The organism is Herbaspirillum sp. VT-16-41 (assembly GCF_001994935.1).
In the GTDB taxonomy this organism is placed as follows: Bacteria; Pseudomonadota; Gammaproteobacteria; order Burkholderiales; family Burkholderiaceae_D; genus Herbaspirillum; species Herbaspirillum frisingense.
Genome location: NZ_MUXB01000022.1, coordinates 1 through 57671 on the forward strand (window position 1 = coordinate 1; position 57671 = coordinate 57671).

Here is a 57671-nt window from a genome sequence, read left to right on the forward strand (position 1 = left end):
GTCCCGCGACCCCGTCTGGCCTTGCAAGGCCAGACCTTCTCGTCCCTCTCGCAAAGCGCGCAGGCGCTTTGCTCGTGGTCCCCAAAACGCAAAAGGCCGATTGATTTTCATCAATCGACCTTTTATGTTTTGGTGCCCACGGAGGGACTCGAACCCCCACACCTCGCGGCACATGGACCTGAACCATGCGCGTCTACCAATTCCGCCACGTGGGCCTTCTGGCATCAGCGGTAAGCTGCTGTGCTTGAAAGAGGCTGCATATTAAGGCCTATCAGGAAGGTGGTCAACACTTAATTGAAAAATCTTTTATTATTTTTCGCCTGCCTGTCTCCACCTGCAACAGGTCCCGAAAAACTAACAAAAACGGCGACCCTCGGGCCGCCGCTTTGAAGTGCCGTATCAGAGGCCGATGAAGCTCATCCGCCCAGGTAGGCTTCCACCACCTTGGGATTGCCCAGCAGGTTGGCGCCGCTGTCCTGCAGCACGATCTTGCCGGTCTCCAGCACATATCCGCGCTGCGCGATGCGCAGTGCCTGGCGCACGTTCTGCTCCACCAGCAGGACCGTCATGCCGGTCTTGTTGATCTCCTGCACGATGCGGAAGATTTCCTGGATGATCAGCGGTGCCAGGCCCATCGAGGGTTCGTCCAGCAGCAACACCTTGGGTTTGGCCATCAGGGCGCGGCCGATCGCCAGCATCTGCTGCTCGCCGCCGGAGAGATTGCCGGCCAGGCCGGCGGCACGGTTTTTCAGCACCGGGAAGAGCGAGTACACCCACTCCAGGTCACGGGCCACGCCCTCCTTGTCGCGACGGGTATAGGCGCCCAGGGCCAGGTTCTCTTCGACGGTCAGCGTGGTCAGGGTGGCACGGCCCTCAGCCACCTGCACCACGCCGGATTCGACGATGCGGTGCGGCGACATCTGCAGCAGGTCCTGGCCATTGAGGAGCACGCGGCCGCGCTGCGCCTTCACCAGACCCGAGATGGCCAGCAGCGAGGTGCTCTTGCCGGCGCCATTGGCACCGACCAGGGCAGTGATCTCGCCTTCGTTCAGCGACAGGCTGATGCCCTTGACGGCTTCGATGTGGCCATAGGCCACGGCCAGGTCTTCCACCTGGAGGATGGGTTGCTTGTTACCGCTGGCGCTCATGCTTCTTCCTTGCCGAGATAGGCCTCGATCACTTCCTGGTTGTTCTTGATCTGGTCCGGGGTGCCTTCGGCGATGATCTTGCCGAAGTTGAGCACGGCAATGCGTTCGCACAGGCCCATGACGAAGCGCATGTCGTGCTCGATCATGAAGATGGTGAAACCGCGTTGCTTGATGTTGACGATCTCGCTCATCAACTCGGTCTTCTCGGCCGGATTCATGCCGGCCACCGGTTCGTCCAGCAGCAACAGCTTGGGCTTGGTGGCCAGCGCCCGGGCGAACTCCAGCTTGCGCTGCTCGCCATAGGACAGACTATCGGCCAGCATGTGCGCCTTGTGGTCCAGGCGCACCCAGGACAGCAGTTCCAGCGCACGTTCACGGGCTTCCTTCTCTGCTTTGCGGAAACCGCCCAGGTTGAACAGCATGCTGGCCACGCCATAGTTCAGGTGCTCGTGCATGCCGACCACGACGTTTTCCAGCAGCGTCATTTCCTTGAACACGCGGATGTTCTGGAAGGTGCGGGCGATGCCGCGTTCGGTGATCTTGTGCGGGGCGACGGCACCGATGTCGTCGTCGTTGAAGCGGATGCTGCCCGATGAAGCGCGCAACAGGCCCGTGATGAGGTTGAAGACGGTGGTCTTGCCGGCGCCGTTGGGGCCGATCAGACCGAAGATCTCGCCTTCCTTGACGTTGAAGTTCACGCCCTGCAGCACCTGCAGGCCACCGAAGTTCTTGCTGATGTCGTTCAGTTGTAAAAGCATTACTTCACCTTCTTCTCAGCGTTGCGACCCAGGAAGGCGCGGATGCGGCGCGGGTCCCAGATGCCCTTGGGCAGGTACAGCACCACCAGGATCAGGATCAGGCCGTTGATGGCCAGGCGGAAATCCTTGAAGTGACGCAGCACTTCCGGCAGCAGCGACAGGATGGTCGAGCCGATCATCGGGCCGATCAGGTTGCTGGTGCCACCGAAGACGGCCATGGTCAGGATGTCCACCGCATTCTCGAAGCCGTAGTTGTTGGGGCCGATGGTGAAGGTGTAGTGGGCGTTCAGGCCACCGGCGACGCCGGCGATGGCGGCACCAATGACGAAGGCCAAGAGCTTGTAGCCGGCCACGTTCACGCCCATCAGGCGGGCCGCCACTTCATCTTCCTTGATGGCCTCGAAGGCACGCCCGGTCTTGGAGCGGCGCAGGCGCGCCAGCGCGTAGATGGTCACGCCCAGGATCAGCACGATATGCCACCACTCGGTGATGGGCGGCACACCGTTCAAGCCCATGGGGCCGCCGGTGATGTCCAGGTTCAGCACGATCACGCGTACCACCTCGCCAAAGCCCAGTGTGGCCATGGCCAGATAGACGCCGGACAGGCGCAGCGTGGGGATGCCGATCACCAGCGCCACCAGCGAGGGCAGCACGCTGCCTGCGGCCAGGGCGATGGGGAAGGGCAGGTCGAACTGCATCGTCAACAGCGACGCGGTGTAGGCGCCGATGCCCATGAAGGCGGCATTGGCCAGCGACAGCAGGCCGCAGGACAGGGTGACGTAGATCGAGAGTGCCAGCATGGCATTGACGCCGATGCTGAAAATGACGGTGTTGTAGGTGGCCCAGAAGCCATCCCACCATTCCATGAAGCCCATCTTATGCCTTCCTTTCCAGCACTTTGCCAAACATGCCGGAGGGTTTTACCAGCAGGATCAGGAACAGGAGGCCGAAGGCCACCGCGTCGCGGAAGTCGCTTGAGATGTAGGCGACCGTCAGCACCTCGGCAAAGCCCAGGAACAGGCCGCCGATCATGGCGCCGCGGATATCGCCCATGCCGCCCAGGATGATGACGGCGATGCCCTTGTGCAGCATCGGCTGGCCCATGAAGGGGGAGATGGCGTTGAAGGACACGCCCACCAGCACGCCGGCAGCACCGCCCAGGGCGGCGGCGGCAAACGAGGTCAGCAGGAACAGGCCTTCGACGTTGATGCCCAGCAGGTAGGCTGCCTTGGGCGACTCGGCGATGGCGCGCAGCGCCCGGCCCAGTTGCGTCTTGCGCATCACGCCCAGCAGCACCACCATCAGCACGAAGGCGATGACGATGATGGCCACTTGCACGGCGGTGATGTGCAGGTTGCCCAGGCTGACGCTCTCTTCAGGGATGGTGCCCTGGGGGAAGCGCTTGTTCTCGGCGCCGAACAGGCCCTGCGAGATGTTGGTGATCATGATGGCCACGCCGATGGTGGCGATCATGGGGATCAGGTGAGGCGCATTGCGCTTGCGCAAGGGCTTCAGGACCAGCACGTCGATGATGAGGCCCAGCAGGCCCGTGGCCACCATGGCCAGCAGCAGGGCCACCCACAGGGGCAGTGCCATCTGTTCGACCAGCAGCAGGGCGGCATAGCTGCCCAGCATGAAGATCGCGCCGTGCGAAAGATTGATCACGCCCAAAACGCCAAAGACCAGCGTGAAGCCGAGCGCGAAGAGCGCATACACGCTGCCCAGCGAAAGGGCATTGATGAGCTGTTGTTCTAACATTGGAACCTGCGATAGGTGATGGGGCGCGGCGCTCGCTGCCTGCACTGCATGCATGGCGCGGACGAAGTCCCTCGTTACGTCGTATTGCCGGAATCAGCGGCCTGTCATCCCGACTGGCTGCCTGTGGTTCCCCGTTCCGGCCTGGCAGTGTCTTGCGCATCCCGCGCCAGGATCGCCGCAGGGGCAAGGCAATGCCCCTGCGGCGGAACTGCGGGAGAGTATCGTTGCGGCTGCCGGCGTACCGGCAGCCTTGCCTGCAGGCGTCGTGTGCTTACTTCAACAGCACGAACTTGCCGCCCTTGGCGATGTTGACGATGGCTTCCTGGTCAGCATCGAAGCCGACCTGCTTGCCGGCCACGGCCGGGGCTGCGCGGAAGGCGAACTTGCCGGTGGCGCCATCGATCTTCACGGCCGGCAGCGCGGCGCGCAGGGCGTCACGATCCTTGGCCAGGTTGCCCGACAGCTTCACGTTCTTCAGGGCATCGGCCACGATGTACATGGCGTCATAGGCTTGCGCGGCGAACTGGTCAGGATCGGAACCGAACTTGGCCTTGTAGGCTGCGATGAAGGCCTTGTTGGCCGGAGTCTGGTTCTCGGCCGACCACGGGCTACCCATCAGGGTGTTGTCGCCGGCATCCTTGGCGATCTCGAACAGCTTCGGCGAGTTCAGGCCATTGCCGCCGATGAAGGGCTGCTTCATGCCCAGGGCGCGGGTCTGCAGGATGATGTTGGCTGCTTCTTCGGCCAGGCAGGAGCAGACGATGGCGTCCGGGTTGCCGGCCTTGATCTTGGTCAGCTGGGCCTTGAAGTCGACGTCACCCTTGGCATAGGCCTCGGTGGTGGTGACGGGGATCTTCTGCTGTTCCAGGGTGGCCTTGAAGACGTCGTAGCCGGACTTGGTGAAGGCGTCGTCGTTACCGTAGATCACGGCGACCTTCTTGATGCCGAAGTGCTTCACGGCGGCCTTCACGGTCACGGGCAGCACGTCGGCTTCCATGACGGAGTTGCGGAAGGTGAAGGGGCCCATGGCCGTGATGCCGTCAGCGGTGTTGCTGGTACCGAAGACCACCACCTTGGAGGCGTTGGCGATCGGGTCGGCAGCGAAGGCCGAGTTGGACAGGGTGGGGCCGAACACCGCCAGCACCTTGTCCTGGAAGATCAGTTTCTTGAAGACGTTGATGGCTTCTTCCTTCTTGCCTTGTTCGTCTTCGATCACCAGGGCCAGCTTGTCGCCATTGACGCCGCCCTTGGCGTTGATTTCTTCGGAAGCCAGGGTGAAGCCGTTCTTGATGGCCACGCCGTACTTGGCGGCCGGGCCGGTCAGGGCTTCAGCGACGCCCAGCTTGATGTCGGCGGCCAGTGCGGCCGAGGACAGGGTGGCACCGATCAGCAGGGCCGGAATGGTCTTGAGCATGGTATTGAATTGCATCGAGTTCTCTCCTCAGTTAGATATTGTAGAAACCGTCCCCGTCAGGCAGCGCAGACCAGCGCCACGTCACAAGGCGATTCCTTCATCGAGGATGATGCAAAAGACGCCCGGGATGGCCGGGACTTGTGCTCCATCCTCTGAAGACCGTTTTGCGGCCTCTTTCGATACAGCCGGCACAGCATACCCGAAAAAGCAGGCTGCGCCAGCAATTACAACCCGCCGCCACGCACCCGGGTAGGGTGCGCCGCAGTGGCATGCGAAACCGTCCGGCCAGCGGACGGGGTGGTGCTGTTGCCTGGTGCCGTGGCGAAATCCATCTATTTCCGTTCGGACTGAGTAGGCCCGTCAGGGCCGTATCGAAGGCGCAGCAATGGCGCGCCTTCGATACGCGGCTATGCCGCTACTCAGTCCGAACGGGTATTGAAAGAAAACGGGTTCGCCACCTGTGTTTAGTTCAGTTCCTTGCGGATATGGGCGATGGCCGCGCGCACCTGGTTGGGTGCGGTGCCGCCGATATGGTCGCGTGCGGCCACCGAGCCCTCCAGCGTGAGGACCGCGAAGACGTCTTCGCCGATCAGCTCCGAGAAGGCGCGCAGTTCGTCCAGCGACAGGTCGGCCAGGTCGCAACCCTTGTCCACGCAGGTACGCACGGCGTGGGCGACGGCTTCGTGGGCGTCGCGGAAGGGCAGGCCCTTCTTGACCAGGTAGTCGGCCAGGTCGGTGGCGGTGGCGTAGCCCTGCAGGGCGGCGGCGCGCATGGCATCGGGCTTGACGCTGATGCCGCGGGCCATGTCGGCGAAGATGCGCAGGGTGTCGGTGAGCGTGTCGACGGTGTCGAACAGCGGTTCCTTGTCTTCCTGGTTGTCCTTGTTGTAGGCCAGGGGCTGGCCCTTCATCAGGGTCAGCAGGGCGATCAGGTGGCCGTTGACGCGACCGGTCTTGCCGCGTGCCAGTTCGGGAACGTCCGGGTTCTTCTTCTGCGGCATGATCGAGGAGCCGGTGCAGAAGCGGTCGGCGATGTCGATGAAGCCCACGCGCGGGCTCATCCAGATCACCAGCTCTTCGGACATGCGCGAGATGTGGGTCATCACCAGCGCGGCGGCGGCGCAGAATTCGATGGCGAAGTCACGGTCCGAGACGGCATCCAGCGAGTTGCGGCAGACGTCGTCGAAGCCCAGGGTCTTGGCCACGCGCAGGCGGTCGATCGGGAAGGTGGTGCCGGCCAGGGCGGCGGCGCCCAGCGGCAGGCGGTTGATGCGCTTGCGGGCGTCCAGCATGCGTTCGGCGTCGCGGCCGAACATCTCGACATAGGCCAGCACGTGGTGACCGAAGGTGATCGGTTGCGCGACCTGCATGTGGGTGAAGCCCGGCAGGATCACGTCGGCGTGTTGCTCGGCCAGGTCCAGCAGGGCCAGGCGCAGTTCGCGCAGCAGGCCCACGATGTCGTCCACGGCGCCGCGCATGTAGAGGCGGATGTCGGTGGCGACCTGGTCATTGCGCGAGCGGCCGGTATGCAGGCGCTTGCCGGCATCGCCGACCAGCTCGGTCAGGCGCTTTTCGATGTTCAGGTGGACGTCTTCCAGGTCGAGCAGCCATTCGAACTTGCCGGCGTCGATCTCGCCCTTGATCTGGGCCATGCCGCGCTGGATTTCGGCGTGGTCGGCCGCGCTGATGATGCCCTGGTGGGCCAGCATCTCGGCGTGCGCCAGCGAGCCCTGGATATCGACTTGGGCCAGGCGGTTGTCGAAGAACACCGATGCGGTATAGCGCTTGACGAGATCGGAGACGGGTTCAGAAAAGCGAGCCGACCAGGCTTCGCCCTTTTTAGCAAATTGGTCTGTCATATTGGGAATTCCGGAGAATGGGCGATTATAGCAAGCACAACTGCGCCAGGCCACGCCAATGCAGCCGGAAATGCTGCGGGGCGCGGATTTTTCGCATTTGCCAGCGGTCAGCCTGCACGCTTTTTTCGTCCCTTCTCGCCCGATGGTGTTGGAGAGCTTCCGTTGGCCTCGATGAAATGTGATTATTTCCACATGGCATCATTTTTGCTTGTTGTTTTTGCGCAAGTCTTCCTGCAGCGCAAAAAACCCTTGTACTGATGACAAAAGCTAAGGCTATACTCGATTGGCGATGACTGATCCGGGGAGCGGGAATCCCGGTGAGGAAAGGGCTACCTCTTCCGGCCGGGCCGGCATGAACCGATGCAAAATCGGGACGACGGCGGGCCGCAGTTGCCACGGGGGTGGTCCTGTTAGCGCTCATGAGCAAGATGTTTGGGGGTCGTCTTACAGGAGAGAAGCATGAATCTGGAAGCACTGTTTCAGCAGCAAACTGCATTGCCGAGCATTCCCAAGGTAGTGCAGGAAGTCATCGAAAGTTTCAACAACGAGTCAGTCTCGATCGAAGAGATCGCCAAGAAACTGGCCGCCGACCAAGTCCTCAGCGCCAAGATCCTGCGCCTGGCCAATTCCTCCTATTACCACGTCTCGCGCACCATCGGCACGGTGGAGGACGCGGTCCTGATGCTGGGCTTCATGACCGTGCGTACGCTGGTGGTCAGCACCGGCATGGCGGGCAGCTTCAAGAAGCTGCCGGGCGTGGACCTGAAGCTGTTCTGGCGTTACAGCCTGGATACGGCCGTGGTGTCCAAGTGGCTGGCCAAGCAGGCCAAGCTCAATTCCGATTTCGCCTTCACCGTGGGTCTGATGCATGCCATCGGCCAGCTGGTGATGCATGCGGCCATGCCGGAACAGGCGTTGCAGGTGGACAAGGTGGCCGGTCCCCTGGACGCCCGTCGCCTGGATGTGGAACGCAAGTCCTTCGGTTACGACTTTGCCGACGTGGGCGCCGAACTGGCCCGCCGCTGGCGCTTCCCGGACGAGTTCAGCCAGGTCATCAAGGCCTTCCCGCAGCCGCTGGAAGGCAAGTTCGATCCCTTCGCGGCCATCGTGCACCTGGCCACCTGGCGTGCCCGGGCCGAAGAAAACAAATACTCCGCCGATGAAATGGAATCGACCTTCCCCAGCGAGGTGGCCGCCAAGCTGGGCCTGACGCTGGCGACCTTCACCGAAGAGATGCCGCCGCTGCCGGAACTGAGCGAGGGCATGCAGGAACTGGTGGCCTGATCGCTTTTTGCCTGCCTTTTGCCTGCTTCTGGCAGGCCACAAATGACAAATGCCGGCACCCGCAAGGGGCCGGCATTTTGTCTTGGTGCTTCCGCAGTACGGTCAGTGTGGCCGCTGCGCTCAGTAATTCAGCTTGGCGTCCAGGAAGTTGAGCATGGAGCGGTAGGCCTGGCTGCGCGCGTCCGGGTTGCCGCCGCTGGTGACGCCTTCGCCCCGCTTGCCCACGCCGGCCACGTCCATGCGCACATGCACCGGCAGGCCGGGCGCGTCGAAGTCGTGGTAGGTGTCGGGGTAGAGGCGCAGGGCGATTTCAGTATCGCTGCCCTGCATTTTCTGTTCGATCGCTTCGCAGGCCTGGGGTGGGGTCCAATCGTCGTTCTCGCCCATCAGGATCAAGAGCGGCGCGGCCGGCTTGAAGGCTTCGCCGGTCTTGGCATAGGGGCGGCAGTCGGGATAGAAGGCCACGGCCGCGCGCGGCTGGATCTTGCGCACGGCCACATCGGTTTCCGCCAGGTTGATCGAGGCCAGCAGGGTCGAGGCGCCGTGCGACCAGCCCAGCAGGGCGACGCGCTTGACGTCCACATCCGGCTGGGAGGTGACCCAGTGCATGGCCGCCTGCACATCGAAGCGCCGGTTCATGGCACTGATCTCGCGCTGGGCCACGGTGTCCTGGCAGGTGGAACGGCGGCCACGCGGGGTAAAGCTGTCGGGGAACAGGACGTTGTAGCCGGCGTCGGTCAGTACCCGCGCCATGGCCAGGTGGCGTGGCGTGAATTCGCCCTTGCCATCACGCACCATGCTGTAGAGGCCGCCGCAACCATGCAGGGCGATCACGGTGGGATAAGGTCCCTTGCTGTTGAGCGACTTGCGCGCCTTGATCCACACGCCATAGAGCGCGGTCGCCTTGCCACCCTTGCTGTCCACGCTGGTCAGCGAGACGCGGCGGGCTTCCAGTGGCGGCGGCGGTGCGGAATTGGGCGCAGCCTGCACGCGTGCGCCGATCAAGGCCAGCGTTGCTGCAATGCAGAACGCAGCTACCGGTTTTCCCCAGTGTTGCATAGTGTGTGATTCCCCGTATCGATGCCGCACCGTCTTTTTCCAGGCCCGCCCCATGGCCCGGGAAAATGGTCTCTGAAGCAAGATCCTTCAGGGTTTGCGACGGTGACGTGTTCTAAATTCGTTCAGCCTTTATTTTACAAAAGTGAAGAGCTCGTCGGCGTGGCAAATCGGTTTTTTGCGCTGCAAAAACCTGATCCTGCACAAACCTCGGGCGTGGCTGTCCATCCTTCGCAACAGCTTGCCGTCTTGCCAAATGACACTTCATCCATCTGTTATCGGCATGTAAAGCCTGAACTTGAGACGGGGCGTCTCCCGGCGATGATCGCTCTTCTCATGGCAGGGCGAAAAAAAAGCTGCCCGGTCATCCCGGGCAGCTTGCGGTGAAACATCTGATGCAGCGACGCTCAACCGGTATTGCGCAAGCCGGCGGCCACCCCGTTGATGGTGAGGTGAATGCCGCGCTGCACGCGTTCTTCCGGCGTGCGCTTGGCCGCCGCGGTGGCGCGGTGGCGCTTGATCAGTTCGACCTGCAGGTGGTTCAGCGGGTCGAGGTAGGCGAAGCGGTTCTTGATCGAGCGTGCCAGCAGCGGGTTGGCGGCCAGCCGTTCCTTGCTGCCGGTGATGGTGGAGAGTACGGCGCTGGTGCGTTCATGTTCGTCGGTGATACGGCCGAAGATGGTGTTGCGCAGCTTGCGGTCGGCCACCAGCCCGGCGTAGCGCGAGGCCACGGCGAGGTCGGTCTTGGACAACACCATGTCCATGTTCGACAGCAGGGCGGCGAAGAATGGCCATTCCTTGCACATGGCGCGCAGGGTCGCCAGGCGCCTGGACGTCTCCTTGGCGTGGCCGGCCTCGCCCAGCCAGCCCGAGACCGCGCTGCCAAAGCCATACCAGCCCGGCAGCAGCAGGCGGCACTGGCCCCACGAGAAGCCCCAGGGAATGGCGCGCAGGTCTTCGATGCGCTGGCTGGCCTTGCGTGACGCCGGGCGCGAACCGATGTTCAGTTGCGCGATTTCGGCGATCGGCGTGGCGGCAAAGAAGTAGTCGGTGAAGCCCGGGGTTTCATAGACCAGGTTGCGGTAGGCCTGATAGGCGCGTTCCGACAATTCCTCCATCACCCGCTCGAACTCGGCCAGCTTCCTTGCTTCTTTGCTGTCGGTGTTGGTCGGCATCAGGCTGGCCTCCAGGGTAGCGGCAACCAGCAGTTCCAGGTTGCGGCGACCGATCTCCGGGTTGGAGAACTTGGAGGCGATGATCTCGCCCTGTTCGGTCAGGCGGATCTGGCCGTTCACGGTACCCGGCGGCTGCGCCAGGATGGCCTGATAGCTGGGGCCGCCGCCACGGCCGACGGTGCCGCCGCGACCATGGAACAGGCGCAGCTTGACGCCGGCCTCGTTGAACAGCTCCACCAGCTGGTTCTCGGCCTTGTAGAGCTCCCAGTTGGAGGTCAGGAAACCACCGTCCTTGTTGGAGTCCGAGTAGCCCAGCATCACTTCCTGCAGCTTGCCGTGCTTGGCGATGAGGCCCTTGACCTGGGGTTGGGTCAGCCAGCCGCGCATGATCTCGGCGGCGCAGCGCAGGTCGGGGATGGTCTCGAACAGCGGGATCACCATCAGCTCCAGCGCCTGCAGCTGGTTGCCTTCGATATGCAGCAGGCCGGTCTCCTTCTGCAGCAGCAGCACTTCCAGCAGGTCCGACAGGGTTTCGGTATGCGAAATGATGTAGTTGCGGATGGCGCGCTCGCCATAGCGGCGGCGGATCTCGCGGGCCGCGCGCAGGATGGTCAGTTCGGAGTCGGTCTCGTCGGCATACTGCACGTAGGGCGAGTACAGCAGTCGTGGTCGCGACAGTTCACCCAGCAGCAGCGCGATCTTGCGCTCTTCGCTCAGGGCCGCGTAATCGGCCTCGACCTGGGCCTTGGCGAACAGGTCGGCCAGCACGCGTTCGTGCACGTCCGAGCTCTGGCGCATGTCCAGCGTGGCCAGGTGGAAGCCGAAGATTTCCACGGCGCGCTTGAGGCCGGCCAGACGCGGCTTGACCAGTGCGGCGCCGTGATGGGCCTGCAGCGACGTCACCAGCACGTCCAGTTCGGCCACGCAGTCGGCCGGGTTGGCGTAGGGGGAGGCACTGCCGATTTCCTGGCGCAGGATGTTGACCACGCCCAGCGAGCGGGCGGTGGCGGCTAGGCGCGCATAGATGCCGATCAGGGCGCGCCGGTAGGGCTCGTCGGCGCGATGTTCGGAGTGATCCGGCGAGGTATCTGCCAGGGCCAGCAGTTCCGGGCTGGCATCGACCATCAGGGTCGAGATGGACAGCTCGGCACCCAGCGTATGCACTTCATCGAGGTAGTAATCGAAGATGGTGGTGGACTGGCGCTTGAGGGCATGCTGCATGGTGGCAGCATTGACGTTGGGATTGCCGTCGCGGTCGCCACCGATCCAGCTGCCCATCTGCAGGTAGGGCGGCAGCTCGGCCACGCGCGCCTTGGCACGCGAGGGGAACTGGCTGTCGATCTCGGCTTCGATGTCGTCATACAGCGCCGGCAGCTCGCGCAGGAAGGTGATGCGGTAGTAGGAGAGGGCGTTCTCGATCTCGTCGGCCACCGTCAGCTTGGTGTAGCGCAGCATGCGGGTCTGCCACAGGGTGGCGATGCGCGCGCGCAGCAGTTCGGTGTTGTGGCGCAGTTCGCGGGGCGTCAGCGGCAGGTCGCGCTCGGCCACCAGGCGGGCGATTTCGCGCTCGGCGTCGAGGATGGACTTGCGTTGCACTTCGGTCGGGTGGGCGGTCAGCACCGGCGACACCAGCGCTTCCTTGAGGAAGCTGCGCACCTGGGCGCCTGAAACACCGGCGTCATCCAGGCGCGACAGCGCATAGGCCACGCTGCCCGGTTGCGCTTCGGAACCGGCCAGCAGGTGGGCGCGGCGGCGCCGGTTGTGGTGCTGGTCCTCGGCGATGTTGGCCAGGTGCGAGAAGTAGGAGAAGGCGCGCACCACCGAGTTGGTCTGGTCGCGGGTCAGCTTCTTCAGGAGCTTGTCGAGCTCGGCACCGGCTTTGGCATCGGACTCGCGGCGAAAGCGCACGGCGGTCTGGCGGATGGTCTCCACCACCTCGAAGACGTCATCGCCTTCCTGTTCGCGGACCACCTCGCCCAGCAGGCGGCCCAGCAGACGGATGTCTTCCTTGAGCGGAGCATCCTTGTCGGTGCCGCGTGCGGGTTTGCTGGGTGCAATGGCAGGCTTGGCAGTCTTGGCGCCAGCCGGACGGGAGTTGGAAGAAGCGGAGCGGGCACTGCGTGTAGTTGGATTTGTAGTCGCCATGATCAACGGTTGCTGCGGTTTTCGGGGAGGAAAGTCGTGCTTGTGGATCGGATTGCCAGTGGTGTGCGTGCTAGAATTTGCCTCGTTTTTTATGGTTGCGTTTCGCTTCTGAACTGCGTTTTTGATCGTTTTACAGTCTGGATTCGCCGGTCTCCTGCTTTCCTTGTCTCCTCTGCCGCGGGTGCCACGACTGAATCGGAAAGCCCGTCTTGAAAGAATTTCCTCCTTCCAACATCGTCATCGTTTCGCGTGAAAGTCGCCTTGCCATGTGGCAGGCCGAATACGTGCGAGACCGTCTGGCGGCATTATATCCGCAGTGCAGCATCAATATCCTCGGCACCACCACGCGCGGCGACCAGATCCTGGATCGCACGCTCTCCAAGGTCGGCGGCAAGGGTCTGTTCGTCAAGGAACTGGAAGTGGCGATGGCCGAAGGCCGCGCCGACCTGGCCGTGCACTGCCTGAAGGACATGCCGATGGATCTGCCCGAAGGCTTCGAACTGGCCGCCGTGCTGGAGCGCGAAGACCCGCGCGATGCCTTCGTCTCCAACGACTACGCCTCGCTGGACGACCTGCCCGACGGCGCCGTGGTCGGCACCAGCAGCCTGCGTCGCCAGGCCATGATCGCCGCCCGTTATCCGGAACTGGTGGTCAAGCCGCTGCGCGGTAACCTCGATACTCGCCTGGGCAAGCTGGATCGCGGCGACTATGCCGCCATCATCCTGGCCGTGGCCGGCCTGAATCGCCTGGGCCTGAAGGCGCGCATCCGTGCCTTCCTGGCGCCCGAGCAGAGCCTGCCTTCGCCGGGGCAGGGGACGCTGGCCATCGAAATCCCCGAGGGCCGCGACGACATCAAGCGCCTGCTGGCGCCGCTGCATGACGAAGCCGCTGCCGTGGTCTCGGCGGCCGAACGTTCGGTCTCGCGCATCTTCGGTGCCAGCTGCCAGATTCCACTGGCGGCCTATGCCACGCTGGACGGCGACCGCCTACACCTGCGCGCGATGATCGCCACGCCCGACGGCGAACAGGCCGCTGCCGCCGAAGCCGAAGGCACGGCAGCCGCGCCGGAAGCGCTGGGCGCCCAGGTTGCCGATCTGCTCAAGGCCCGTGGCGCCGACGCCATCCTGGCCGCCTGCAAGGCCCAGGCCGATGCCGCTGCCAGCTGAGCCGGCAAGCCGCTTGCCGGTGGTGGTCACGCGACCACTGCAGCAGGCGCAGGCCTTTGCCGACGCCGTGCGGCAGCTGGGGCGGGCAGCGGTGGTGTTCCCGCTGCTGCAGATCGCGCCGGTCGAGGATGTCGGCACCCTGCGGGCCACACTGTCGCGCTTGCAGGAGTTTGCGCTGGTGGTCTTCGTCAGTCCCAATGCCATCGATGCCGCATTCGCTCACCTGGATGGCTGGCCAAGTGAACTGCCGATCGGCATCGTCGGCGAGGGCAGCCGGCTGGCCCTGTGCGCGCATGGCGTGCAGGCGTCCAATGCCACTCTCTACGGCCCGCAGCGGGCCGACAAGATGGATTCGGAAGAATTGCTCAAATCCCTCCCCTTGGAACAATTGCGCGGTCGTCGTGCTCTGATCGTGCGCGGCCAGAGCGGCCGTGATTTCCTGAGTGAAGCATTGCAACAACACGGCGTGATGGTCGAACACCTGACCGCCTATCGCCGCCTGGCCCCGGTGCTGGATGCGCAAAATCGCCCGCAGCTGCTGGATTTGCTGGACGGTGGAGCCGACTGGGTGATCACCAGTTCGGAGGCCTTGCGCAATTTGCTGGAGTTGGCAAGACTAGCCGGGGGCGAGGAACGTGTGGTAAAACTGCAACGACAGCGTATCTTCGTCTCGCACCACAGGATCGCCGAGAACGCACGGGAGCAGGGCTTCGTGCAGGTGATCCAGACCGGTTCGGGCGATGAGCGCCTGCTTGCTGCCCTTGCTGCCTCTGCTACTTGAGTGGCCGCGTAATTTGCCGCGTTACAATCCAGCCCATGAACGAACAGCAATCCACTCCCCAATTGCCGGAGCCCCAGCCGCAAGCCAGCCAGAGCGCTGGTGCGGCCGCCTCGCAGGCGTCCTATACCTTCACCACGCCGGACGGCACCGCTGTCATCCGCCGTCGCCAGCGGGCACAGACCGTCGTGCTGCTGCTGGTCATCGCCGGCCTGGGCGCACAGTGGTGGGTCTCGCATACCGAATTGCGCGACCTGCGCAGCGAAGTGGCGCAGCGCCTGCAGAGCGGCGACAACAGCAGCAATGAGCTCAAGGGCGTGTTGAAGAGCGTGCAGGAAAGCACCAAGGAACTGCAGTCCAAGGTCAGCGTGCTCGACAGCAAGCAGGCCGAATCCCAGAGCCAGCAACTGGCCCTGGAACAGATGTACCAGGACCTCAACAAGAACCGCGACGACTGGGCACTCTCCGAGATCGAAGAAGTGCTCTCCACCGCCGACCAGCAGCTGGAGCTGGCCGGCAACGTCCAGGGCGCCCTGATCGCCCTGCAGAATGCCGACAAGAGCCTGTCGCGCTCGGACAAGGCGCAGTTCATCGTCATCCGCCGCGCCATCGCGCGCGACATCGAACGTCTGAAGGCATTGCCGACGGTGGATATCGCCGGCATCGCCGTGCGCCTGGACAGCGCCATCGGCCAGATCGACAACATGCCGTTGCTGGTGGACGAGCGTCCGGTGGAATCGGCCACCGAACCCCGTCCGCAGCGCGTGAGCCCGGCGCCCGCAGCGGCCCCGGTCAGCAAGGCCAATGCCGCGCATCCCAAGACCAACACCAAGGCCGAAGCCGCACCGGCCGAAGCCTCCGCCTGGTCGCAATGGCTGGCCGGCGCCCGTGAAACCTGGCAGAGCATGAGCACCGAGATGTGGTCGGAGCTGCGCCAGCTGGTGCGCATCCGCGAAGTGCAGACGCCCGAGGCGATCCTGCTCTCGCCCGGTCAGGCCTATTTCGTGCGCGAGAACCTCAAGCTGCGCCTCTTGAATGCCCGCCTGGCGCTGCTGTCTCGCAACGAATTCGCCTTCCGCAACGATCTGGCCTCGGCCCAGGACACCATCGCCAAGTATTTCGATACCCGCGCCAAGCAGGTCCAGACCACCCAGTCGCTGTTGAAGCAGGTGCAGGGCAGCAACCTGTCCATCCAGTTGCCCACGCTGGCGGAAAGCCTCAACGCGGTGCGCAACTACAAGGCCCGTCCCTGAGCCGCTGACGCATACCTGATATGAAAATACTGCTCTGGCTCCTGACCCTCTTCGCGTCCGCCATCGGCCTGGCCGTGCTGGCACGCTTCAACCCGGGCAATGTGGTGCTGTTCTATCCGCCGTACCGCATCGACCTGTCCCTGAACTTCTTCATCTTCGCCGTGCTGGCGGTGTTCCTGGCGATCTATGTGGTCATCCGCGCCGTGCGCCTGACGCAGAAGCTGCCTGGCCGCGTGATCGCCTATCGCCGTGCCAAGCGCGAGAACGAAAGCAACAAGGCCCTGCGCGATGCGCTCAAGGCCTATTTCGAAGGTCGCTTCGGCCAGGCTGAAAAGTCGGCCACCCGTGCCTCCGACCTGGCCGACAATGCTGGCATCGCGGCCCTGATCGCCGCCCGCGCCGCGCATCGCATGCGCCAGGGCGAACGCCGCGACATCTGGCTGGCCAGCACCGAGGTCGACCCCACCCTGAAGGCGGCGCGCCTGATGACCGCGCTCGAACTGCAGGTGGATGAACACCACTTCAAGCAGGCGCTGGAAACGGTGGAAGAACTCAACGCCAACGGCACGCGCCACATCCAGGCGCTGCAGTGGGCGCTCAAGGCCAACCAGCAAGCCAAGAACTGGCCCGAGGTATTGCGCCTGCTGCAGACCCTGGACAAGCGCAATGCCCTGCATCCGGCGCTGTCCAACCGTCTGCGCGAGATGTCCTACGACGCCTTGCTGTCGGACAGGGCGCACGATGCCGAATCGATCCGCCTGCTCTGGAACGGTGTTCCCGGCACCGACAAGCTCAAGCCCTACATCGCCGTGCGCGCGGCCCAGGCCTTCTCCAGCCGTGGCCTGCATGACGAAGCGCGCAGCCTGCTGGAACGCGCCCTGGCGGCCGACTGGGATATCCGCCTCTTGCGTGCCTACCGCGAATCGACGGCCGAGGCAGGCTCGCCGGCGCTGCTGTCGCAGATCGAGCATTGCGAATCCTGGCTCTCCCGCAATCCCACCGACGCCGAACTGGCCCTGACCCTGGGCATGTTCTGCCTGCGCCAGAAGTTGTGGGGCAAGGCCCAGCGCCATCTGGAGCAAGCCCTGTCGGACGCCATCGAGCCGCGCACCGTGCGCGAATCGCATCTGGCGCTGGCGCAGCTGCATGAAGCGCTGGACCAGCCGGACCAGGCCGCCGCCCACTACAAGCAATGCGCCCTGGCCACGGCCATCCGTTGAACTTGTTGCAGGCAGGAATGACCAAGGCGGAAGCGGCGCAAGCCCTTCCGCTTTTTTTGCAGGCGGCTGTCATGTTGGCGTAAGTTGCAGCCGCCAAGATGCAGACCCAAGTCCGATTGCCGCTATAATTGCGGCTTTCCGCGATCAGGCCCGCCGTACGGCCTGCGCGAAAAAGCTTTCTGTTTTCTTTCCCTAGTGAGAATCCCATGAGCCTGAACAACGTCCCCGCCGGCCGCGACCTGCCCAATGACTTCAACGTGATCATCGAGATCCCGATGAACGCCGATCCGATCAAGTACGAAGTGGACAAGGACACCGGCGCCATCTTCGTCGACCGCTTCATGGGCACCGCCATGCACTACCCGTGCAACTACGGCTACATTCCCCAGACCCTGTCGCAGGACGGTGACCCGGTGGACGTGCTGGTGATCACCCCGTTCCCGCTGATCCCGGGCGTGGTGGTGCGTTGCCGCCCGATCGGCGTGCTCAAGATGGCCGACGAATCCGGTATCGATGCCAAGCTGCTGGCCGTGCCGGTCGACAAGATCCTGCCGATCTACACCCACTGGCAAAAGCCGGAAGACCTGAACGAACTGCGCCTGAACCAGATCAAGCACTTCTTCGAACACTACAAGGACCTGGAAAAGGGCAAGTGGGTCAAGGTCGAAGGCTGGGAAGGTCCGGACGCTGCCCGCGCCGAAATCCTGGCCGGTGTGGAAGCGTTCAAGAACGCCAAGTAATCCCGACGCCGTACCAAGAAAAATCGCCCGACAGGTTTGCGCCTGTCGGGCGATTTTTTTGATACTTCGCTTACCTATCTCCGTTCGGACTGAGTAGGCCCGGATGGGCCGTATCGAAGCCTGTCCTGAGCCTGGCGAAGGGGCGCTCCGTCAGCGCCTTGTCTGCGGCCGCTGCGTCTTCGATACGACGCTGCGCGTCTACTCAGTCCGAACGGTCTGGAGAGGGGCTCAGGCTAGTCTTAATCCAGCTTGGCGGCGTGCTCGCGGGTGGCGTGGAAGGTCACTTCCGGCCAGCGTTCCTGGGTCAGGCGCAGGTTCACGCCCGAGCTGGCCAGGTAGGCCAGGTTGCCGGCCGCATCCACAGCCAGGTTGGCACCGGCCGAGGAGCGTTCGAAATCGGCCAGCTTCTTCTTGTCCTCGCAGGTGATCCAGCGGGCGCTGCTGATGCTGGTCCCTTCGAAGACGGCATCGACGCCATATTCGTTGAGCAGACGGCTGGCCACCACTTCGAACTGCAGCACGCCCACCGCACCCAGGATCAGGTCGCTGCCGGTGACCGGCTTGAAGACCTGCACCGCGCCTTCTTCGCCCAGCTGCTGCAAGCCCTTGTGCAACTGCTTGATCTTGAGCGGATTGCGGATGCGCGCCACCCGGAAGAAGTCCGGCGCGAAGTAGGGGATGCCGGTGAACTGCAGCATCTCGCCTTCGGAGAAGCTGTCGCCGATCTGCATATTGCCGTGGTTGGGCAGGCCGATGATGTCGCCGGCATAGGCCTCTTCCACCTGCTCGCGGCTGGAGGCCATGAAGGTCACCACCGAGGACACCTTGATGTCACGGTTCAGGCGCAGGTGCTTCAACTTCATGCCGCGCTCGAAGCGGCCCGAGCACACGCGCAGGAAGGCGATGCGATCGCGGTGCGCCGGGTCCATGTTGGCCTGGATCTTGAAGACGAAGCCGGAGAAGGGCTCCTCGGTCGGCTTGACCTCGCGCACGGTGGCGTCGCGGCCGCCTGGACCGGGCGCCCAGTCCAACAGCGCGTCGAGGATCTCGCGCACGCCGAAGTTGTTGATGGCCGAACCGAAGAACACCGGCGTTTGTACACCGGCCAGGAAGTCGTCCAGATTGAAGGGGTGGGAGGCGCCATGCACCAGCTCCACCTCCATCTTCAGTTGTTCGATCTCCAGCGGGAACATCTCTGCCAGCTTGGGGTTGTCGATGCCCTTGATGATTTCCACGTTGCCGTTGGCGCGTTCTTCGCCGGCCTTGAAGAGCATGATCTCGTCGCGCAGCAGGTGATACACGCCACGGAAGTTCTTGCCCATGCCGATCGGCCAGGTCACCGGCGCGCACTGGATCTTGAGCACCGACTCCAGCTCATCGAGCAGCTCCAGCGAATCGCGGGTTTCGCGGTCCAGCTTGTTCATGAAGGTGATGATGGGCGTATTGCGCATGCGGCAGACGTTCAACAGCTTGATGGTCTGCTCTTCCACGCCCTTGGCGGCGTCGATCACCATCAGTGCCGAGTCCACGGCGGTGAGCACGCGGTAGGTATCTTCGGAGAAGTCCTGGTGGCCCGGGGTGTCAAGCAGGTTGACCACGTGGTCGCGGTATTCGAACTGCATCACCGAGCTGGCCACCGAGATGCCGCGCTGCTTTTCGATCTCCATCCAGTCCGAGGTCGCATGACGGCCGCTCTTGCGCGCCTTCACGGTACCGGCCAGCTGGATCGCACCCGAGAACAGCAGCAGCTTTTCGGTCAGCGTGGTCTTGCCGGCGTCAGGGTGGGAAATGATGCCGAAGGTACGGCGGCGCTTCACTTCGCGCGCGATCAGGTCGGACGAGACCTTGCGGCCACCGCTGGAGACGTCCGAAGCGTCGGAGGCGTCGTCGGCAGCGCTGCTGGCGACGTCGGGGAGTGCGTTGCTGGGTTCTTGCATGGCGGGTCGCCTGTTTGGAAAGCTCTGGAGAACCCGAGATTATAACTGAAGCGGCCCGCGCTCCCGCATGTTTGCCGGATGGCAAGCTCTGCCGGGGCGGGCCGTTGCGAACAGTGCTTTGTAACGTTGCTCAGGAACGTTCGTCACGGCGCTCTTCGCGCCGAGGATGCTGGTCGCGTTGCTGCTCCCTCTGCTGTTGCTGGCGTGCCTGCTGCTGAACCTGCTGGCGTTGCGCCTGTTCCTGGTGTTGGCGGGCCTGTCCCCGCGACTGTTCCATCTGGCGCTGCTGATCATGCTGCTGGTTCTGCAGCTGCTGCTGGCGCATCTGCTGTTCACGCTGTTGTTGTTGCAATTGCCGTTGCTGCATCTGTTGCTGGTGCTGCAGTTGCTGTTGCGTCTCCTGCTGGCGCATCTGCTGTTCACGCTGTTGCTGCTGCAATTGCCGTTGCTGCGTCTGTTGCTGATGTTGCAGTTGCTGCTGCGTCTCCTGCTGGCGCTGCTGCCATTGCCGCTCCTGCGCCTGTTGCTGCTGGCGTTGTTCCCGGCCTTGCTGCTCGCGCTGGTCCTGCTGCTGGCGGATCATCTGTTCGCGCTGGCGTTGCTGCTCATTGGCCTGCTGCTCCCGCTGGTGTTGCTGCTCCACCGCCTGGCGCTGACGCAACTGATCCTGCTGGGCCACACGCTGCTGGACATTGTCCGCCACCGGGAGCGGCCGCGGCTGGGCGCCCGGCATCGGGTGATCGCGCCACGATGGTGCGGCCTGGGCCTGAGCTTGCCCCGGACCGGGCGGTGGAGTCAGGGCGGGTGCCGGTTGGCGGGCGTAACGCCCACCACCGCCATAGCGCGCATCGTGATGCCAGATCACCGGCCTCTGGTTGACCGTCACGTTATTGACCACCCGGGTGTTGTTGATGTTGTTCACGTTGGTGACATTGGTGACGTTATTGATGCGGGTCTGGCTCACCATCACCTGCCGCTGCCGCCAGTCGGGACGGGCATCGCCGAACACCGCGTTCATCACGCCGATACCGGCGCCAAAGCTGATGCTGGCCGAGAAGCCCGGCGCATAGCTGGGCGGGCGGTAGCGCGGCGGCGGCGCCCACACCACGGGCGGCGCCGACGGCCACCACCAGTCGCCATACACCACCACCGGGTTGTAGTAGGGCACATAGACCACCTGCGGGTTGACCGGCACGATCTCGATCATTTCATCCTGCACCACCACGCGCTGCTGCGGGCTGGATTCCAGCGTGCCGGCAATGCGCGCACGCTCGCGCAGGTTCTGCACCGTGTCCATCACCGATGCCTGCTGGCCGAGGAAGGCCTGGCCCATCTGCTGGGTCCAGTCCAGGCGGTCATTGAGCATGGCCAATACCGAGGGGAATTGCACCAGCGCCTTCACGCTCGGGTCCCAGGGCATGGGCGCCACCGCCCGCGCCAGGCCATCGCCTTGCAGGCCGGGGCGGGCTTCCACGAAGCGCTGCGCCTGCACCACTTCCAGCGGATAGGTCGAGGCCATCAACACCTGTGCCAGCAGCGAATCGGGATACAAGGCCACCGGCGCCAGCATCTGGTCCAGTTGTTGCTGGGTGTAGACGGGCGGGGCGGCCGGTACCGCGGGGTAGGCACTTTGCGCCTGCGCGGGCAGGCCCGAGACCAGTGAAAACAGCAGGCAGGCGGCCCAGGCCAGGGATTTCTTGTTCACGTCATTCTCCTTGCCGAGTTGCGCGGGAAGGAAGGGGCTTGAAGAAGTATTCGGCTTCCAACGCATTGAAGTGAACCTATAGTCCGTCAACCGGCAAGAGGGAGGTGTAACGGAAGTGCAAGCGATGTTTCAGTCGGCGGACGTGGTCATGGATGCCGCTTGCCCGATGGAAAGCCTTGCGCAAGGCGGGGGCGGGTGTGGCATCATGAACGGCCACGGAACAAATCTCATCAATGGAATCGATCAATCGAGCAATTAATCGGGCGGCCTTTAGCCCTTGCGCAGATCAATCATTGACACGACCGGAAGAGGGGAAACGTTCCAAACTGTTTTCGCAGCACCGCATCAGGCAATCTTTTTACGACAACAAGCCATCAAGCAAGGAACGACCATGAGCCATCACCTGATCTGGCGGCGCGATGATTTCCTCATCGACACCGATCCCGACCGGCTGGACATCCCCCTCATCCACGACGTATTGACCCAATCGAGCTGGTCCCCCGGTATCGACCTGAACACCGTGCGCACCGCCATTGCCAACAGCCTGTGCTTCGGCCTCTATCGCGGCAAGGAGCAGATCGGCTTCGCCCGCGTGGTGACCGACCACGCCACCTTCGGCTACCTGTGCGACGTCTTCGTCATCAGCGACCTGCGCCGCCAGGGCCTGGGCCGCTGGATGATCGAGTCGGTGAACCAGCATCCCACCCTGCAGAAGCTGCGCCGGGTCATGCTGACCACCTCGACTGCCCCCTGGCTGTATGCCAGCTGTGGGTTCGAAGCCATCAATCGCGGCGATTTCGTCTGGCACATCTCCCGGCCGGACATCTACCGTCAGGCCAGTCCGCAGTAAATGCATCGACGGCGGAGCGCAGCGCGTCGCTCCGTCGTGGTCTTTACCTTCGCTCTCTTTTTTCTCCGCTTTCTCTACCTTCCCCGCACTGCGCTGCCGTTGGTCGAATGGCTGTCGCCGCACCCTCCGCGCCTTCCCCGTACTTTTTCCTGTATTTCCCTCTGTCGCGTTTGTCTGCGTACCAGTCCGCGTGCGCGTCGCTCGGCAAGCTGCTTCGCCGTCCAGGGCAAATGTAAAGACGCGTCGAAATGATCGAAATTTCCTGACGAAATCTGCAAGACAGCATAAAATTTGTCACAAATACGAACCATTATCATTCGTATTTATATAAATGAAACTGACAAATTTTTCTTCGATCAGGATAACTTTGATGTCACCCTCCCTCTTTGCATCTGCCGTTCCCGCATCAAACTCCCATCCCTCCCTGCGTCCTCTGTGCCGTGCCATGCTGATGGCCGGCATGGCCGGGTTCACCCTGTGTGCGCAGGCACAGCAAGCAGTCGCCGACCAGAGTGGCGCCTTGCCTGAGGTCACCGTCTCGGCCCCGCAGGTCGAGCAGCCGCCCACCGAAGGCAGCGACAGCTATACCGTCAAGCGCAGCCGCTCGGCGACCAAGTTCTCGCTCTCGCCGCGCCAGACGCCGCAGTCGGTGTCGGTGGTCACGCGTGCCAGGATGGAAGACTTCCATCTCACCAGCATCAACGATGTCTTCGCCACCACGCCCGGAGTGACGGTGGACCGCGTGGAAACCGACCGCACCTACTACACCTCACGCGGTTTCGACATCACCAACTTCATGTTCGATGGCATCGGTATCCCCATGACCTACGGCCTGATGTACGGCGATACCGAAATGGCCATGTTCGACCGCGTGGAGATTGTGCGCGGCGCCAACGGGCTCACCACCTCCACGGGCGACCCCTCGGCCACGATCAACTTCATCCGCAAGCGGCCGACCACGGATTTCCAGGCTTCGGCGGCGCTCAGCTATGGCTCGTGGAATACCCGCCGGCTGGAAGCCGACATCTCCGGTGCCGTCAACGAGGCCGGCACCGTGGCGGCGCGAGTGGTGGCAAGCCATCAGGAAGGCAATTCCTACCTCGACCGCTATCGCCCCACACGCGACCTGTTCTATGGCGTGGTGGAGGCCAACCTCAGCAGCAGCACCCTGCTGACCCTGGGCTACAGCTATCAGAAAGTGCATGGCAAGGGTGCCATGTGGGGAGCCTTGCCCCTGAGCTATACCGACGGCACGGCCACGCATTACGGCAGCAATACCAGCACATCTGCGGACTGGTCGCGCATGGATACCGAACAGCAGCGGGTCTTTGCCGAACTGAATCAGGACCTCAGCGCAGGCTGGCAGTGGAAGAGTACGGTGGGCTATAACGAGATGCGTACCGATTCCGCCCTGTTCTATGTCTATGGCACACCCGACAAGAGCACCGGCGGCGGGCTGTATGCCTATCCCAGTCTGTATGCCGGCGTGAACCGCCAGGCCTACCTGGACAGCAACCTCAGCGGCAAATACAACTTGCTGGGGCGCGAGCATGAATTCAACCTGGGCGTGAATGTCTCCAACTCCCGCGTGGTCGATGTCAGCAACTACGGCCGCGGCATCGGCACCGAGCTGTTCGGGCAGCAGGCCTTCGACGGCAGCTTTGCGCTGCCGGTCTTCGATGCCGGGACCGATGGCAGTCGCTACACCGACCGTCGCAAGAGCGTCTATGGGGCCACCCGCCTGAACCTGTCGGACCGGGCGAAACTGATGCTGGGGGCCAACTACACCCAGGCCGACGCGTCCGGCTATGCCTATGGCGAACCGCATGCGCTGGCGCAGTCGGCGCTGTCGCCCTATGTCGGCCTGACGGTGGACCTGGATGAGCATTTCTCGGTGTACGGCAACTACACCAAGATCTTCAATCCCCAGACCAGAACCGATGCTGCCGGCGCCGTGCTAGCCGCCGCCCGCGGTCGTTCGTATGAACTGGGCGTGAAGGGGGAGTTTGCCGACGGCAAGCTCAATACCTCGCTGGCCGTGTTCCAGGTCGACCAGAGCAATGTGGCCGAACAGGCCGGTACCATCGGCGCCCGCGCCTATTACCGTGGCATCAATGCGCGCTCCGAAGGGATCGAATATGAGGTGTCGGGTGAGCTCACCCGCGACTGGCAGGTCGGTGCCGGCGTGGTCTGGCAACGCATCACCGGTGACGAGGGCAAGCAGGTACGCCTGTACGTCCCGCGCCGCCAGCTGCGCCTGTCGACCACCTATCGCCTGCCGCAGCTGGAAAAGGCCAAGATCGGCGCCAGCCTGAACTACCAGAGCAAGAGCAGCTACGACAGCAGCAATACCGCTTACCAGGGCGGTTATTCGGTGTTGAACCTGATGGCCAGCTATGACATCAGCAAGAACCTGACCCTGTCGGCCAGCCTGAACAACGTGCTCAACAAGCAGTACCTGACCACCGTCTACTGGAGCCAGTCCTACTATGCGGCACCGATCAACGGCACGGTGAGCCTGCGCTGGAAGTATTGAGCGGCGCGCAGCCTTGCTGTTACCGGCCCGGATGCCGGCGCAGGCCGCTCATTTGCGCTTGCGCCGGCTCGGTGCCATCTCCCGCATGAGGGCCACGAAGCGCTGCGCGCCCAGGCCCAGCGGGCGGTCCTTGCTCCAGACCACGTCCACCCACATGCGCTGCTGGTTGCTGATGTTGTCGAAGTCGATTACCACCAGCGCGCCAGCCTCGATCTGGGTCTGCACCAGGCTGTGTGGCAGGTAGGCCCAGCCCAGGCCCTCGCGCACCAGCGACAGCGTGGCCAGGTGATTGTCGGTGCGCCAGATCTGCCGCGCCAGGAAGAAGCGCGGGTCGGAGATGCGGGCATCGCGGCTGGCCACGGCGATCTGGCGGATGTCGTACAGGTCCTCGTAGCGCAGCTTGCGCTTCTTGCGCAGCCGCGCCGGATGATCCGGCGCGATCACGGCCACCATCATCTCGCTGCTGAATTCCTGGAAGGCCTCACGGTCGTTGCCGGCATGGCGCTCGAAGACCAGTGCCAGTTGCGCCGTATTGTCGTAGAGCATGCGCATGGCGTCGGCCTGCGGCGAGGACAGCACCTCCACTTCCAGCGAGGGGAATTCCGTGGCCAGGACTGCCAGCGGCCGAGCCCAGGGAATGGACAGCAGTTCCGGCGCCACGGCCAGCGTCAACTTGCGCTCCAGCCCGCGATGCATGGCCAGGGCGTGGGTGTCGAGCTGGCGCAGGGTGCTGGCCAGCAGGCGGGCATCCGGCTCCAGTGCCCGCGCTAGTTCAGTGGGACGGGCGTCGCGGGCGGTGCGGTCGAACAGCACCAGGTCCAGTTCCGCTTCGAGCTGGCTGATGGTCATGCTCACCGAGGAGGGCACGCGCCCCAGCGCGCGCGCTGCCGCAGAGAAGGAGCCGCTGTCGAGGACGGCCAGGAAGACCTTGACGTTGTCGCTGGAGAAAGCCATGGCAGGGAAGGGTGGCGAAGCGGCCAGCGATCTATCAGAAAAACTGAAAGAAGCCGACTTCTTCTATCAAAAACATCATCATAGAATGCTTTCCATTGCAAGACCAGCCGTGTTGCTTCATCCACAGCCTGTGGCCGGCCAGGGCTTGCAACAGGAGAACTCATGCAAGGTTTTAAACGCAAGCTGGTCTACGCCAGCCTTTTCGAGGCGCTGGCCATCGTCTTCACCACGGTGGGCCTGACGGTATTCGCCGGCCACGACAGCAGCCATTCCTGGGCAGCGGCGGTGGCGTCATCCACCATCGCCTTCCTGTGGAACTTCGTGTTCAATGGTCTTTTCGAGCGCTGGGAAGCACGCCAGCCGCGTCGCGGCCGCAGCTTCGGCCGTCGCGCTGTCCACGCCATCGGTTTCGAGGGCGGGCTGGTGATGATGCTGGTACCGCTGTTCGCCTGGTGGCTGGATATCAGCCTGTGGGACGCGCTGGTGCTGGACTTCGGGCTGATCGTCTTCTTCATGATCTATACCTACCTGTTCAACCTGCTGTTCGACCGCATCTTCGGCCTGCCTAGTTCGGCCTTGCCGCTCGAGTCGCAGCCTGTCCAGGCGAAGCCGGCTGCACCGATCACAGGCGCCCGCTGATCCCGGCGCGGGTAGCGCCATTGTCTGACCGCCTTATTGTTTTAAAATAGCGCGCTACCCATTCCGCCAGGAACCGCCATGTACGTCCCCGCCCATTTCGCCCAGACCGATACTGCCGAGCTGCAACAGCTGATCACCGCGCATCCCTTCGGCGTGCTGGTTTCGCACACCGCTGGCGGGCTCGATGCCAACCACCTGCCGTGTCACCTTGATCCCGCGCAGGGCGCGTTGGGGACCTTGCACCTGCACGTGGCACGCGCCAACCCGCTGTGGCGCGAACTGGCCGACGGCGATGCGGTGCTGGTGGTGTTCTCGGCCGGCGACGCCTATATCTCGCCCAGCTGGTATCCCAGCAAGCATGAAGCCCATCGCCAGGTGCCCAGCTGGAACTACATGGTGGCGCATGCCCATGGCCGGGTCACCATCCGCGACGACGAGCGCTACGTGCGCGGCGTGGTGGCCCGCTTGACGCGCACCCATGAAGCCGCCGAAGAAAAGCCGTGGAAGATGTCGGATGCGCCCGCCGAATTCACCGATACCCTGCTGCAGGCCATCGTCGGCATCGAGATCGAGATCACACGTCTGGAAGGCAAGCGCAAGCTGAGCCAGAACAAGGAAGTGCGTGACATCGTCGGCGCTGGTAATGCCTTGTTGGCACGTGGCCACGCGGCAATCGGCCAGGCCATGCTGGAGGCTGCAACGAAAAAGTCATAAGGCCACGGTGCAGCTTGTTCGGTTACTGGCTGTATATTGGCAGTATAGTGCCGCTTACTGGTAACTTATTGCACGATTCCAGCGAAGTTACGTACACACGTGCTCCCTGGGCCTGTGTAGAATCCTCCGCATTGGTGCCTGGACACCTTTTCGTTTTCCCGAATGCAACGAGGGTGCCCATGTCTTCCTTGACCCCTTTGTCCTCCATTGCCGCCCGCAGCGATTCGCTTGGCTGCTCCACGCGGAGCCTGGGCCAGAGCCAGGAACTGCAGGGCAGCGAGTTCAGTTTCTATCGCAAGCGGGTCGACGGCCAGGAATTGTCCCAGGTGCATACGCCGCCCTCGGATCGCGGTTTCCTGGTCGGCATCTCGATGGCACCGCAGCACCGGCGCAGCATCTTCCGGGGCAGTCAGGCGGCCCGCTTCGATTTCGGAGCGGGTGCCGTCTATACGCGCGATTTTTCCGAGGAATATCGGGCCGATCTGCAGGGACCGTTTGATTTCCTGCTGATGGAGCTACCGCTGTCCTGGTTTCATACTGCCAGCGATGAGCTGCGCGCCGGGCAGCGGCGCGTGACCGGCCTGGCGACCGTGACCGGCCAGTCCGACCTGATCCTGGCCCATCTGGCGTGTGCGCTGGCGCCGGCGCTGGCACAGCCTCGGCCTGACAGCCTCCTGTTCGTAGACCAGCTAGGCGTGGCCATCGGTACCCACCTGCTGCGGCGTTACGGTGGAGCGTCGGCACCATCTTCGCAGACCGTGCGTCTGTCGCGCCTGCATGAGGAACGCGCCAAGCAGATGCTGTTGCAAAAGGGGCGGGGCAACGTTTCCATACCCGAGATCGCGCGCGAGTGCAATATGTCGGCCAGTTATTTCCTGCGCGCCTTCAAGGCCAGTACCGGCCACACGCCCCACCAGTGGCTGCTGGTGCAGCGCGTGGAAACTGCACGCCACTACCTGCGCCAGACCGAACTGTCACTGGCGGAGATCGCGCTGGCTTGCGATTTCTGTGACCAGAGTCATTTCAGTCGTGTGTTCACGCAGGTGGCAGGGACCACGCCGGGCGCCTGGCGCCGTAGTCAGCGCTGAGGCGCGCTCGGCTGAAAAGGGAAGAAGGTCGGATGGTCGGATACCAATCCGGCCCCTGCCTCCGTGCGGGCTGCTTAGGGCACCCGCGGCAGGTCGAAGCTGAAGATGCTTCCGCCGGAGGGCGCGGCGCTCGCGTGCAGACGCCCCCGATGGCTTTCAATGATGGAGCGGCAGATGGCCAGCCCCATTCCCATGCCATCGTCCTTGGTGGTGTAGAAGGCATCGAAGATGCGTGACATCGCCTCCTCGGCAATGCCCACCCCGTTATCCTGCACCCTGACCTCGACCCGCTGCTCGTTGCAGCAGCTGGCGCTGATGCTGAGCGTAGCGGGCTTCTCCGGTGCCGCATCCATGGCATCGAGGGCATTGACCACCAGGTTCAACATCACCTGCTGCAGCTGCACCAGATCCCCCAGTACATAGACGTCCACCGGATTGAGCGCCAGGTTCAGCGCCACCTCGCGCCGCTCCAGTTCGCTGCGCGAGAGCATCAGGATGTGCCGGATCAGCGCATGCAGATTGACCCGCGTGAAGGCAGGCGCTGCGTTGCGCGTCAGGTTCTGCAGCCCCTGGATGATGCCGGCGGCGCGCTTTCCCTCGGTGATGATGTCGCGCAGTCCGGCGCGCGCATGCACCAGTTCGGGTGTGGGACGGTCCAGCCAACGCAGGCTGGCGCCGGCGTTGGAGACGATGGACATCAGCGGCTGGTTGATCTCGTGGGCAATGGAGGCCGTCAGTTGTCCCACGGTATTGGCGCGCGAAACGCGCTCCATGTCGATCTGGGCGGCGCGGATCGCATATTCGGCCTGGCGTCGCACGGTGATGTCGGTGGCGGTGCCCATGTATTCGACGAAGGTGCCGTCCACCCACACCGGCTTGCCGATGCCGGAGAGATAGCGCACCTCCCCGGTGTCCTGGCGGCAGATGCGGTGCTCCACGCGGATGGTGCCACCCATGGCGACAGCGGCGTTGACGGTGTCGATCACTTCCTGCCGGTCATCCGGATGCATGATGGCGGCGAACTCGTCATAAGTGATGCAGTTGCGGCCCGGTGCCAGGCCGTAGATGCGGCACAGCTCGTCGGAGCAGAACATCAGGTCCTCGCGTACCAGGTAACGCATGCTGCCGGTATGGTTGAAGCGCTCGCCCTGCTTGAGCAATTCGCGGCTGGTACGCAGTTCGCGTTCGATGCAGAGCAGTTGCGCATTGTCCTGCAGCAACTGCGCATGGGCAGTGGCATTGGCCAGTGACACCGCTGCATGGGCAGCCAGTTGGCCCGCCAGATGGGCGAGCTCTGGCGCCGGAGCCGACGCGTAGTAGAGATACAGCCAACCCTGTTGCACGCCTTGGTGCAGCAGGGAGAGAGACAGCGTTGCGCCTGCCAGTTCCTCGGTGCTGGCGATGCGGTCGCTCGTAGGGAAGTCACCAGGGTCGTCGGCTCGACGCGTCTCGGCCTCGATCAGCGGCACTCCGGCCTGCAGGCGTACCAGCAGGCAGCGTCGGGCGCCGGCCAGCAGGCAGACGGTATGGGTGATGGCGGCCTTGAGGCGGTCCGGGTCGCGTATGGCAGTGAGGTCGCGCAGGGCTTGCAGCAGGGCATCGTGGTCGTCGGGAGACGATGGGGCGGACGGCAAGGGGTTCTCCTGGCGAGTGGGGCAAGATGGGACAGGTCCGTATTGTGCCGTATCCGATGGCGTCGTGCCGCCCGGGAGAGCGTCAGAAGCGGCCATACAGCAGGGTCGCGGTCAGCAGTACCAGCAGGGTATCGGCATCGACCGGCTTGGCCAGCAGCGGAAAGCCGAGTGAGCTGGCGCGCAGGCGGTGAGGCGGGGTGATCTGACCCGAGATGAACAGCACCGGCAGGTCCGGTCGCAGTTGGGCCAACTGTTCGGCCAGTTCGAAGCCGCTCATCTGCTTCAAGCCGATGTCGATAATGGCACAGCAAGCCTGCGACAGGCAGGCGCTATTCAGGAAATCTTCGGCAGCATCGAAGCTGCAGCTGCGGTGCCCGGCCGAATCCAGCAGGTTGCACAAGGCAGCGCGTACCCAGAGGTCGTCATCGATCACCGCTACGGGGCGGTACTCTGACGGTGGCGTATTCTCCCCTTCGCTCATCATCAATCATCGTCGGCCATGGTCGGCTGCCGCGCATAACCATCATGCGGCGCCAGGGTTGTCCACGTCGGCCGTTGGCGCGGGCCGGCGTAGCTGTGCGCTGCCTGAGGGGCGCACTGGGAATCGGTTGTTGTTCGCGTAGCGTGGGAGGTGATGCGACATTGTTATGCACCCTCGCGGGCGACGGCACTATGGCCTGGTCAATCTGTGATGCCAGGCTTTCCCGGCACTGCTGCGACGGGAAAGCCGGCATTCATTTCTGGTCCGGCGGCGGGGTGCCCGTGATCTTGGGAATGCACTCACGGTGGAACCAGGAAGCCGTCAGGGGTTCTCCGGCCAGCTTGCGGCGTACGATCGGTACCAGTTGCTCGCCGATCAACATGCCCAGCAAGCCCAGCAGGGCGATGATGGGAGGGGCTGGCGACTGCACGTGCAGGGCGGCATAGATCAGGCCGGCCAGGATGCCCATCAACAGGGAAATCAGATAGGGTTTCATGGAGACTCCCGGATCAGCCGCCAAACAGGTGGCCGACCCCAGTGATCAGACGTTCGCCCAGCACCATGCCGAGCAGGCCGATCAGGGCGATGCCCGGCGGCGCCGGGGAACGCACCTTGAACAGGGCATAAAAGACGCCGATCAGGATGCCGGCGCCCAGTGAAATCAGATAAGCGGACATGGCCCGGCTCCTCGTGAAGATAGTGCGCCGCCACCTGGGTTGCGGCCCGTGGAGGGGCCGCGACGCAGGTGGCGAAGGCAGACCGTATTACTTGGCCGGAACCGGTGCCAGGATCTTCTGGTTGCCGTGCGGACGTTGCTCGGCCTTGTGCACCATGGTGTAGGCGTAGTCCACGCCCATGCCGTAGGCGCCGGAGTGCTCGCGCACGATGTCCATGACGGCGGTGTAGGTTTCCTTGCGGGCCCAGTCGCGCTGCCATTCCAGCATGACTTGCTGCCAGGTCACCGGGATCACGCCGGCCTGGATCATGCGCTGCATGGCGTAGTCGTGGGCTTCCTTGGAGGTGCCGCCGGAGGCGTCGGCCACCATGTAGATTTCATAGTCGCCTTCGGCCATGGCGCACAGGGCGAAGCTGTTGTTGCAGACTTCGGTCCACAGGCCGGCCACGACCACCTTCTTCTTGCCGTTGGCCTTGAGGGCGTCGCGCACCTTCTGGTCATCCCAGGAGTTCATGGAAGTGCGTTCCAGGACGTCGTGCTCAGGGAACACTGACAGCAGTTCCGGATAGGTGTAGCCGGAGAAGCCCTGGGTTTCCACGGTGGTGATGATGGTGGGGATGTTGAACACCTTGGCCGACTTGGCCAGGGCGACGACATTGTTCTTGAGAACCTGACGGTCCATCGATTGCACGCCGAAAGCCATCTGCGGCTGTTGGTCGATGATGATGAGCTGGCTGTTTTGGGGGGTCAGCACTTCGAGTTTGGAATTGATGGTCATGATAATTCCCTAGATGGGTAGTGTATGGAGGATATGGGCGGCCCTGCGACGGGGAGACGCGGCGACGGCCGACCCGGCAGACGGGAGTGAGGCTGCCGGAGGCGATCATAGGCAAGGGGGCAGGGCGCTGCCATTATCTTTTCGTATAGCTAGACGCTGGCACGGCGTTTTTGCACACTGCCAACACCCAATAATGCACATGGGGTGTCCGGCATGTGAAGTTTTCATGACCTCCGCGCCGGCATCGACATGTGCGATCCGCCACCTTCATTCTCCACCGTCCCTGTCTATGTCCGGAGCCTCCATGACGACCGCAACCAGCGTTACCCCCGATCTGATCCTGCTCAACGGCAAGATCCACACCGTCGACAAGCAGAACCCCATTGCCGAGGCCGTTGCCATCGGCGGCGGCAAATTCCTCGAAGTCGGCAGCGCCGCCGACGTCATGCGTCTGAAGCAGGCCCAGACCAAGGTCATCGACCTGGGCGGCCGCACCGTCATCCCCGGCCTGAACGACTCGCACCTGCATTTGATCCGCGGCGGTCTGAACTACAACCTGGAACTGCGCTGGGAAGGCGTGCCCTCGCTGGCCGATGCGCTGCGCATGCTGAAGGACCAGGCCGCTCGCACCCCGCATCCGCAATGGGTGCGCGTGGTCGGTGGCTGGACCGAATTCCAGTTCGCCGAAAAGCGCATGCCCACGCTGGAAGAACTGAACGCCGCTGCGCCCGATACCCCGGTCTTCGTCCTGCACCTGTACGACCGTGCGCTGCTCAACCGTGCTGCGCTGCAGGCAGTCGGCTATACCAAGGACACCCCCAACCCGCCGGGTGGCGAGATCGTGCGCGATGCCTCGGGCAATCCGACCGGCATGCTGATCGCCCGTCCCAATGCCATGATCCTGTACGCCACCCTGGCCAAGGGACCGACCCTGCCGCAGGAATACCAGGTCAATTCCACCCGCCAGTTCATGCGCGAACTGAACCGCCTCGGCGTGACCAGCGCCATCGACGCCGGTGGTGGTTTCCAGAATTACCCCGATGATTACCAGATCATCAACAAGCTGGCCGCCGATGGACAGTTGACCATCCGCATCGCCTACAACCTCTTTACCCAGAGCAAGGGCGCCGAGCTGGCGGACTTCCAGAAATGGACCGGCATGGTCAAGCCGGGCGATGGCGACGACTTCCTGCGCCATAACGGTGCCGGCGAAATGCTGGTGTTCTCGGCGGCCGACTTCGAGGACTTCCTGGAGCCGCGCCCTGACCTGGCCGATGGCATGGAAGACGAACTGGAGCGGGTGGTGCGCCATCTGGTCTCCAACCGCTGGCCGTTCCGCCTGCACGCCACCTATGACGAGTCGATCTCGCGCATGCTGGACGTGTTTGAGAAGGTCAACCGCGACATCCCCTTCGATGGCCTGCACTGGATGTTCGACCACGCCGAGACCATCACCGAGCGCAACATCGAGCGCGTCAAGGCGCTGGGCGGCGGCATTGCCATCCAGCACCGCATGGCCTTCCAGGGCGAATACTTCATCGACCGCTACGGCGTGGAGGCGGCCGAGCACACCCCGCCGATCGCCAAGATGCTGGAAATGGGCGTGCCAGTTGGTGCCGGTACCGATGCCACCCGCGTGGCCAGCTACAACCCCTGGACAGCGCTGTACTGGCTGGTGTCCGGCCGCACGGTCGGTGGTGCCAAGCTGTATGGGGCCGCCGGTCGCCTGCCACGCGAGACCGCGCTGGAACTGTGGACTGCAGGCAGCGCCTGGTTCTCCAGCGAACAGGCCAAGAAGGGCCGCATCCAGGCAGGTCAGCTGGCTGACCTGGCGGTGCTGTCGGCCGACTTCTTCAGCGTCCATGAAGACGAGATCAAGAGCATCGAATCGGTGATGACCGTGGTCGATGGCAAGGTGGTCTATGGGACCGGTGCGTTTTCCTCGCATGGTCCGGGCGAGATTCCCGTGCTGCCCGAGTGGTCGCCGGTGGCCAAGGTTCCGGGGCACTATCGTGCCGTGGCAAAGACCGATGCTGCCCGCCAGAAGAAGGCGACCCTGCCGCACGCCTGCGTCGGTTCCTGCGGCGTGCATGGTCACTCCCACGACGTGGCGCGCAAGTCCAGCGTCCCGGTCTCCAACTTCGCCGGCTTCTGGGGCGCGTTGGGTTGCAGCTGCTTCGCGTTCTGATCATGCAGGCGCGCCAACTCCCCCGCCGGCAGGGTCTGCCGGTCCCGCCCCTGGATCTGGGCCTGCTGTTCCTGCGCCTGGCGGGCAGTTTCATGCTGTTCTACGTGCATGGCCTGCCCAAGCTGCTGCATTACGCGCATGAACTGACCGTGATCGAAGACCCCTTCGGCATGGGGCCGACCGTCTCGCTGTGGGCGGCCATCTTCGCCGAAGCGCTCTGTCCCATCCTGATCGTGCTGGGCATCTTCACCCGCCTGGCCTGTCTGCCCATCATCGGCGTGCTGCTGGTGGCAATGCTGGCGGTGCATCCCGGCTGGAGCATTGCCGAGGGCCAGTTCGGCTGGCTACTGCTGGTGATCTTCACCTCCATCGCGCTGTGCGGCCCCGGCCAGTGGCGCCTGGGACGCGGTAGTGCCCAATCGTAGGCAGCGTCTTTTCTCCACGTCTTTTCTCCACCTCACACTCACCCAAGGAGCATATCCATGAGCACCATCACCACCCGCGACGGCACCGAAATCTACTACAAGGACTGGGGCAGCGGCCAACCGGTCGTCTTCGGCCATGGCTGGCCGCTGGACGGCGACATGTGGGAATACCAGATGAATTTCCTGGCCGAGCGCGGTTTCCGCGTGATCGCCTATGATCGCCGCGGCTTCGGTCGTTCCAGCCAGCCCTGGAACGGCTACAACTACGACACCTTCGCCGACGACCTGGCCGAGCTGATGGACAAGCTGGACCTGCAGGGCGCCACACTGGTCGGCTTCTCCATGGGTGGCGGCGATGTGGCCCGCTATGTCGGTCGCCACGGCACCAAGCGCGTGGCCAAGGCGGCCCTGCTGGGCGCGGTGACCCCGATCTTCGGCCAGGCGCCGGACTTCCCGCAGGGTGTGCCGGCCGAGGTGTTCGCCGGCATCCAGGGTGGTCTGTTGAAGGACCGCGCGCAATTCATCAGCGACTTTGCCGCCGTCTTCTTCGGCACCAATCGTCCGGGCAAGGCTGACGCCGTCAGCCCGGGCGTGCTGGCACAGACCTTCAACATCGCCATGCTGGCTTCGCTCAAGGGCACGCTGGACTGCGTGACGGCCTTCTCCGGCACCGATTTCCGCGAGGACATCAAGAAGTTCAACTTCCCCACCCTGGTGATCCACGGTGACGACGACCAGGTCGTCCCCTTCGCTACCACAGGCAAGCTGGTGGCCGAGATGGTGCCGGGTGCGCAGCTGAAGGTCTATAGCGGCGCTCCGCACGCCCTGTGCGCCACCCACAAGGACCAGATCAACGAAGACCTGCTGGCCTTCCTGAAGGCGTAAGCATCATGAGTCTCGATGCCAACCAACGCCAGCAACTGGAAAAGCGCCGCCTCGCGCCGCTGGCCACGCCTGGCCTGCTCTCCGGGCAGGCCAGCCAGGAAATCGGCGGCGCCTTGACCATGCTGCTGGCCGATATCTTCGCCCTGTACCTGAAGACGAAGAACTTCCATTGGCACATGTCCGGGCCGCACTTCCGCGACTACCATCTGCTGCTGGACGACCAGTCCCAGCAGATCATCGCCATCACCGATGCCGTGGCCGAGCGGGTGCGCAAGATCGGCGGTACCACCCTGCGTTCGACCGGGCATATCGGCAAGCTGCAGCGGCTGGCCGACAATGATGCCGACTTCGTCACCCCCTCCGACATGCTGGCCGAACTGCGCGAGGACAACCTGCGCCTGGTCGGCTTCATGATGGCCACCCACGAACTGTGCGACGAGCATGGCGACGTGGCCAGTGCCAGCCTGCTGGAGAACTGGATCGACGAGGCCGAGCAGCGTGCCTGGTTCCTGTTCGAATCGGGGCGTACTTCGGTCTGAGTCCGCCCGGATTCAACTGAACGAAGCCTTGATCGGAAGCTGAGCAATGGGCAGGGCCTGCGGGTCCTGCCCATTTGCGTTTTTGTTAAAGTCGGCTTTCTGCCTTCCTGTTCTCCTTTTGAATCAGTCTTTGGAAATCGATGATGGCAAGTTCCTCCGTCTCCCGTCTCGTGAAGCACATCCGCATGCAGGATGATGTCGCCCTGGTGCGCGCTACCCAGAACCGCGCGGCGGCGTCGGTCCTGCCCCCACCGCCGGTACTGGATATTCCCAGTGATGACGCCTTTTCGGTCATCGTGCAGTTGCAGGATTTTCGCCAACACAAGCTATGGCGTGGTCAGCGGCTGGTGCATGCCGGTGGCCACCGGCTGGGCGACATGGCCATCACCGACCTGCGCGAGCAGTGGCGCTCCCAGCATCTCTCGGACTATGACAATGTGCGCCTGCATCTGCCGCGCGCCTCCCTTGAGCGGGTGAGCGAGGAAGGCGGGCGTCGTGTCGGCGCCTTGCAGCAGGTCCAGGCGATCCGCGATCCGGTGGTCTGGCATCTGCTGCATGCCATGCTGCCAGCGTTGACGGGGGCGGCCAATGACAGCGATACCGTCTACCTCGATAGCGTCACCCTGGCCCTGCATACCCACCTGGCGCAACGTTATGGAGGGCAGCCGCTGGGTCGTGGCGGGGGCACTGGCCTGGCCGGCTGGCAGCAGGTGCGGGCGCGCGAATACATGCTCTCGCACCTGGCGCGACGCCTGACCCTGGCCGAGATTGCTGCCGAGTGTGGCATCTCGCGGGCGCATTTCGCACGTGCCTTCAAGCAAAGCTTTGGTTTGCCGCCGCATGCCTGGCTGCAGCGCCAGCGCGTGGAGCTGGCTTGTCGCCTGCTACGCCAGAGCGACAAGGGCATGACGGCCATCGCCCTGGAATGCGGCTTTTCCGACCAGAGTCATTTCAGCCGGGTGTTCAAGCAGATTCAGGGAGTGGGGCCGGCGGCCTGGTTGCGGGCGCAGGGCTAGACCGGCTACAGCGGTGACCGGTGCACGGCGCCCGAATCGCTGGCCTTAGCGCTGACGCGCGGAGTGGATCTGCAGCCGCTCGGCGGCCCGCACGAGGTCGGCCAGGGTCTTGGTCTGCATCTTGTCCATCACGCGCCGCTTATGGACCTTCACGGTGATTTCGCTGATGCCCAGTTCGGTGGCGATCTGCTTGTTGAGCAGGCCACCGATGGCCAGTTCCAGCACTTCACGTTCGCGCGGGGTCAGTGTTTCCAGGCGCGAGGTGCTGGCGGCATGCTCGGTGCGCATGCCTAGTTGCCGATCGGCAATGGCCAGGGCGTCGCGGACCGCGCCCAGCAGCCGTTCATCCTCGATCGGTTTGGTCAGGAATTCATGGGCACCTGCCTTCATCGCCAGCACCGTCGTCGGTATGGTGCCGTAGCCGGAGATGAAGATGACGGGAATGGCATCGCCCCGCTGTTCCAGCCGGCGCACCACGTCGAAACCGTCGGACTCGGGCATTTTCATGTCCAGCAAAAGGCAGCAGGGCCTGGTTGGAAGGGGCTCGCGCAGGAATTCATCGGCCGACGCGAAGCCACGTGCACTCAGATTGGCTGAACTCAGCAGTCGTAGCAGGGCTGCTCTGACCATGCCATCGTCGTCGACGACAAATACCGTACTTTCCATGGTTCCTTCCGTGCTGCCTGGTTGCGAAAATCTGTGCGACAGAGCAGGGCGGTGATCGGGCGGTCAGGAGCCCCAGCGCCAAGCTGTGCAGTGTTGCCTATCATCTGCATTCGCGCCGGATTTGGATTGTACAAATGTGCTGTTTTTTGTAAAAAATGCCTTTGTTGCATTTTTTTGCCGATGGATGTGATCTTTTTTGCAAGGCTTTCGGGCGCCCCTGCTATCCCCAGAGATAATGGGCGCGGGCGGCGGGCGATGCTATGGTGTGCGGCCTCTTCAACACTTTCCCACCCTCTGCGAGACGCTCCATGAATGCCGCACAACGCAACCGCCTGCAGTCCTCCGGACTGGCTTTTCTCGCCGCCTATGTCGATACACTGGGCTTCATCGCCCTGTTCGGTCTGTTCACTGCCCACGTCACGGGCAACTTCATCCTGATCGGTTCGGCCCTGGCCGACACCTCGCAGATGTCCATCCTGCTGAAATTCCTGGCCTTCCCGGCTTTCATCATCGGGGTGGCGGTGGGGCGCCTGCTGATTGCCGCCATCCAGCGCCGCAATGGCCGTGCACTGGGCTGGTCGCTGGTGCTGCAACTGGTGCTGCTGATCGGTTTCATGGTCTGTGGCATGGCTGCGGCGCCCGTGCAGTCGCCCACCGCCGGCTGGGTGATGGCATCGGGCCTGCTGGGTACCGCCTCGATGGGCGTGCATAGTGCCATCAGCCGCCTGTTGCTGGCACACCTGGCACCGACTTCCCTGATGACCGGCAACGTCACCCAGGTGGTGATCGACATGGTGGACATGCTGCGCGGCGCCTCCGACGCCGGTACCACCGAGCGCTGCATCAAGTTCGTCTGGCCGGTCTTGTCCTTCGGTGTGGGTGCGATTGCGGCGGCGTTTGCCTATCACGCCATCGGCTTTGCCGCCCTGGTCGTGCCGGTGCTGATCCTGGTGGCCTTGATCGGATGGGAGTTCACCCAGCAGCCCGCCAGCTGAGTGAATCGAGCGGGTTGCTGCCCGTCCGGACGAGCCTCAGGGGCGGGACGCAGACGTGGCGGCCCGCGTCGGCAGCAGCCAGACGATCGCCAGCGCCGCGTAGATCGCCGAGGCCATCAGCGGTGCCCATTGCGAGAGCAGGATCGCCAGGGCGTAGAGCAGGATGGAGGTATTGTTCTTGCGACCCTGCCCGAGGATGCGTGCGGCTTCCGGATGATTGCTTTCGGAGGCGCGCAGCGTGCGCTTGAGCACCAGGAAGGACACCGAGCACATCAGCAGGATTAGCCCATAGGCCGCCACCGGCGCCATGTCGCGGTGATGGCCGGCGATCCAGGCGGTGGCGAAGGGTAGCAGCGAGAGCCAGAACAACAGATGCAGGTTGGCCCACAGCACCCGCAGATTGACGCGATCGGCGAGCTGGAACAGGTGATGGTGGTTGGTCCAGTAGATACCCACGTACAGAAAGCTGAGTGCATAGCTCAGCAGTGCCGGGGCCAGTGCCAGCAGGGCGCTCGGCTCGGCTGAGGCGGGCGCGTGCAGTTCCAGGACCATGATGGTGAGGACGATGGCGAAAACGCCATCGCTGAAGGCTTCAAGCCGGGATTTGTTCACAGGGGGCAGAGGGCTGGGGATGATCCCGCGCACCTTAGCACCCCGTCGCACAGGCCGACATTATCCCTTCGGATAGGGCGCTGCCGGGCTCAGCCTTGCGGCGCGATCTTGTCCCACAGGTCGGCGCCGTTGAAATCACGGATCACCGCATGGGCACCGGCCGCGCGCAGCCGGGCCTCGTCCAGGCCTCCCAGCATGCCGAAGGTCCAGATGCCGGCACTGCTGGCGGCCTTGACACCCGAACTGGAATCCTCGAAAGCGACCGCCTGTGCCGCCGTGCCACCGATTAACTGCAGCCCGGTCAGGTAGGGCAGGGGATCGGGTTTGGCGCGTTCCAGTTCGTCGCCGATGACCAGGGCATCGAAGCGGCCAGCCAGTCCGGTGGCCTTCAACATCAATTCGGCATTGGCCCGGGGGGCATTGGTGACGACGGCGCTACGCCCGCCGATACGGGCGATATGCTCCAGCAGACGCTCGATGCCGGGGGTAGGCGCGACGTGCTGGTCCAGCTGCGAGCGGAACAGGCTTTCCTTTTCTTCCGCCAGCGGGATGTACTGCTCAGCCGGCATGCCGGGGAAGAGGTGACCGAAGATCATGGCGTTGGAGGCGCCCATGATGTGGGTCTTGTAGTAATCGACATCGATATGCCGGTCCCAGCGCGCCAGGATGGTGTTGAACGCGGCGTGATGCAGGGCGTCGCTGTCCATGAGCGTGCCGTCGAGATCGAACAGGAAAGTGGTGATGGCCATGATGGTCCGTGCAAGAGGGAGGCGGCCATTCTACCCAAGAGTGAGGGGGTGTGGGCTGCAGCGACCCTCTTCTTCCCTTCGCGCGTGCCTGCATGCGTTTTTCCAACTCTCCTACGATAGCTGCCGAAGTCCGCCGATGGCGCCTGCGCTAGCGCAGCCCTACAGTCTCTCCGTGGCAATGCCCCCGGCCCTGCGCTCCCGCAGGGGATCAATCCATCAAGAAACACGAGGAGACTCATGACCACCTCAACCATCCACTCCCTTCCTGCGGCCAGCGTCGAGGCCGTCAACAGCAACGGCTCAGGCGTCTCGTGGGGCGCCATCCTGGCAGGTGCCTTTGCGGCCGCCGCGCTGTCTTTCATCCTGGTGATGCTGGGCTTTGGCCTGGGCTTCTCGTCCATCTCGCCGTGGTCCGGCGAAGGGCTGTCGGCCAAGACCATCGGCTATTCCACGGCCGGCTGGCTGTTGTTCACCCAGATCGCGGCATCGGCCATCGGCGGTTTCCTGGCCGGGCGCCTGCGTGTGAAATGGGCCGGGCTGCATACCCGTGAAGTCTATTTCCGCGATACCGCGCACGGGCTGCTGGCCTGGGCCGTGGCCTCGCTGGCTACTGCTGCGCTGCTGGGCTCGGCCGTGGGCAGCGTCATCTCCGGTGGCGCCAAGACACTGGGTGCTGCCGGCGGTGCCTTGGGTACCGGGGCTGCTGCGGCCACCATGGCAGTGGGCCAGGACGGTGCGCGTCCGGCTGGCGGCGCTGGCGACATCGCCGATCGCTTTTCCGGTTACTTCATCGATTCGATGTTCCGTAGTGGTAACACCGCTAATGCAGGTAATGCAGGTGCTGCATCGTCCGCAAACCAGCCCGCAGTGCCGGCCGCAACCGACGGCGCTGCTGCTGCGCCGGTGGCCCCTCTGGCTGCTCCGACGGCCGCTGATAGTCGCGATCTGACGCAGGCCCAGCGCATGGAAGTGGTGCGTGTATTTGGCTATTCGCTGGCGAGCGGCAAGCTGGCCGATAACGATCGCCGTTACCTGGGCCAACTGGTGGCGCGCCATACCGGCGTATCCCAGGCCGATGGTGAAAAGCGTGTCACCGATACCTTCGCGGCCTACCAGGGTGCTATCGCTGACGCCGGCACCAAGGCCAAGGAAGCCGCCGACGCTGCCCGCAAGGCTGCTGCCTACGCCTCGCTGTGGATGTTCCTGGCCCTGCTGTGCGGTGCTTTCGTAGCCAGCCTGCTGGCGACCTATGGTGGCCGCCTGCGCGACCGAAACGAGCTCTACGCTGAGGCAGTGGTCCGTCGCGACGGCCGCCTGGGCGAACCCGAACTGCACTGAAACCTGACGACATCGACCTGAACCCCAACCTTGAGAGGAGACTGACATGGGCGCAATTCTGCTCTGGCTACTGGGTATCCCCATCCCCATCATCCTGCTGCTGATCCTGTTGTTCTGAGGATCTGAGGACGAAGGAGATGCAGTAGACGCAATACTCGCAGTAGATTCAGCAAGGGCGGCCAGATGGCCGCCCTTGTTCATTTTATGGGTGACGGGACTTCCCGGGACCTCGCTTCAGAGATCCGTGTAATCGAAGGACTTGATGCCGTCGAGCTTGAGAAAGCCCTGAACGATGCGATGGAATTCCTTCTCCGAGGTATGCGAGAGCACGATGGACACTTCGTCGAAAGCGCCGCCGTCGGCTTCGCGCCTGACCACGAACTTGCTCACCCGCGCCGCCGAGGCACCCATCAGTTGGTGTAGATGGCCGATATTGAAAGTATCGGCCTGGACCAGGAAGGTAATGCCGCGCTTGTGCTTGTCGGCGAAATAGCGCCGCTCCAGGGGTTTCATCCCGGCCAGGATCAGCAGCACGATGGAGGTCCCGGCCACGGCGGCGACATACATTCCGCCACCGACGGCCAGGCCGATGGCGGCCACTGTCCAGAGGCTGGCGGCGGTGGTCAGGCCACGGATGATTTCTCCGCGCAGCAGGATCGACCCTGCGCCCAGGAAGCCGATGCCCGAGACCACCTGAGCTGCCATCCGCGAGGGGTCAAGGACCACCTTGTCGGACTGCAGGATCCCGGAAAAACCATAGGCCGACACCAGCATGATGAGCGAAGAGCCGACACAGACCAGCATGTGGGTACGCAGGCCGGCTGCCCAGGAAAGGCGTTCACGTTCGATGCCGATCAGGCTGCCGAGAACGGCAGCTGCGGCCAGGCGGAGGATGACGTCCGTTGCGGGGAGCATGGATTCTCCTTCTGAAGGGATGGGAGGCAGCTTACGCAATGCTCAGCCTGGAAGGCATGGATGAGCTTGCGTAAGCCTGTGGAGCGATGTCTGATTTTTAAAAGTATATATTATTTATAATGTTTCAGCCTTGTCGCAACCTTTCCTGGGTGCCAAGCGTGTTCAGTAACGACACCCGGCGCCTTACGGCGCCGGGCTGGATGCTGCTCAGATTTCCTTTGGCAACTAGAAGCCGAAGATGGTGGCAGTATTGGCGCTGTTGTAGATCACGTTGTTCAGCGTGAGGGTATAGGTCGTGGTTCCCGGACCTGCGCCGTCCAGATCGATCAACAGCTGGGTGTCCTTCTCCGTGGCAGCCGAGGCCGTCACGTAGCTGGACAGGTTGGAAGGTGTAATCGCCTGATTGAAGGCGTACACCTTGTCTACACCGAGCAGGAAATCAGTCACGGTAGCGGACAGGTTGGCGCTCTTGCCGAATGCCCCCACGATGAGCGTGTCGTCGCCGGCCCCGGTCTGGATTATGCTCCCGGCACTGGTGCTGGAGGCACTGAGGACGATGTCGTCGTTGCCGGCGCCACCGACGATATTGCCCATCGACTGCGATGCCCAGTACCAGCCCAGCTTGAGTCCCTGGACCGATGCGGTGAGTCCCTGGTCGTTGCCGCTGAGTGCCGTAGCCGTGATGCTGAGATCGCGATAGAGGCCGGGGGCTGCGCTGCCCGAAGGCAGGCTGATCGAGAACTCGCCGGCAGCAACCTCTTCAAAGGCTTGCAGCTTGCCGTCCATCTGTACGGTTATCAGGTAACGATCTGCACCGCGGCCTCCGCCGACCTTGCCGGAGAACAGAGGCCCGTGGGTCGGATGCCCGGAGGTGGATGTGGTATCGGTATCACTGATCACCGCGTAAGCTACTTCGGAAGCGTTGAGTGCCTGTGCAGCGCCGGGCAACTGGTTGCTGCCGCGAACCTTGAGGTCGGTCAACGTCACCGGCTGTGCGCCGATGGCCACCGATACGTGCTGAGCCGGGGCGCTGACGACGTTGCCAGCGGCGTCGGTATAGCGTGCCACGATGTCGTGCTCGCCCGCGGCCAGGCTTTGGTCAACGGTGATGGAGACCTTCTTGTTGCCACTTCCGATGTCGGCGTTGGTCAGTATCTTGCGACCCAGCAGCGTGCTGCCTTCGTAGAGGCTGATGACGTCGCCCACGGCGGCGCGCGCGCCATCATAGCCGACCTGAAGGGTGGGCATGCTGATGGCCTTGCCGGTGTCGAGCTGGTACAGCAGGCCGATGTTGGCGAGGTCGTAGGTATCCCTGGCTTTGTCCGACACGGGCGTGGTCCGGTACAGATCCTGTCCGGCCACGCTGAAACCGCCAAGGTGCCTGAGCGACAAGGAATTCGGCGCGCCTGCGACGACCGACAAGCTCAACCAATTGCCCAGAACGTCGCTGCCCTTGCCTTGTTGCATCAACGCGAACTCACCTGCGGATGCCAGGGGAGAGCCGAACAGCTGATAGCCTTTGAGCTTGGGATTGCTGGTATTGCCGTTGCCCGTGATGCCGACGCCGCCCCATTCTGCGGAAACACCCTTGACGGCGGCCAGGAAGCTGGAGGCGGTAAAGCCCGAGGGCAAGGTCAGCTGGGCATTCTCGTTCTTGGTAAGGTTGTGCGGATTGCTGCCGAAGACATCCTGCAACTTCAGCAGGCCATAAGACATCTGGGTGCCACTGACGACATTGGCCGTCAGCGAGGGCGGTATCAGGTCATCGATCATCAGAACGACTTCGGCCCGACCGACGTTGCCTGCCTGGTCTACCAACTCTAGTGGAATGACACGGCTGGCGCTGGTGGTGGTGAAGCTGTATCGGATGGCTTCGAGGATGGCATCGACCTGCAGGCCATTCATCGATTCGCCAGTGCTACGGTTGACGGTCAGAACGCGGGTGGCAGCGACGTAGTGTGCCTCCAGGCCAGAGACGCCACCCAGGGTGCCGGTGAAGTCGATGTTGTTGCGCGTGCTCAAGGGATTTGCTGGATTGAGAATCAGCCTGTCATCGACTGTAGCGGCACCGCTCGGCAGCGTCAGGCGGATAGTGGCGATGTCGCGTGCCGCCGGTACGACCATTTCGCTGCCAATCAGCTGTACCCCGCTGCGGGCATCGGCCAGCGTGAATGACCGGAACATCTGTGTTTGTACGCCAATGCTGTTGGCGTCCATGTCCAGTACCGGCGCAATGGTGTCGACCACCAAGGTGGCGCGTGAGGAACTGCCCGCTGTAAGGCCATTGATCAGCGTGATGTCCACACTACGTTCGATGTTGCTGCGGCTGGGAGAGATTAGTTTGATCCCTTCCAGTACGGATTTGACCTCTCTAGCGGTGAATCCAGTTGCAGCACTCTTCCTGATGTTCACTTCATTGGCGCCTCGTGGGAACCAGAACAGGCCGTTGATTCCTCCGATCGAGCCGAAAGGTGACTCCGCCAGCACCGGAGACTCCGTTTGAACTGTAGGAGATACTGTCGCCCTCACTGATGCCATTGAATGATAACCTGATCGTCACCGCGCCTGAGGCTGGTGGCTCTACGAGATTGTTGACGAAGCTCACCCCATCCTTGCTTAAGGCTTGGGCCGATATCTGGGCTGCATTCACATAACGAATCGCCTCTAGCTGAATACCAGCGCGGTCGGCGTTAAGGTCAAGCTGATACCCCTCCGCATCCACATGGATGACTACACGGCTAGCGTCAGCGCTGGGTCGGCCGGCAATATCACCCAATCTGACATCAATGTTGCGGGTGGCGCGTACGGTACCTTCCATTGTGGTGTTTTGCAGGCGAACGGCTTGCAGTATCTTGCGCACTTCCTCGCCCGTAAAATTGTCGCCGGCGGTCTTGGTCAAGGTCACCGTCGCTTTGCCAGAGTTGAAGTTGCTCTGATAGCTCAGGCCACTGACGCCGCCGACGGTCTTGCCGGTGACCAGTGCCACGGTGCTGCGCAAGGACACTGCCTCTTGCAGGATCAGGTTGTCATTGGCGCGGATGATGCCAGCGTTGTCGATCACTAGTTCGATGAAGCGTGCATCGGCGTTCGTCGACATGGCTGCTGCAGTGAAGATATTCACCCCGGCCGCCATTTCATTCAGGCTGACTGCCCGGACGATGTTGTCCTGCACACCTTCGGCGTTCGCGTCCAGATCGATCTGTGGTGCGGTAGTGGTGATCATGCGCAAATTCACCTCACTGGCTTCAGGCCCCATACAGATATCCCCAATGTGACGTAGTCCTGCAATACCGGGTCGCTGCCAGGCGTGACCGTGTCGCCCGTAGGCAGATTCTGCAGCTGCTCGTAGAGTTGTGTAGCCTCTTTGCGCTGTGCTTCGGCGAGACTGCTGTCGCGGGCACGTGCACCCACACGTTCGCTGAAGAGATCGGCCTGGACAGTGTTGTCACTCCATTTCAGTGAGTTTTGCAGCGAATCGGGAAACTGCAGGCTATCTGCCAGTTTCTGAATCGCCGCCGCTTGCGTCGGGTAGCGTTCGGGATCGGCCAGGATCAGATTGGCGATCGACTTGAGCGCAATACCATAGTTGCGCCCTGCCACGCTGCTGTTGCGGGCGAATTCCGGATTGAGAATGGCCTCCCCCTGTGGGTCGGAGGTGGTCACGCTGACGACATCGCCGCTGACGATATCGACCTTGAACAGGTCACTTACGGCTTTATTGGCCGCCGCCACCACGCTGGCGGTGACGCGGGGGGCCTGGCTCAGATCAGTCAGACCGGCCAGCAAGCCGGTCTTCAATACGGCCAGCTCGGTGAGCGCGGTGACGTTGGTGATTTTGTCACTGCCGTCGACGATGGCCGTAGCGCGTAATACGGTGTTGCCGAGATCGGTGATGCGCAAGGTCGCTTCGTCGGCGAAGTTGTCGGCCACGCCCGGGGTGTTGTCACGTACCACGAGCAGGATCAGGCCTCTGTAACCCGGTTCGTCCAAAACCAGCGAGTATCGGCCGTTGACCACCGGTACCGCCTTGCCCAATGCCCGTCCCTGGTTGTCGTAGGCGGTAACGGTTGCGTTGCTGATCGGCCCCAGCATGGCCGCACCGGAGAGGGTGACAGGTTGCAAGGACGCCTTACTGGTGCTGCCGTCGGTTCCCGTTTGCGAGGCCTGACCGCTATTGCCGCTGGCACCGCTGCTGCTGTTGCCGCCACTGCCACCGCCACCTCCACCGCCTCCACCGCCAGCGGCTCCCAGCAGGCCCAGGCCGCCGGCCACGACTGGCCAGGAAATGCCGCTACCCTTTGTGACGCTGCTGTCGATATGCGTTTGCGAAGAGGTGGTAAAGGCGCTGGAATCGGACGATTTTGTGACGTCGTCAGATTTCGATATCACGTTGCCGGCCGTTCCGGTCGATACGCCGGAAGTATCGTCCTTAACGATCTCCAGAACATCCGGTCCTTCCTCGCTTGCCTTTTCGGACTCTTCTTCGGCCTGGCCGCGCTTGCCTTTCTTGCCCCGTTTCTTGTTGTAACGCGTGATTTCCTTTGATGTGACCGTGATGCCGGCATCCGCCGGTACCGCAATCTGATTCAGCTGTTCGAACACTTCGCCCAGCGCTACCGTGCCATCGGCAAATGCCAGCTGCAATTGTGGGGAGTTCATGGCGGTCACTGCGCCGCGACTGATGATGATCTTGTCGCCGTTGTCCAGGACCAGGACCAGATCAAGGTCGATCGCGCTGACTTCCTTGACGCTGCTACGGGCGATGCTGTTGAGGACGGTGCCGGCTTCGGTCAGGTTCAATACGGTGATGCTCATGATGGCTACTCTCCAAAAGCGCCGTGGATCGCCTGGCCCACGCCGCGCGTTGATCGTCCCCATTCCGGTTCACAACCGGCGTCGTCCACTGCATTAGTCAGGATGACATCGCGGCATGGGCGGCGTTGAGACAGGATTGGCTGACAGGGGGACACGTCCCAGGATCAGTTAAGCGAAGCCTGCCCCGTGGAGAAGCTGCGATGCAGCAATGCGCAATCGACTCGATCGCCTGTGTCTTCTATCTCATGAGATGAGCGGCGCGAGGATGCGCGAGACAGACTTCTGCCACGGCATGGGTTTAGGGCGAAATTATCCGTGGGGGGGCGAAATTGATCTGTCGAATTGCTTCGATTTTGGCGGCCAGAAGCCGCAGAATTTGATTGCCAGCAGCTGCTGGGAACACTCCCCGGGACATTTCTCAAAAGCAAGTGACATTTTCGAATAAGTTTTATCCGCACCTGCGTGGGCCGATTTTTCCGACTGGAAATTCCGGGTAGAAGAAGAGTTCAGAAAATGTGATTTAAAAAAGAATGAAGTGGAAGCCAAAAAACGGCCTACGGACGACAGACAGTCCGACGGCAGGCGAAATCAGCAGTCTGCCTCGAATACAACATGGAAGAGCATGGGCGCAGAAACGAAAAGTGGCCCGAGCGGGCCACCTGTCTTGCAAAAGTATCTGTCGATATCAGCGCAAGGCCAACTCGCCGGGGCCGCTTCAATCTTCCTCGACCCAATCCACCACCGCGCCCAGCGAGCGCAGGTTTTCCACGAACTTGGGATGGGCGCGTCGGATCGGCAGTGCATTGCGAATTTCCGAGCGACCTTCGATGCTGGCCGCCACCATGAACAGCGCAATGGCCACCCGGATGATGTACGGACTTTCCACCGATGCCGGCGTCAGCGGCAGGCCGCCGAAGGTGATCAGCCGATGCGGGTCGCCCAGGAAGACGTGGGCGCCGAACTTGGACAGTTCACTGCTCCAGCCCATGGCGCCGTCATAGATCTTGTTCCAGAACATGGTGTTGCCATCGGCCTTGACCCCCAGCGCGATGAAGATCGGCAGCAGGTCCACCGGCAGGTAGGGCCAGGGCGCGGCCTCCACCTTGGTGAGGATGTTGCTGGTGAAAGGCTTGACGACTTTGAGCGGACCGTTCTGGCGGGTGTGCGACCAGCCGTTTTCGTGCACCACTTCCACGCCGAACTTGGCGAAGGTGCGATCGATCAGCGGGAACTGCTCCGGCGCGCTGTTGCGCACCCGCACCTGACCGCCGGTGATGGCGCCCATGGCCAGGAAGGTCGCGATCTCGTGGAAATCCTCGTCGAAGCGGAATTCGCCGCCCCCCAGTTTTTCACCGCCACGCACCGTCACGCGCGAGGTGCCGATACCCTCGATCTGCACGCCCATCATCGCCATGAACCGGCAGAACTCCTGCACGTGCGGCTCGGAGGCGGCATTGGTCAGCACCGACTCGCCGCCGGCCGAGGCTGCGCAGAGCACGAAGTTTTCAGTGGTGGTCACCGAGGCATAGTCCAGCCAGTGATGGTTGGCCTGCATGCGGCCGCTGGTGCGGATGATGAGCGAATCGGGACTGCTTTCCACCCGCGCGCCGAAACGCTGGAACACCTCCACGTGGGGATCGATTTCCCGCACGCCCAGGGTGCAGCCCTTGACGTCGTTTTCCAGCCGCGCCACGCCGAAGCGCGCCAGCAGGGGCGGCACCAGCATGATGGAGGAACGCATTTCTTCCGGCAGATGGTGAATTTTTGGGTCGAAGCAGGTATCGCGGTGATGCAGTTCCAGGATGCCGCTGGCATAGTCCACCGATACCTCGCTGCCCAGCACGCGGAAGATCTCCAGGATCTTCTTGACGTCGGTGATCTCGGGGATGCCGATCAGACGTAGCGGCTGGTCCGTCAGCAGGGTGGCGCAGAGGATGGGGAGCACTGCATTCTTGTTGGCGGAGGGGATGATGTCGCCGCGCAGCGGGCGGCCACCGTGTACGATGAGATTGGACATGAAGGTATGTTGAATCGGGCTGACAAAATCGACCGGAGAGGGCAATGCCTGGGTCCGGCCTGGAATGGACAGATTATGCGCCGGCCGGTTGCAGGCAGGGAAGCAAATTTGCGGCGGCGCGGCGTCTTGTCTTATTGTCACTAGAACGCATTTTTAAGCTTCACTTTATCGATGCAAAGCTGAACGTTGCTGCATCATCGGCCAAGTTTCCGTATCATGGCCGGTCTTGAATGAATGCTCCGACTGAGGTTTTCGACGATGTTTTGTACGCAGCAGCCCCGTTCCGCCGATAGTTTCCCTTTGTTTCTGCAGATGTTGCGCCGCGCTGGCGTGTTGGCCAGGCTCATGATGTGCAGCGTCCTGCTGCTGATGTTGACAGTCATCTCGGGCAAGGTGAGCGAGGCGCAGGCGGCCGGTTCCAGCGCCGGCAAGCACAGGCCGGCCGCGAGCGGCGCCAAGGGTCGCAAGCGGGTAGTGCGCAAGAAGGCGGCCCCGGCCACTGCGCGTGCACCGGCGCGGTCGCGCCGACGTGGGCGGGCGGCTGCCGCGGGTGTGGCGGCTGGCGCTGCGACTGCAGCCACGGCGGGTGCTGCCGTCGCCGCCAACGCGTCGTCGAACGCAGCGGCGCTGCCGCCGGTCAATACCAAGCCCGAACTGCTCCCCCGTTGCGGCTTCACCGCCGCGTCGAAGCAGCATATCTTCTCGCGGGGGGTCTATGTGCTTGACGAGCAGACCAATACGCCACTCTTTGAACGCAATGCCGATACGGTGGCACCGATCGCTTCGGTTACCAAGCTGATGACGGCCATCGTCTGGCTGGACCAGAAGTCGCTGCCCATGAGCAACCGGCTGGAAGTCACCGAGGACGATCTCGATACCCTCAAGTTCACCCACTCGCGCCTGAACGTCGGCGCCAGCCTGTCGCGTGCAGACATGCTGCACATTGCTTTGATGTCTTCCGAGAACCGTGCTGCCGCGGCCATGAGCCGTGACTATCCGGGTGGCCGTCCAGCCTTCATCGCGGCCATGAATGCGCGGGCACAGGCGCTGGGCATGAAGCAGACCCGCTTCGAGAATGCAACCGGACTGTCGCCGGACAATGTCTCTACCCCGCGCGAACTGGCCGAGCTGGTCAAGGCCGCCAACCGCTACCAGCTGATCCGTAACGATTCTCTGGACAAGCAGAAGATCATCAACATCGGTCGCGGCCAGCTGCAGTACATCAATTCCAATCGCCTGATCCGTTATGGCCAGGTCAATGCCACGGTGCAGAAGACCGGTTTCATCAACGAGTCCGGCCACAACATGGTGCTGCGCCTGCTGGTGCATGACCGCCGCCCGGTGATCGTCACCATGCTGGGCAGCGGCAGCGCCGACGGTTCCCGCCTGGATGGCGTGCGTATCGCCAAGTGGCTCAACTGCTCGTTGAACTAACGGGCGTTGCATTCTGCGCCGGGGCCGGTTCAGGCTGTGCCATCTGGACCCGGTTGCGCCCCATGCGCTTGGCCTGGTAGAGCGCATGGTCGGCGGCCTTGATCACTTCCTCGATGCTGTGATGCACCTGCCGGTCCAGGCAGGTCGCACCTATACTCACCGAAAGCCGCCCGAAGGGGCTGCGTTCATGCGGAATCTTCATCGCCTGCAGTGCCGACATGATGTTGCCGGCCACGTGCAGCGCGCCGGCGGCATCGGCCTCGTCAAGCAGGATCACGAATTCCTCCCCGCCATAGCGGCCGGGCTTGTCACACTGCCGTGCCACAGCGCCGGTGATGCAACGTGCTACCGATACCAGCGCATAGTCGCCCGCCTTGTGGCCGTAGGTGTCGTTGTAGAGTTTGAAGAAATCGACATCGACGAACAGGATGGCAAAGCGCGCCGAGGTATTGCGCTGGCTCTTGTGCCAGGCGTCTTGCAGGCAATCGTCCAGTGCCCGGCGGTTGAGCAAGCCGGTCAGCTTGTCGGTGCGGGCCTGCTCCTCCAGTTGCTGGTCCAGTTTGCTGCGGCGGAAGAACTCCTCGCGTAACCGGCGGATCAGACAGGCGCAGATGGCGCTGAAGGCGGCCGCAAGAAACAGGACTGCATAGAGCATCCGATCCCATTCGCGGAACAGTTCGGCATGGGTCCGGCCCACGAAGACCAGCCAGGGTGTATCGGGAATGCGCACGTAGGTGTACAGGCGCTTGACGTCGTCCTGCTGGGATCGCGCGGCATAGCTGCCCTGCAGGCTTTCCGGCGCTGACGAGGGCAGGGCCATGATGCGTCTGAAATTGGGCGTGTAACTCAAGCGAGAACCGATGAAGGCTTCATCGTAGGGCAGGCGCATGTAGGCCACGCCGTCCAGGGCGTAAAGCGACATGACGGCCTGTTTCTCCAGCGACAGGCTTTCGAACAGATGCCGGAAGTAGTCCAGGTACAGCACCATGAAGGCCACGCCGCCGAAGGACCCATCGGCGTTTGCCAACCGCTTGGACAGTACGATGACCTGCATTCTCCGTTCCAGGCGGATGCTCAGTGGTCGTGAGACAAACAGTTTTACCGTTGGATCGTCGCGATGCCTGGCGAAGAAATCCCGGTGTCCGTAATTGCCCGGCATGATCTCGGCCAAGGTGGGAGAACCAACCAGCAGTTCGCCATCGCGGCCGACGATGCCCATGGCGGCGATATAGGTGGCTTCAGCCTTTTCACCCAGAAGGAAGTCGCGTCGCTGCTGCTCCGGCATGAGCTGCAGGCTGGCATGCCGATGGCGCCAGGCCAGACTGTCCAGATCCAGTGACAGCAATTCCATGTTGCGCGAGATCGAACGCTGGGCAATGCGCGCGACGTTGAGGGCATGCTCGATCGCGCTGCGCTCGGTCTGCACATGGCTCTGGTAGAGCACCACGCCCGTGATGACAGTCGCCATCAGCGCGAGCGCACTGATGGTCAAGGTCATGTTGCGTTTGAGTCTTTTGATGTTCGTCTCCCCGTATCCCAGGTTGTTTCCCGCCATCGGGGGTGACCCCTGCGGCGCAATATCGCACCGGGCTTGACGGTTGGCAACGAAAAGGAATCGGGGGAAAACCTTATGACATCAGTCCATAAATCCTGGCCGAGGATTCGCCCCACAAGGCGTCCTGGTCGGTAGGAGAGAGGCGCTTGGCAGCCCATTCGCGCACCACGGCCACCACGCGCGCGTAGGACGCGGCGAGCAGGCATACCGGCCAGTCGGAGCCGAACATGAGCCGCTGCGGACCGAACAGGTCCAGCGCGGTATCCAGACATTGCACGATATGTTCGAAGTCGCGTGTGCACAGGCCGCGCAGCCAGTCCGCCTCGGTCAGCAGGCCGGAAATCTTGCAGGCCACATGGGGCATGGCGGTCAGCTCGCGCATCTCCTGGCGCCAGCGTTCGAAGGCGGCCCGGCCCTTGCGGAATTCCTTGAGGGCGGGCTTGCCCAGATGGTTCAGCACGATCCAGTGCTGGTCGTGATGGGCGCACAGCTGGCGCAACTGCGGCAGGTGGCGTTCATGGGCCAGCAGGTCCAGCACATAGTCCCGCTCCTGAAGCCAGCGTACCCCCTGGTTGAACTGTGGCAGGGCCAGCAGCAGTTCGGCGTCATCGTCCTCCTGCATGGGATGGCGCAGCCCCAGCAGCTTGCTGCCACCCCAGTGCTCCATGCGCTCGGCCAGCATGGGCGAACCGATGTCTTCCCAGCCGATGATGCCGGCGATGCGTTGGTCGCGTCGTGCCATCTCCAGCAGGAATGCCGTCTCGTCGTGGCCGGGACGTGCCTGCACCGTAATCGACGCATGCAGGCCCTGTGCATCCAGCAAGGGCTGGAACTGGTAGGGCAGGCGGTCTTGCGCCAGCAGGTCCATGCCGGTACCGATCCACGGATAGTCCTCGCAGCGGTAGCGCCAGAAATGCTGGTGCGCGTCGATGCGCATCGGCCCCTTGAGCTTTCTCACCGGGGCCGGTGGCATGCGCAGTTCACGATGCAGGGTCAGCATGTCAGTGGTTGTGCCGGGGCATGGTCTGCGCCACACCCTGGTACTTCAAGGCCAGTTCCATGCAGGCACCGGTTTCCAGTTGACCCACGGTGCTGCGGTAGATCTCCTGCCACGGCGTCTGGCTGGGTGGCACGGGCGGAATACCCTCGCTCTTGCGGCGGGCCAGTTCTTCTTCGCTGATGAGCATATTGCACTCCCCGGTGTTGAGGTCGATGCGCACGCGGTCGCCGTCGCGCAGCCAGGCCAGACCACCACCGACCGCGCTCTCGGGTGAGGCGTTGAGGATGGAGGGACTGTCGGAGGTACCCGACTGGCGCCCATCACCCAGCGTGGGCAGGGTAGAGACGCCGCGTTTGATCAGCGCATCGGGCGGTTGCATGTTGACCACCTCGGCCGAACCCGGCCAGCCCACCGGACCGGCGCCACGGATGGCCAGCAGGGTGTTGTCGTCGATGTTGAGTGCCGGGTCGTTGATACGGGCGTGGTAGTCGTCCGAACCATCGAAGACCACGGCGCGGCATTCGAAGATGTTTTCCTGGCCGGGCGTGCTGAGGTAGCGCTGGCGGAAGGTCTCCGAGATGACACTGGTCTTCATGATGGCGAAGTCGAACAGGTTGCCCTTCAAGACCAGGAAACCTGCCCGTTCACGCAGCGGCGCGCTGAAGGGGTAGATCACTTCGCGGTCGTTCGACTGGCGGCCCTGCAGGTTCTCGGCCATGCTCTTGCCGGTGGCGGTGATGCGATCGGCGCGCAGCTTGCCGGCCTGCTGCAGCTCCCACATGATGGCCGGCACGCCGCCGGCGCGGTGGAATCGCTCGCCCAGGTACTTGCCGGCCGGCTGCATGTTCAGCAGCAGCGGCACGTCGTAGCCGAACTTCATCCAGTCTTCCGACTGCAGATCCACGCCGGCATGGCGCGCCATGGCCATGATGTGCGGCTGGGCGTTGGTGGAGCCGCCGATGGCGGCATTGACCACGATGGCATCGAGGAAGGCTTCGCGGGTCAGGATGGCCGAAGGGCGCAGGTCTTCGTAGGCCATGCCGACGATGCGGCGTCCCGTCTCATAGGCCATCTGGCCGCGCTCGCGATAGGGGGCGGGAATGGCCGAGCAGCCGGTCAGCGACATGCCCAGCGCCTCGGCCATGGCGTTCATGGTGGAGGCCGTGCCCATGGTGTTGCAGTGGCCGGAGGAGGGCGCCGACGCGGCAGCGATCTCCAGGAATTTCTCATTGTCGATGGCGCCGGCCGAGAGTTGCTTGCGGCCCTTCCAGATGGCTGCGCCCGAGCCGACCAGCTCACCATCCAGCCAGCCGTCCAGCATGGGGCCGCCGGACAGCACGATGGCCGGGATGTCCACCGTGGCCGCGGCCATGATCTGCGACGGTGTGGTCTTGTCGCAGCCGGTGGTCAGTACCACCGCATCGATGGGATAGCCGTGCAGGATTTCGACCAGGCCCAGGTAGGCCAGGTTGCGGTCGATGGCAGCGGTGGGGCGGCGGCAGTTCTCGAAGATGGGGTGCAGCGGGAATTCCATGGGAATGCCGCCGGCATCGCGGATGCCATCGCGCACCCGCTTGGCCAGTTCCAGGTGGATGCGGTTGCAGGGGCTGATGTCGCTGCCGCTCTGGGCGATGCCGATGATGGGGCGCCCCGAGCGCAGTTCCTCGGCGGTGATGCCGTAGTTCATGAAGCGCTCCAGATAGAGCGCGGTCATGTCGATGTGGTCGGGATTGTCGAACCAGTCCTGGGAGCGGAAGCGACGGGGTGTGGCAGATGGCTTGTTCATGGATTCCTCTTGGCCCGTGGGCGATTGGGTGGGTTACGCGCCCAGCCAGCCCGCATCGACGTAGTATTCGCGGCCGGTGCACTTGGCTGCGCTGTCGGAGGACAGGAACAGCGCCAGTGCAGCGACATCATGCGGATCGACGCGGGTGGGCAGGCATTGCGCAGCCAGGATTTTCGCCTCTTCTTCGGGGGTGTGCCACAACAGTGTCTGACGCGGGGTGCGGATGGCACCGGGGATGATGGCGTTGACCCGGACGCCATCGCGCCCGAAATCACGCGCCATGCCGTGCGTCATGCCCTCGATACCGGCCTTGGCGGTCATGTACAGGGTCAGGTCGGGCAGGCCCAGATGCCAGGAAATGGAGCCGAAATTGAGGATCACGCCCGATTGCTGCGCGCGCATGCCCGGCAACACTGCCTGGGCGCAGAAGAACTGGTGGCGCAGGTTGACGGCGATGCGCTCGTCCCAGTAGGCCGGGGTGACCTCGGCGGTCTTGTGGCGATCATCGTTGGCGGCGTTGTTGATGAGGATGTCCACGGTACCGGCCGCGGCGATGACCTCGGCGAAGGTGGCGCGCAGGGCATCCAGGTCCATCAGGTTGCAGCGGAAGAAGCGCGGCGCTACAGGTGCCTGCTGCAAGGAGGCCACCAGCGCCTCGGAAGGTTCGCTGGCGATATCCAGGAAGAACACCTGCGCACCCTGGGCGGCGAAGGCTTCCACCAGCGCCGCGCCGATGCCGCTGCCGCCGCCGGTGATGACGACCCGCTTGCCGGCGAGGCTGCGGTAGAGCGCGTGTTCGAAAGTGGGGGCGGTGGCTGCGGTCATGCTTGATAACTCCAGTAGGTAGGACGGGCCGCTGATGCGGCGCGTAAAAAATTTAGTCTGATTCAGTCTGATTTAGTCTGAATATGCGAAAGGCTGCATCGCTCCATCTCTTCCCGTTCGGACTGAGTAGGTCCGCGAGGGCCGTATCGAAGGCGCTGGGAACGCTGCGCTCCTTCCTCAAAGCAGGGAGCGCCTTCGATACGCGGCTGCGCCGCTACTCAGTCCGAACGGTAGTCGTAGTGTGCTGCCGTCCTTTGTTGCCTTCGTTGATCAGCGGCCCGAACGGGTGCTCACGTCCACCCACACGGCCAGCACCAGGATGCTGCCCTTGACGATCATCTGCCAGTAGGTGCCCACGTCCAGCATGGACATGCCGTTGTCCAGGCTGGCCATCACCAGTGCGCCGATCAGGGCGCCATAGATGGTGCCGGAGCCGCCGCGCATGGAGGTGCCGCCAATGAAGCAGGCGGCGATGGCGTCGAGCTCACCCATGTTGCCGGCCGAGGGCGAACCGGCAGCCAGGCGGGCGGTATTGACCAGGCCGGCCAATGCGCACATCACCCCCATGATGCCGAACACCCACAGCTTGACGGCCTGCACGTTCACACCCGACAGCCGGGTGGCTTCCATGTTGCTGCCCACCGAATAGATGCGGCGGCCGAACACGGTCTGCGTGCTCACATAGCTGAACAGGCCCAGCAGCGCCAGCAACAGCAGCACCGGCACCGGGATGCCGTCATAGCTGTTGAGCGTACGCACGAAGGCCAGCAGCACGGCACCGATGACCACCACCTTCAGGCCGTCGCGCCACAGTGCCGTCAGGGGCAGGCCATGACGGCTGCGGTTGACCCGGCTCATCCAGGTCAGCGCCAGCGCCAGCACGAACAGCGCCACACCCAGCGCCACGCCCATCTGCGGCGGCAGGTAGCCCTGGCCGAGGTAGACCATGTTGTCCGAGACCGGGGCGATGGTCAGGCCACCGGTGATGCCCAGCAGGATGCCGCGGAAGGCCAGCATGCCGCCCAGGCCGACGATGAAGGAGGGGATGCCCAGGTAGGCCGTCAGGTAGCCGTTCAGCAGCCCCAGCGCCAGGCCGAAGCCCAGCGCCAGTACCAGGTTCAGCGCCAGCGGCAGGTGGTGGCTCACGTCCAGCAGCGCCGCCAGGCCGCCCAGCAGGCCCAGCAGCGAGCCTACCGAGAGATCGATCTCGCCGGCGATGATCACCAGCACCATGCCGCAGGCAAGGATGCCGGTCACCGACATCTGGCGCAGCAGGTTGGACAGGTTGCGCGGCGTCAGGAAGCCACCCTCGGTCATGAAGCTGAAGAAGCCCCAGATGATGGCGATGGCGATCAGCAGCGCAATGATCTTGTAGCGCCGGAATACCTGCTTGAGGTCGGCCATGTTGGCCAGATTGCTTGAAGTCATACCGAATTCACCTTGTGATTTTTATCCTGCCGCCGCAGAGCGCGCGGGCGCCTGCGCTACGGGTTGGTTGATCGCCGCGGCCAGCACGGTTTCCTGGCTCAGCTTGTCGTTGACGAAGTCGCCACGCAGGCGGCCTTCGCCGATCACCAGTACGCGGTCCGACACGCCCAGCACCTCCGCCAGTTCGGAGGAGACCATGATGATGGCCAGGCCCAGCTTGGCCAGTTCCGAAATGAGGCGATAGATCTCGGCCTTGGCGCCGACATCCACGCCGCGGGTCGGCTCGTCCAGGATCAATACCTTGGGCTGGGCCAGCAGCATCTTGGAAAGCACCGCCTTCTGCTGATTGCCGCCCGAGAGGCTGGTGATGGGCAGGAAGGGCGTGGCCGTCTTGACCCGCATGCGGCTGATTTCGTCCTGGATGGTCTTCAGTTCGGCGCTGCCATCGATGCGGCTGCCACGGGAGAAGCGCTTGAGCACCGTCAGGGTGATGTTCTGGCCGACATCGAGGTCGGGCACGATGCCGTGGTGCTTGCGGTCTTCCGGCACCATGCACAGGCCGCGCCGGATCGACTTGAGCGGCGAACCGGTATCGGCCAGCTTGCCTTCCAGCAGTACCTGGCCTTCGTGACGGCCGCGATAGGCGCCGAAGATGGCCGACACCAGTTCCGTGCGGCCGGCGCCCACCAGGCCGGCAATGCCCAGGATTTCGCCACGACGCACCGAGAACGACACAT

General features: G+C 63.3%; 49 protein-coding genes and 1 tRNA gene (1 of these 50 running past the window's edge). 19 read left to right on the top strand and 31 right to left on the bottom strand.

The window, feature by feature from the left end:
* Nucleotides 1–130: 130 nt before the first annotated feature.
* From BTM36_RS02740 to argH, 7 genes are all read right to left on the bottom strand, one after another.
* Nucleotides 131–215, bottom strand: a tRNA-Leu gene (locus tag BTM36_RS02740).
* 201 nt (nt 216–416) lie between these two features.
* A complete protein-coding gene (locus BTM36_RS02745; RefSeq protein ID WP_077235137.1) occupies nt 417–1148 on the bottom strand; it encodes an ABC transporter ATP-binding protein in 732 nt (243 codons plus the stop codon).
* Nucleotides 1145–1906: an ABC transporter ATP-binding protein gene (locus BTM36_RS02750; protein WP_006463333.1), complete on the bottom strand. Its 762-nt coding sequence runs from the start codon at nt 1904–1906 to the stop codon at nt 1145–1147. Before BTM36_RS02750 ends, BTM36_RS02745 begins: the two co-directional genes overlap by 4 nt.
* Complete coding sequence (locus BTM36_RS02755; RefSeq protein ID WP_077235138.1) at nt 1906–2781, bottom strand: branched-chain amino acid ABC transporter permease; 876 nt, start codon at nt 2779–2781, stop codon at nt 1906–1908. The genes BTM36_RS02750 and BTM36_RS02755 overlap by 1 nt, the downstream gene beginning before the upstream one ends.
* 1 nt (nt 2782) lies before the next feature.
* Nucleotides 2783–3664 carry a branched-chain amino acid ABC transporter permease gene (locus BTM36_RS02760; protein ID WP_013234894.1) on the bottom strand — a complete coding sequence of 294 codons (882 nt, stop codon included), beginning with the start codon at nt 3662–3664 and terminating at the stop codon, nt 2783–2785.
* Between the two features lie 271 nt (nt 3665–3935).
* Nucleotides 3936–5093, bottom strand: coding sequence for an ABC transporter substrate-binding protein (locus tag BTM36_RS02765; protein WP_006463336.1), 1158 nt, complete (start codon nt 5091–5093; stop codon nt 3936–3938).
* A 449-nt stretch (nt 5094–5542) separates the two neighbouring features.
* Nucleotides 5543–6937: an argininosuccinate lyase gene (gene argH, locus BTM36_RS02770; RefSeq protein ID WP_006463337.1), complete on the bottom strand. Its 1395-nt coding sequence runs from the start codon at nt 6935–6937 to the stop codon at nt 5543–5545.
* Between the two features lie 459 nt (nt 6938–7396).
* On the opposite strand from argH, the gene BTM36_RS02775 reads away from it, so the two are divergent.
* Nucleotides 7397–8221, top strand: a complete 825-nt coding sequence (locus tag BTM36_RS02775) for an HDOD domain-containing protein (RefSeq protein WP_077235139.1) — start codon at nt 7397–7399, stop codon at nt 8219–8221.
* Between the two features lie 120 nt (nt 8222–8341).
* Here BTM36_RS02775 and BTM36_RS02780 read toward each other — a convergent pair whose 3' ends face one another.
* Nucleotides 8342–9280 carry a dienelactone hydrolase family protein gene (locus BTM36_RS02780; protein ID WP_077235140.1) on the bottom strand — a complete coding sequence of 313 codons (939 nt, stop codon included), beginning with the start codon at nt 9278–9280 and terminating at the stop codon, nt 8342–8344.
* Nucleotides 9281–9684: 404 nt separating this feature from the next.
* On the bottom strand, nt 9685–12597 hold the full coding sequence (gene ppc, locus BTM36_RS02785; RefSeq protein WP_077235141.1) for a phosphoenolpyruvate carboxylase: 2913 nt from the start codon (nt 12595–12597) through the stop codon (nt 9685–9687).
* 209 nt (nt 12598–12806) lie between these two features.
* Here ppc and hemC point away from each other — a divergent pair, with 209 nt between their 5' ends.
* The 5 genes from hemC (at nt 12807) to ppa (ending at nt 17754) form a co-directional block, all read left to right on the top strand.
* A complete protein-coding gene (gene hemC / locus BTM36_RS02790) occupies nt 12807–13763 on the top strand; it encodes a hydroxymethylbilane synthase (RefSeq protein WP_006463341.1) in 957 nt (318 codons plus the stop codon).
* Nucleotides 13747–14544 carry a uroporphyrinogen-III synthase gene (locus tag BTM36_RS02795; RefSeq protein WP_077235142.1) on the top strand — a complete coding sequence of 266 codons (798 nt, stop codon included), beginning with the start codon at nt 13747–13749 and terminating at the stop codon, nt 14542–14544. The genes hemC and BTM36_RS02795 overlap by 17 nt, the downstream gene beginning before the upstream one ends.
* Nucleotides 14545–14579: 35 nt before the next feature.
* A complete protein-coding gene (locus BTM36_RS02800) occupies nt 14580–15794 on the top strand; it encodes a uroporphyrinogen-III C-methyltransferase (RefSeq protein WP_039875273.1) in 1215 nt (404 codons plus the stop codon).
* A 20-nt stretch (nt 15795–15814) separates the two neighbouring features.
* The gene (locus tag BTM36_RS02805) at nt 15815–17014 is read left to right on the top strand and encodes a heme biosynthesis protein HemY (protein ID WP_006463344.1); all 1200 of its coding nucleotides are present in this window, start codon (nt 15815–15817) and stop codon (nt 17012–17014) included.
* Nucleotides 17015–17220: 206 nt separating this feature from the next.
* Entirely contained in the window at nt 17221–17754 is a 534-nt protein-coding gene (gene ppa / locus BTM36_RS02810) for an inorganic diphosphatase (RefSeq protein ID WP_006463345.1), read from the top strand.
* 239 nt (nt 17755–17993) lie between these two features.
* Here ppa and BTM36_RS02815 read toward each other — a convergent pair whose 3' ends face one another.
* Together BTM36_RS02815 and BTM36_RS02820 are read right to left on the bottom strand one after the other, a co-directional pair.
* Nucleotides 17994–19691: a peptide chain release factor 3 gene (locus BTM36_RS02815; RefSeq protein ID WP_006463347.1), complete on the bottom strand. Its 1698-nt coding sequence runs from the start codon at nt 19689–19691 to the stop codon at nt 17994–17996.
* A gap of 130 nt (nt 19692–19821) precedes the next feature.
* Nucleotides 19822–21396, bottom strand: a complete 1575-nt coding sequence (locus tag BTM36_RS02820; protein WP_077235143.1) for a DUF3300 domain-containing protein — start codon at nt 21394–21396, stop codon at nt 19822–19824.
* Between the two features lie 391 nt (nt 21397–21787).
* Between BTM36_RS02820 and BTM36_RS02825 the strand changes: the two genes are divergently transcribed.
* Nucleotides 21788–22246, top strand: a complete 459-nt coding sequence (locus tag BTM36_RS02825) for a GNAT family N-acetyltransferase (protein WP_006463349.1) — start codon at nt 21788–21790, stop codon at nt 22244–22246.
* A 370-nt stretch (nt 22247–22616) separates the two neighbouring features.
* Complete coding sequence (locus BTM36_RS02830; protein WP_254426898.1) at nt 22617–24782, top strand: TonB-dependent siderophore receptor; 2166 nt, start codon at nt 22617–22619, stop codon at nt 24780–24782.
* A 48-nt stretch (nt 24783–24830) separates the two neighbouring features.
* Here the strand turns inward: BTM36_RS02830 and BTM36_RS02835 are convergent, their stop codons facing one another.
* On the bottom strand, nt 24831–25736 hold the full coding sequence (locus BTM36_RS02835; protein ID WP_077235145.1) for a LysR family transcriptional regulator: 906 nt from the start codon (nt 25734–25736) through the stop codon (nt 24831–24833).
* A 162-nt stretch (nt 25737–25898) separates the two neighbouring features.
* Between BTM36_RS02835 and BTM36_RS02840 the strand changes: the two genes are divergently transcribed.
* The 3 genes from BTM36_RS02840 to BTM36_RS02850 all read left to right on the top strand — a co-directional run bounded on the left by BTM36_RS02840 (nt 25899) and on the right by BTM36_RS02850 (nt 28177).
* Complete coding sequence (locus tag BTM36_RS02840) at nt 25899–26375, top strand: PACE efflux transporter (protein WP_077235146.1); 477 nt, start codon at nt 25899–25901, stop codon at nt 26373–26375.
* Nucleotides 26376–26453: 78 nt separating this feature from the next.
* On the top strand, nt 26454–27089 hold the full coding sequence (locus BTM36_RS02845) for an FMN-binding negative transcriptional regulator (protein WP_077235147.1): 636 nt from the start codon (nt 26454–26456) through the stop codon (nt 27087–27089).
* Nucleotides 27090–27268: 179 nt separating this feature from the next.
* Nucleotides 27269–28177, top strand: a complete 909-nt coding sequence (locus tag BTM36_RS02850) for an AraC family transcriptional regulator (protein ID WP_077235148.1) — start codon at nt 27269–27271, stop codon at nt 28175–28177.
* 74 nt (nt 28178–28251) lie between these two features.
* On the opposite strand, the gene BTM36_RS02855 is transcribed toward BTM36_RS02850, so the two are convergent.
* From BTM36_RS02855 to BTM36_RS02875, 5 genes are all read right to left on the bottom strand, one after another.
* Complete coding sequence (locus tag BTM36_RS02855; RefSeq protein ID WP_077235149.1) at nt 28252–29811, bottom strand: sensor histidine kinase; 1560 nt, start codon at nt 29809–29811, stop codon at nt 28252–28254.
* A gap of 82 nt (nt 29812–29893) precedes the next feature.
* A complete protein-coding gene (locus tag BTM36_RS02860) occupies nt 29894–30295 on the bottom strand; it encodes a response regulator transcription factor (RefSeq protein ID WP_077235150.1) in 402 nt (133 codons plus the stop codon).
* A 250-nt stretch (nt 30296–30545) separates the two neighbouring features.
* Nucleotides 30546–30788: a DUF1427 family protein gene (locus BTM36_RS02865; RefSeq protein WP_077235151.1), complete on the bottom strand. Its 243-nt coding sequence runs from the start codon at nt 30786–30788 to the stop codon at nt 30546–30548.
* Nucleotides 30789–30801: 13 nt separating this feature from the next.
* On the bottom strand, nt 30802–30969 hold the full coding sequence (locus BTM36_RS02870) for a DUF1427 family protein (RefSeq protein ID WP_006463358.1): 168 nt from the start codon (nt 30967–30969) through the stop codon (nt 30802–30804).
* Between the two features lie 87 nt (nt 30970–31056).
* A complete protein-coding gene (locus BTM36_RS02875; protein WP_077235152.1) occupies nt 31057–31746 on the bottom strand; it encodes a hydrolase in 690 nt (229 codons plus the stop codon).
* Between the two features lie 304 nt (nt 31747–32050).
* Between BTM36_RS02875 and BTM36_RS02880 the strand changes: the two genes are divergently transcribed.
* The 5 genes from BTM36_RS02880 (at nt 32051) to BTM36_RS02900 (ending at nt 36799) form a co-directional block, all read left to right on the top strand.
* Nucleotides 32051–33934, top strand: a complete 1884-nt coding sequence (locus BTM36_RS02880) for an amidohydrolase (protein ID WP_077235153.1) — start codon at nt 32051–32053, stop codon at nt 33932–33934.
* Nucleotides 33935–33936: 2 nt separating this feature from the next.
* Nucleotides 33937–34359, top strand: coding sequence for a DoxX family protein (locus BTM36_RS02885; protein ID WP_077235154.1), 423 nt, complete (start codon nt 33937–33939; stop codon nt 34357–34359).
* 57 nt (nt 34360–34416) lie between these two features.
* Nucleotides 34417–35244, top strand: coding sequence for an alpha/beta fold hydrolase (locus BTM36_RS02890; protein ID WP_006463362.1), 828 nt, complete (start codon nt 34417–34419; stop codon nt 35242–35244).
* 5 nt (nt 35245–35249) lie between these two features.
* Nucleotides 35250–35783 carry a Dps family protein gene (locus tag BTM36_RS02895; protein WP_006463363.1) on the top strand — a complete coding sequence of 178 codons (534 nt, stop codon included), beginning with the start codon at nt 35250–35252 and terminating at the stop codon, nt 35781–35783.
* Nucleotides 35784–35926: 143 nt separating this feature from the next.
* Entirely contained in the window at nt 35927–36799 is an 873-nt protein-coding gene (locus tag BTM36_RS02900; protein ID WP_174616799.1) for an AraC family transcriptional regulator, read from the top strand.
* A 45-nt stretch (nt 36800–36844) separates the two neighbouring features.
* Here BTM36_RS02900 and BTM36_RS02905 read toward each other — a convergent pair whose 3' ends face one another.
* On the bottom strand, nt 36845–37465 hold the full coding sequence (locus tag BTM36_RS02905; RefSeq protein WP_077235156.1) for a response regulator transcription factor: 621 nt from the start codon (nt 37463–37465) through the stop codon (nt 36845–36847).
* Nucleotides 37466–37773: 308 nt separating this feature from the next.
* Between BTM36_RS02905 and BTM36_RS02910 the strand changes: the two genes are divergently transcribed.
* Nucleotides 37774–38460 (top strand): YoaK family protein, encoded by a 687-nt coding sequence (locus BTM36_RS02910; protein ID WP_077235157.1) that lies wholly within the window; start codon nt 37774–37776, stop codon nt 38458–38460.
* A gap of 36 nt (nt 38461–38496) precedes the next feature.
* Here BTM36_RS02910 and BTM36_RS02915 read toward each other — a convergent pair whose 3' ends face one another.
* Nucleotides 38497–39072, bottom strand: a complete 576-nt coding sequence (locus BTM36_RS02915) for a TMEM175 family protein (RefSeq protein WP_077235158.1) — start codon at nt 39070–39072, stop codon at nt 38497–38499.
* Between the two features lie 89 nt (nt 39073–39161).
* Nucleotides 39162–39821 (bottom strand): HAD family phosphatase, encoded by a 660-nt coding sequence (locus tag BTM36_RS02920; protein WP_077235159.1) that lies wholly within the window; start codon nt 39819–39821, stop codon nt 39162–39164.
* A 237-nt stretch (nt 39822–40058) separates the two neighbouring features.
* On the opposite strand from BTM36_RS02920, the gene BTM36_RS02925 reads away from it, so the two are divergent.
* On the top strand, nt 40059–41159 hold the full coding sequence (locus tag BTM36_RS02925) for a hypothetical protein (RefSeq protein ID WP_077235160.1): 1101 nt from the start codon (nt 40059–40061) through the stop codon (nt 41157–41159).
* A 234-nt stretch (nt 41160–41393) separates the two neighbouring features.
* Here the strand turns inward: BTM36_RS02925 and BTM36_RS02930 are convergent, their stop codons facing one another.
* The 5 genes from BTM36_RS02930 to BTM36_RS02955 all read right to left on the bottom strand — a co-directional run bounded on the left by BTM36_RS02930 (nt 41394) and on the right by BTM36_RS02955 (nt 48906).
* On the bottom strand, nt 41394–42074 hold the full coding sequence (locus BTM36_RS02930; protein ID WP_077235161.1) for an MgtC/SapB family protein: 681 nt from the start codon (nt 42072–42074) through the stop codon (nt 41394–41396).
* A 225-nt stretch (nt 42075–42299) separates the two neighbouring features.
* Nucleotides 42300–44378, bottom strand: a complete 2079-nt coding sequence (locus BTM36_RS02935; protein WP_077235162.1) for a hypothetical protein — start codon at nt 44376–44378, stop codon at nt 42300–42302.
* 109 nt (nt 44379–44487) lie between these two features.
* A complete protein-coding gene (locus tag BTM36_RS02940) occupies nt 44488–45297 on the bottom strand; it encodes a hypothetical protein (protein ID WP_139347029.1) in 810 nt (269 codons plus the stop codon).
* An 8-nt stretch (nt 45298–45305) separates the two neighbouring features.
* Entirely contained in the window at nt 45306–46874 is a 1569-nt protein-coding gene (locus BTM36_RS27565) for a hypothetical protein (protein ID WP_139347030.1), read from the bottom strand.
* 730 nt (nt 46875–47604) lie between these two features.
* Nucleotides 47605–48906: a UDP-N-acetylglucosamine 1-carboxyvinyltransferase gene (locus tag BTM36_RS02955; protein WP_077235165.1), complete on the bottom strand. Its 1302-nt coding sequence runs from the start codon at nt 48904–48906 to the stop codon at nt 47605–47607.
* Nucleotides 48907–49251: 345 nt separating this feature from the next.
* On the opposite strand from BTM36_RS02955, the gene BTM36_RS02960 reads away from it, so the two are divergent.
* A complete protein-coding gene (locus BTM36_RS02960; protein WP_254426899.1) occupies nt 49252–50340 on the top strand; it encodes a serine hydrolase in 1089 nt (362 codons plus the stop codon).
* Here BTM36_RS02960 and BTM36_RS02965 read toward each other — a convergent pair.
* The 6 genes from BTM36_RS02965 to xylG form a co-directional block, all read right to left on the bottom strand.
* Complete coding sequence (locus BTM36_RS02965; protein WP_077235167.1) at nt 50321–51838, bottom strand: sensor domain-containing diguanylate cyclase; 1518 nt, start codon at nt 51836–51838, stop codon at nt 50321–50323. The two genes, BTM36_RS02960 and BTM36_RS02965, sit on opposite strands and share 20 nt — an antisense overlap.
* Nucleotides 51839–51968: 130 nt before the next feature.
* On the bottom strand, nt 51969–52895 hold the full coding sequence (locus BTM36_RS02970) for an amidohydrolase (RefSeq protein WP_006464774.1): 927 nt from the start codon (nt 52893–52895) through the stop codon (nt 51969–51971).
* A gap of 1 nt (nt 52896) precedes the next feature.
* Nucleotides 52897–54681 carry an IlvD/Edd family dehydratase gene (locus tag BTM36_RS02975; RefSeq protein WP_006464775.1) on the bottom strand — a complete coding sequence of 595 codons (1785 nt, stop codon included), beginning with the start codon at nt 54679–54681 and terminating at the stop codon, nt 52897–52899.
* Nucleotides 54682–54714: 33 nt separating this feature from the next.
* Entirely contained in the window at nt 54715–55506 is a 792-nt protein-coding gene (locus BTM36_RS02980; protein WP_077235168.1) for an SDR family NAD(P)-dependent oxidoreductase, read from the bottom strand.
* 270 nt (nt 55507–55776) lie between these two features.
* On the bottom strand, nt 55777–56934 hold the full coding sequence (locus tag BTM36_RS02985) for a sugar ABC transporter permease (RefSeq protein ID WP_199181529.1): 1158 nt from the start codon (nt 56932–56934) through the stop codon (nt 55777–55779).
* A 21-nt stretch (nt 56935–56955) separates the two neighbouring features.
* Nucleotides 56956–57671, bottom strand: partial view of a D-xylose ABC transporter ATP-binding protein gene (gene xylG / locus BTM36_RS02990; RefSeq protein WP_077235169.1) — the end only. The gene runs 844 nt beyond the window's last position; only the last 716 of its 1560 coding nucleotides appear in the window; the start codon falls outside the window, past its right edge; the stop codon is at nt 56956–56958.

What these genes read in the sequence shown, in the direction of transcription:
- BTM36_RS02745 (WP_077235137.1), bottom strand. Translation starts at nt 1,148, where the DNA reads ATGAGCGCCAGCGGTAACAAGCAACCCATCCTCCAGGTGGAAGACCTG.
- BTM36_RS02750 (WP_006463333.1), bottom strand. Translation starts at nt 1,906, where the DNA reads ATGCTTTTACAACTGAACGACATCAGCAAGAACTTCGGTGGCCTGCAG.
- BTM36_RS02755 (WP_077235138.1), bottom strand. Translation starts at nt 2,781, where the DNA reads ATGGGCTTCATGGAATGGTGGGATGGCTTCTGGGCCACCTACAACACC.
- BTM36_RS02760 (WP_013234894.1), bottom strand. Translation starts at nt 3,664, where the DNA reads ATGTTAGAACAACAGCTCATCAATGCCCTTTCGCTGGGCAGCGTGTAT.
- BTM36_RS02765 (WP_006463336.1), bottom strand. Translation starts at nt 5,093, where the DNA reads ATGCAATTCAATACCATGCTCAAGACCATTCCGGCCCTGCTGATCGGT.
- argH (WP_006463337.1), bottom strand. Translation starts at nt 6,937, where the DNA reads ATGACAGACCAATTTGCTAAAAAGGGCGAAGCCTGGTCGGCTCGCTTT.
- BTM36_RS02775 (WP_077235139.1), top strand. Translation starts at nt 7,397, where the DNA reads ATGAATCTGGAAGCACTGTTTCAGCAGCAAACTGCATTGCCGAGCATT.
- BTM36_RS02780 (WP_077235140.1), bottom strand. Translation starts at nt 9,280, where the DNA reads ATGCAACACTGGGGAAAACCGGTAGCTGCGTTCTGCATTGCAGCAACG.
- ppc (WP_077235141.1), bottom strand. Translation starts at nt 12,597, where the DNA reads ATGGCGACTACAAATCCAACTACACGCAGTGCCCGCTCCGCTTCTTCC.
- BTM36_RS02795 (WP_077235142.1), top strand. Translation starts at nt 13,747, where the DNA reads ATGCCGCTGCCAGCTGAGCCGGCAAGCCGCTTGCCGGTGGTGGTCACG.
- BTM36_RS02800 (WP_039875273.1), top strand. Translation starts at nt 14,580, where the DNA reads ATGAACGAACAGCAATCCACTCCCCAATTGCCGGAGCCCCAGCCGCAA.
- BTM36_RS02805 (WP_006463344.1), top strand. Translation starts at nt 15,815, where the DNA reads ATGAAAATACTGCTCTGGCTCCTGACCCTCTTCGCGTCCGCCATCGGC.
- ppa (WP_006463345.1), top strand. Translation starts at nt 17,221, where the DNA reads ATGAGCCTGAACAACGTCCCCGCCGGCCGCGACCTGCCCAATGACTTC.
- BTM36_RS02815 (WP_006463347.1), bottom strand. Translation starts at nt 19,691, where the DNA reads ATGCAAGAACCCAGCAACGCACTCCCCGACGTCGCCAGCAGCGCTGCC.
- BTM36_RS02825 (WP_006463349.1), top strand. Translation starts at nt 21,788, where the DNA reads ATGAGCCATCACCTGATCTGGCGGCGCGATGATTTCCTCATCGACACC.
- BTM36_RS02830 (WP_254426898.1), top strand. Translation starts at nt 22,617, where the DNA reads ATGTCACCCTCCCTCTTTGCATCTGCCGTTCCCGCATCAAACTCCCAT.
- BTM36_RS02835 (WP_077235145.1), bottom strand. Translation starts at nt 25,736, where the DNA reads ATGGCTTTCTCCAGCGACAACGTCAAGGTCTTCCTGGCCGTCCTCGAC.
- BTM36_RS02840 (WP_077235146.1), top strand. Translation starts at nt 25,899, where the DNA reads ATGCAAGGTTTTAAACGCAAGCTGGTCTACGCCAGCCTTTTCGAGGCG.
- BTM36_RS02845 (WP_077235147.1), top strand. Translation starts at nt 26,454, where the DNA reads ATGTACGTCCCCGCCCATTTCGCCCAGACCGATACTGCCGAGCTGCAA.
- BTM36_RS02850 (WP_077235148.1), top strand. Translation starts at nt 27,269, where the DNA reads ATGTCTTCCTTGACCCCTTTGTCCTCCATTGCCGCCCGCAGCGATTCG.
- BTM36_RS02860 (WP_077235150.1), bottom strand. Translation starts at nt 30,295, where the DNA reads ATGATGAGCGAAGGGGAGAATACGCCACCGTCAGAGTACCGCCCCGTA.
- BTM36_RS02865 (WP_077235151.1), bottom strand. Translation starts at nt 30,788, where the DNA reads ATGAAACCCTATCTGATTTCCCTGTTGATGGGCATCCTGGCCGGCCTG.
- BTM36_RS02870 (WP_006463358.1), bottom strand. Translation starts at nt 30,969, where the DNA reads ATGTCCGCTTATCTGATTTCACTGGGCGCCGGCATCCTGATCGGCGTC.
- BTM36_RS02875 (WP_077235152.1), bottom strand. Translation starts at nt 31,746, where the DNA reads ATGACCATCAATTCCAAACTCGAAGTGCTGACCCCCCAAAACAGCCAG.
- BTM36_RS02880 (WP_077235153.1), top strand. Translation starts at nt 32,051, where the DNA reads ATGACGACCGCAACCAGCGTTACCCCCGATCTGATCCTGCTCAACGGC.
- BTM36_RS02885 (WP_077235154.1), top strand. Translation starts at nt 33,937, where the DNA reads ATGCAGGCGCGCCAACTCCCCCGCCGGCAGGGTCTGCCGGTCCCGCCC.
- BTM36_RS02890 (WP_006463362.1), top strand. Translation starts at nt 34,417, where the DNA reads ATGAGCACCATCACCACCCGCGACGGCACCGAAATCTACTACAAGGAC.
- BTM36_RS02895 (WP_006463363.1), top strand. Translation starts at nt 35,250, where the DNA reads ATGAGTCTCGATGCCAACCAACGCCAGCAACTGGAAAAGCGCCGCCTC.
- BTM36_RS02900 (WP_174616799.1), top strand. Translation starts at nt 35,927, where the DNA reads ATGGCAAGTTCCTCCGTCTCCCGTCTCGTGAAGCACATCCGCATGCAG.
- BTM36_RS02905 (WP_077235156.1), bottom strand. Translation starts at nt 37,465, where the DNA reads ATGGAAAGTACGGTATTTGTCGTCGACGACGATGGCATGGTCAGAGCA.
- BTM36_RS02910 (WP_077235157.1), top strand. Translation starts at nt 37,774, where the DNA reads ATGAATGCCGCACAACGCAACCGCCTGCAGTCCTCCGGACTGGCTTTT.
- BTM36_RS02920 (WP_077235159.1), bottom strand. Translation starts at nt 39,821, where the DNA reads ATGGCCATCACCACTTTCCTGTTCGATCTCGACGGCACGCTCATGGAC.
- BTM36_RS02925 (WP_077235160.1), top strand. Translation starts at nt 40,059, where the DNA reads ATGACCACCTCAACCATCCACTCCCTTCCTGCGGCCAGCGTCGAGGCC.
- BTM36_RS02930 (WP_077235161.1), bottom strand. Translation starts at nt 42,074, where the DNA reads ATGCTCCCCGCAACGGACGTCATCCTCCGCCTGGCCGCAGCTGCCGTT.
- BTM36_RS02940 (WP_139347029.1), bottom strand. Translation starts at nt 45,297, where the DNA reads ATGATCACCACTACCGCACCACAGATCGATCTGGACGCGAACGCCGAA.
- BTM36_RS02955 (WP_077235165.1), bottom strand. Translation starts at nt 48,906, where the DNA reads ATGTCCAATCTCATCGTACACGGTGGCCGCCCGCTGCGCGGCGACATC.
- BTM36_RS02960 (WP_254426899.1), top strand. Translation starts at nt 49,252, where the DNA reads ATGATGTGCAGCGTCCTGCTGCTGATGTTGACAGTCATCTCGGGCAAG.
- BTM36_RS02965 (WP_077235167.1), bottom strand. Translation starts at nt 51,838, where the DNA reads ATGACCTTGACCATCAGTGCGCTCGCGCTGATGGCGACTGTCATCACG.
- BTM36_RS02970 (WP_006464774.1), bottom strand. Translation starts at nt 52,895, where the DNA reads ATGCTGACCCTGCATCGTGAACTGCGCATGCCACCGGCCCCGGTGAGA.
- BTM36_RS02975 (WP_006464775.1), bottom strand. Translation starts at nt 54,681, where the DNA reads ATGAACAAGCCATCTGCCACACCCCGTCGCTTCCGCTCCCAGGACTGG.
- BTM36_RS02980 (WP_077235168.1), bottom strand. Translation starts at nt 55,506, where the DNA reads ATGACCGCAGCCACCGCCCCCACTTTCGAACACGCGCTCTACCGCAGC.
- BTM36_RS02985 (WP_199181529.1), bottom strand. Translation starts at nt 56,934, where the DNA reads ATGACTTCAAGCAATCTGGCCAACATGGCCGACCTCAAGCAGGTATTC.